General features: G+C 66.7%; 53 protein-coding genes, 1 tRNA gene and 4 pseudogenes (1 of these 58 cut by a window edge). 42 read left to right on the top strand and 16 right to left on the bottom strand.

The window, feature by feature from the left end; genetic code table 11:
• Both gmd and WS62_RS14635 read right to left on the bottom strand, forming a co-directional pair.
• Positions 1-502, bottom strand: the 5' portion of a protein-coding gene (gene gmd, locus WS62_RS14640; protein ID WP_066571839.1) for a GDP-mannose 4,6-dehydratase. It extends 542 nt beyond the left edge of the window; only the first 502 of its 1044 coding nucleotides appear in the window; the start codon lies at positions 500-502; the stop codon falls past the left edge of the window.
• 34 nt (positions 503-536) lie between these two features.
• A complete protein-coding gene (locus WS62_RS14635; RefSeq protein ID WP_066571837.1) occupies positions 537-1595 on the bottom strand; it encodes an acyltransferase family protein in 1059 nt (352 codons plus the stop codon).
• Positions 1596-1801: 206 nt separating this feature from the next.
• Between WS62_RS14635 and WS62_RS36440 the strand changes: the two genes are divergently transcribed.
• From WS62_RS36440 to WS62_RS14620, 4 genes are all read left to right on the top strand, one after another.
• The gene (locus WS62_RS36440; protein ID WP_156440989.1) at positions 1802-2008 is read left to right on the top strand and encodes a hypothetical protein; all 207 of its coding nucleotides are present in this window, start codon (positions 1802-1804) and stop codon (positions 2006-2008) included.
• 136 nt (positions 2009-2144) lie between these two features.
• On the top strand, positions 2145-4301 hold the full coding sequence (locus WS62_RS14630) for a hypothetical protein (protein ID WP_066571835.1): 2157 nt from the start codon (positions 2145-2147) through the stop codon (positions 4299-4301).
• Positions 4302-4349: 48 nt separating this feature from the next.
• Entirely contained in the window at positions 4350-5819 is a 1470-nt protein-coding gene (locus tag WS62_RS14625) for a flippase (protein WP_066571834.1), read from the top strand.
• Positions 5816-8278, top strand: coding sequence for a glycosyltransferase (locus WS62_RS14620; protein ID WP_066571832.1), 2463 nt, complete (start codon positions 5816-5818; stop codon positions 8276-8278). The genes WS62_RS14625 and WS62_RS14620 overlap by 4 nt, the downstream gene beginning before the upstream one ends.
• A 452-nt stretch (positions 8279-8730) precedes the next feature.
• On the opposite strand, the gene WS62_RS14615 is transcribed toward WS62_RS14620, so the two are convergent.
• The gene (locus WS62_RS14615; RefSeq protein WP_066571829.1) at positions 8731-9903 is read right to left on the bottom strand and encodes an acyltransferase family protein; all 1173 of its coding nucleotides are present in this window, start codon (positions 9901-9903) and stop codon (positions 8731-8733) included.
• A gap of 218 nt (positions 9904-10121) precedes the next feature.
• Here WS62_RS14615 and WS62_RS37440 point away from each other — a divergent pair, with 218 nt between their 5' ends.
• Positions 10122-10259, top strand: coding sequence for a hypothetical protein (locus WS62_RS37440; RefSeq protein ID WP_197422838.1), 138 nt, complete (start codon positions 10122-10124; stop codon positions 10257-10259).
• Between the two features lie 279 nt (positions 10260-10538).
• Entirely contained in the window at positions 10539-11426 is an 888-nt protein-coding gene (gene galU / locus WS62_RS14610) for a UTP--glucose-1-phosphate uridylyltransferase GalU (RefSeq protein ID WP_010109862.1), read from the top strand.
• A gap of 526 nt (positions 11427-11952) precedes the next feature.
• Here galU and WS62_RS14605 read toward each other — a convergent pair.
• Positions 11953-13357 (bottom strand): annotated as a pseudogene (locus WS62_RS14605) (acyltransferase family protein).
• Here WS62_RS14605 and WS62_RS14600 point away from each other — a divergent pair.
• Entirely contained in the window at positions 13356-13799 is a 444-nt protein-coding gene (locus WS62_RS14600) for an HU family DNA-binding protein (protein WP_059472848.1), read from the top strand. The pseudogene WS62_RS14605 and the gene WS62_RS14600 overlap by 2 nt on opposite strands.
• Before the next feature lie 614 nt (positions 13800-14413).
• On the opposite strand, the gene WS62_RS14595 is transcribed toward WS62_RS14600, so the two are convergent.
• The 3 genes from WS62_RS14595 to WS62_RS14585 form a co-directional block, all read right to left on the bottom strand.
• On the bottom strand, positions 14414-15577 hold the full coding sequence (locus WS62_RS14595) for a porin (RefSeq protein ID WP_066571824.1): 1164 nt from the start codon (positions 15575-15577) through the stop codon (positions 14414-14416).
• A gap of 455 nt (positions 15578-16032) precedes the next feature.
• Positions 16033-16956: a YihY/virulence factor BrkB family protein gene (locus WS62_RS14590; protein ID WP_066571821.1), complete on the bottom strand. Its 924-nt coding sequence runs from the start codon at positions 16954-16956 to the stop codon at positions 16033-16035.
• A 221-nt stretch (positions 16957-17177) separates the two neighbouring features.
• Positions 17178-17411: a DUF7661 family protein gene (locus WS62_RS14585; RefSeq protein WP_066571818.1), complete on the bottom strand. Its 234-nt coding sequence runs from the start codon at positions 17409-17411 to the stop codon at positions 17178-17180.
• 644 nt (positions 17412-18055) lie between these two features.
• Here WS62_RS14585 and WS62_RS14580 point away from each other — a divergent pair.
• A complete protein-coding gene (locus WS62_RS14580) occupies positions 18056-19078 on the top strand; it encodes a succinylglutamate desuccinylase/aspartoacylase family protein (RefSeq protein WP_066571816.1) in 1023 nt (340 codons plus the stop codon).
• A gap of 690 nt (positions 19079-19768) precedes the next feature.
• On the opposite strand, the gene WS62_RS14575 is transcribed toward WS62_RS14580, so the two are convergent.
• From WS62_RS14575 to WS62_RS14550, 6 genes are read right to left on the bottom strand one after another with little or no spacing between them, the layout of a single operon-like run.
• The gene (locus tag WS62_RS14575) at positions 19769-20491 is read right to left on the bottom strand and encodes a GvpL/GvpF family gas vesicle protein (RefSeq protein ID WP_066571814.1); all 723 of its coding nucleotides are present in this window, start codon (positions 20489-20491) and stop codon (positions 19769-19771) included.
• Positions 20479-21279, bottom strand: coding sequence for a GvpL/GvpF family gas vesicle protein (locus tag WS62_RS14570; protein ID WP_066571812.1), 801 nt, complete (start codon positions 21277-21279; stop codon positions 20479-20481). The genes WS62_RS14575 and WS62_RS14570 overlap by 13 nt, the downstream gene beginning before the upstream one ends.
• Positions 21276-23417: a CDC48 family AAA ATPase gene (locus tag WS62_RS14565; protein ID WP_066571810.1), complete on the bottom strand. Its 2142-nt coding sequence runs from the start codon at positions 23415-23417 to the stop codon at positions 21276-21278. The genes WS62_RS14570 and WS62_RS14565 overlap by 4 nt, the downstream gene beginning before the upstream one ends.
• Positions 23418-23424: 7 nt before the next feature.
• Positions 23425-23934: an Hsp20/alpha crystallin family protein gene (locus tag WS62_RS14560; protein ID WP_066571804.1), complete on the bottom strand. Its 510-nt coding sequence runs from the start codon at positions 23932-23934 to the stop codon at positions 23425-23427.
• Entirely contained in the window at positions 23918-25318 is a 1401-nt protein-coding gene (locus WS62_RS14555) for a sigma-54-dependent transcriptional regulator (RefSeq protein ID WP_066571802.1), read from the bottom strand. The genes WS62_RS14560 and WS62_RS14555 overlap by 17 nt, the downstream gene beginning before the upstream one ends.
• A 13-nt stretch (positions 25319-25331) precedes the next feature.
• On the bottom strand, positions 25332-25934 hold the full coding sequence (locus WS62_RS14550) for a hypothetical protein (RefSeq protein WP_066571799.1): 603 nt from the start codon (positions 25932-25934) through the stop codon (positions 25332-25334).
• 469 nt (positions 25935-26403) lie between these two features.
• Here WS62_RS14550 and gvpA point away from each other — a divergent pair, with 469 nt between their 5' ends.
• From gvpA to WS62_RS14450, 18 genes are all read left to right on the top strand, one after another.
• Positions 26404-26625, top strand: a complete 222-nt coding sequence (gene gvpA, locus WS62_RS14545) for a gas vesicle structural protein GvpA (protein WP_010109838.1) — start codon at positions 26404-26406, stop codon at positions 26623-26625.
• A 74-nt stretch (positions 26626-26699) separates the two neighbouring features.
• Positions 26700-26981, top strand: a complete 282-nt coding sequence (locus WS62_RS14540; protein ID WP_066492069.1) for a hypothetical protein — start codon at positions 26700-26702, stop codon at positions 26979-26981.
• 93 nt (positions 26982-27074) lie between these two features.
• Positions 27075-28022: a gas vesicle protein GvpN gene (gvpN, locus tag WS62_RS14535; protein WP_231748297.1), complete on the top strand. Its 948-nt coding sequence runs from the start codon at positions 27075-27077 to the stop codon at positions 28020-28022.
• Between the two features lie 3 nt (positions 28023-28025).
• A complete protein-coding gene (locus WS62_RS14530) occupies positions 28026-28301 on the top strand; it encodes a hypothetical protein (protein ID WP_066571793.1) in 276 nt (91 codons plus the stop codon).
• Positions 28302-28311: 10 nt separating this feature from the next.
• Positions 28312-28545 carry a hypothetical protein gene (locus tag WS62_RS14525; RefSeq protein ID WP_066492056.1) on the top strand — a complete coding sequence of 78 codons (234 nt, stop codon included), beginning with the start codon at positions 28312-28314 and terminating at the stop codon, positions 28543-28545.
• Complete coding sequence (locus WS62_RS14520; protein WP_066571790.1) at positions 28532-29281, top strand: GvpL/GvpF family gas vesicle protein; 750 nt, start codon at positions 28532-28534, stop codon at positions 29279-29281. Before WS62_RS14525 ends, WS62_RS14520 begins: the two co-directional genes overlap by 14 nt.
• 8 nt (positions 29282-29289) lie before the next feature.
• Positions 29290-29517 carry a gas vesicle protein GvpG gene (locus WS62_RS14515; protein ID WP_066571787.1) on the top strand — a complete coding sequence of 76 codons (228 nt, stop codon included), beginning with the start codon at positions 29290-29292 and terminating at the stop codon, positions 29515-29517.
• Positions 29518-29546: 29 nt separating this feature from the next.
• Positions 29547-29771, top strand: coding sequence for a gas vesicle protein (locus tag WS62_RS14510; RefSeq protein WP_059472865.1), 225 nt, complete (start codon positions 29547-29549; stop codon positions 29769-29771).
• 11 nt (positions 29772-29782) lie between these two features.
• Positions 29783-30130 carry a gas vesicle protein K gene (locus WS62_RS14505; RefSeq protein WP_231748296.1) on the top strand — a complete coding sequence of 116 codons (348 nt, stop codon included), beginning with the start codon at positions 29783-29785 and terminating at the stop codon, positions 30128-30130.
• A gap of 10 nt (positions 30131-30140) precedes the next feature.
• Positions 30141-30461, top strand: a complete 321-nt coding sequence (locus tag WS62_RS14500) for a gas vesicle protein (protein WP_082720973.1) — start codon at positions 30141-30143, stop codon at positions 30459-30461.
• Between the two features lie 479 nt (positions 30462-30940).
• Complete coding sequence (locus tag WS62_RS14495) at positions 30941-31492, top strand: GNAT family N-acetyltransferase (RefSeq protein WP_066571786.1); 552 nt, start codon at positions 30941-30943, stop codon at positions 31490-31492.
• A 95-nt stretch (positions 31493-31587) separates the two neighbouring features.
• The gene (locus WS62_RS14490; RefSeq protein WP_066571974.1) at positions 31588-32535 is read left to right on the top strand and encodes an ABC transporter substrate-binding protein; all 948 of its coding nucleotides are present in this window, start codon (positions 31588-31590) and stop codon (positions 32533-32535) included.
• A 238-nt stretch (positions 32536-32773) separates the two neighbouring features.
• Positions 32774-33775, top strand: coding sequence for an LLM class flavin-dependent oxidoreductase (locus WS62_RS14485; RefSeq protein ID WP_066571784.1), 1002 nt, complete (start codon positions 32774-32776; stop codon positions 33773-33775).
• A gap of 64 nt (positions 33776-33839) precedes the next feature.
• Entirely contained in the window at positions 33840-35162 is a 1323-nt protein-coding gene (locus tag WS62_RS14480) for an LLM class flavin-dependent oxidoreductase (protein WP_066571782.1), read from the top strand.
• A gap of 106 nt (positions 35163-35268) precedes the next feature.
• Complete coding sequence (locus WS62_RS38635) at positions 35269-37353, top strand: amino acid ABC transporter permease/ATP-binding protein (protein WP_082720972.1); 2085 nt, start codon at positions 35269-35271, stop codon at positions 37351-37353.
• Positions 37354-37600: 247 nt separating this feature from the next.
• Positions 37601-38539, top strand: a complete 939-nt coding sequence (locus WS62_RS14460; protein ID WP_066571776.1) for an ABC transporter substrate-binding protein — start codon at positions 37601-37603, stop codon at positions 38537-38539.
• A gap of 106 nt (positions 38540-38645) precedes the next feature.
• Positions 38646-39092, top strand: a complete 447-nt coding sequence (locus WS62_RS37430) for a hypothetical protein (protein ID WP_066571773.1) — start codon at positions 38646-38648, stop codon at positions 39090-39092.
• The gene (locus WS62_RS14450; RefSeq protein WP_066571771.1) at positions 39089-39856 is read left to right on the top strand and encodes a YdcF family protein; all 768 of its coding nucleotides are present in this window, start codon (positions 39089-39091) and stop codon (positions 39854-39856) included. The genes WS62_RS37430 and WS62_RS14450 overlap by 4 nt, the downstream gene beginning before the upstream one ends.
• 28 nt (positions 39857-39884) lie before the next feature.
• On the opposite strand, the gene WS62_RS38150 is transcribed toward WS62_RS14450, so the two are convergent.
• Positions 39885-40700 carry a hypothetical protein gene (locus tag WS62_RS38150; RefSeq protein WP_231748301.1) on the bottom strand — a complete coding sequence of 272 codons (816 nt, stop codon included), beginning with the start codon at positions 40698-40700 and terminating at the stop codon, positions 39885-39887.
• Between WS62_RS38150 and WS62_RS37425 the strand changes: the two genes are divergently transcribed.
• The 8 genes from WS62_RS37425 to WS62_RS14395 all read left to right on the top strand — a co-directional run bounded on the left by WS62_RS37425 (position 40657) and on the right by WS62_RS14395 (position 50826).
• Positions 40657-40977: a hypothetical protein gene (locus WS62_RS37425; protein ID WP_197422841.1), complete on the top strand. Its 321-nt coding sequence runs from the start codon at positions 40657-40659 to the stop codon at positions 40975-40977. The genes WS62_RS38150 and WS62_RS37425 overlap by 44 nt on opposite strands.
• 605 nt (positions 40978-41582) lie before the next feature.
• Complete coding sequence (gene fdnG / locus WS62_RS14425; protein ID WP_082720970.1) at positions 41583-44654, top strand: formate dehydrogenase-N subunit alpha; 3072 nt, start codon at positions 41583-41585, stop codon at positions 44652-44654.
• 10 nt (positions 44655-44664) lie between these two features.
• Positions 44665-45579, top strand: coding sequence for a formate dehydrogenase subunit beta (fdxH, locus tag WS62_RS14420; RefSeq protein ID WP_066571766.1), 915 nt, complete (start codon positions 44665-44667; stop codon positions 45577-45579).
• Positions 45576-46202, top strand: a complete 627-nt coding sequence (locus tag WS62_RS14415; protein WP_066571763.1) for a formate dehydrogenase subunit gamma — start codon at positions 45576-45578, stop codon at positions 46200-46202. The genes fdxH and WS62_RS14415 overlap by 4 nt, the downstream gene beginning before the upstream one ends.
• Before the next feature lie 146 nt (positions 46203-46348).
• Positions 46349-47308 (top strand): formate dehydrogenase accessory protein FdhE, encoded by a 960-nt coding sequence (gene fdhE, locus WS62_RS14410; RefSeq protein WP_066571761.1) that lies wholly within the window; start codon positions 46349-46351, stop codon positions 47306-47308.
• The gene (gene selA / locus WS62_RS14405; protein ID WP_066571759.1) at positions 47305-48747 is read left to right on the top strand and encodes an L-seryl-tRNA(Sec) selenium transferase; all 1443 of its coding nucleotides are present in this window, start codon (positions 47305-47307) and stop codon (positions 48745-48747) included. The genes fdhE and selA overlap by 4 nt, the downstream gene beginning before the upstream one ends.
• The gene (gene selB / locus WS62_RS14400) at positions 48744-50666 is read left to right on the top strand and encodes a selenocysteine-specific translation elongation factor (RefSeq protein WP_066571972.1); all 1923 of its coding nucleotides are present in this window, start codon (positions 48744-48746) and stop codon (positions 50664-50666) included. Before selA ends, selB begins: the two co-directional genes overlap by 4 nt.
• Positions 50667-50730: 64 nt before the next feature.
• A tRNA-Sec gene (locus WS62_RS14395) sits at positions 50731-50826 on the top strand.
• A 78-nt stretch (positions 50827-50904) separates the two neighbouring features.
• Here WS62_RS14395 and WS62_RS14390 read toward each other — a convergent pair.
• Positions 50905-51912: a tyrosine-type recombinase/integrase gene (locus WS62_RS14390; protein WP_066571757.1), complete on the bottom strand. Its 1008-nt coding sequence runs from the start codon at positions 51910-51912 to the stop codon at positions 50905-50907.
• Positions 51913-52134: 222 nt separating this feature from the next.
• On the opposite strand from WS62_RS14390, the gene WS62_RS14385 reads away from it, so the two are divergent.
• The 5 genes and pseudogenes from WS62_RS14385 (at position 52135) to WS62_RS38805 (ending at position 54044) form a co-directional block, all read left to right on the top strand.
• Positions 52135-52479 (top strand): hypothetical protein, encoded by a 345-nt coding sequence (locus WS62_RS14385; RefSeq protein WP_231748295.1) that lies wholly within the window; start codon positions 52135-52137, stop codon positions 52477-52479.
• Positions 52476-52649 (top strand): hypothetical protein, encoded by a 174-nt coding sequence (locus WS62_RS36420; RefSeq protein WP_156440987.1) that lies wholly within the window; start codon positions 52476-52478, stop codon positions 52647-52649. The genes WS62_RS14385 and WS62_RS36420 overlap by 4 nt, the downstream gene beginning before the upstream one ends.
• A complete protein-coding gene (locus tag WS62_RS14380; protein WP_066571753.1) occupies positions 52646-53116 on the top strand; it encodes a RusA family crossover junction endodeoxyribonuclease in 471 nt (156 codons plus the stop codon). Before WS62_RS36420 ends, WS62_RS14380 begins: the two co-directional genes overlap by 4 nt.
• A 9-nt stretch (positions 53117-53125) precedes the next feature.
• On the top strand, positions 53126-53455 hold the full coding sequence (locus tag WS62_RS14375) for a hypothetical protein (protein WP_066571750.1): 330 nt from the start codon (positions 53126-53128) through the stop codon (positions 53453-53455).
• Positions 53452-54044 (top strand): annotated as a pseudogene (locus WS62_RS38805) (DNA-binding protein). Before WS62_RS14375 ends, WS62_RS38805 begins: the two are co-directional and overlap by 4 nt.
• Before the next feature lie 373 nt (positions 54045-54417).
• Here WS62_RS38805 and WS62_RS36415 read toward each other — a convergent pair.
• Positions 54418-54651 carry a hypothetical protein gene (locus tag WS62_RS36415; protein WP_156440986.1) on the bottom strand — a complete coding sequence of 78 codons (234 nt, stop codon included), beginning with the start codon at positions 54649-54651 and terminating at the stop codon, positions 54418-54420.
• Between the two features lie 894 nt (positions 54652-55545).
• Between WS62_RS36415 and WS62_RS14365 the strand changes: the two genes are divergently transcribed.
• From WS62_RS14365 to WS62_RS36405, 3 genes and pseudogenes are all read left to right on the top strand, one after another.
• A complete protein-coding gene (locus tag WS62_RS14365; RefSeq protein ID WP_066571748.1) occupies positions 55546-56157 on the top strand; it encodes a putative metallopeptidase in 612 nt (203 codons plus the stop codon).
• A gap of 22 nt (positions 56158-56179) precedes the next feature.
• Positions 56180-56257: pseudogene (locus tag WS62_RS36410) on the top strand (DUF2280 domain-containing protein); the annotation flags it as partial.
• 46 nt (positions 56258-56303) lie between these two features.
• Positions 56304-56522, top strand: a pseudogene (locus tag WS62_RS36405) (glycoside hydrolase family protein); the annotation flags it as partial.
• Positions 56523-56629 lie beyond the last annotated feature (107 nt).

Below are 56629 nucleotides of genomic sequence, written 5' to 3'. Positions count from 1 at the left end.
AATTGACCGTCGTCCAGTGCGCGAACAGCTTCGCGACGCCGTACGGACTGCGCGGATAGAACGGCGTGCTCTCGATCTGCGGGATCGCCTGCACCTTGCCGAACATCTCCGACGTCGACGCCTGGTAGTAGCGCGCTTTCGGATTCACGATGCGGATCGCTTCGAGCAGGTTCAGCGCGCCGAGGCCCGTGACGCCGGCCGTCGTCGTCGGCTGATCGAACGATACGCCGACGAAGCTCTGCGCGGCGAGGTTGTACAGCTCGTCCGGCTGCGCGCGTTCGATGAGGCGCAGGCTCGAGCCGAGGTCGGTCAGGTCGTGCTCGACGAGCGTCAGGTTCGGATGCCGGTCGACGCCCAGTTCGGCGATGCGCCAGAAGTTCACCGAGCTCGTGCGGCGATACGTGCCGACGACCTCGTAGCCCTTGTCGAGCAACAGCTTCGTCAGATAAGCGCCGTCCTGGCCCGTTATTCCGGTGATGATCGCCTTGCGTGCTTGGGTCATTGCGGTTTCCTAATCGAACGATGGGTGAATCGGATCATGCGGATGCGCGCGCGGCGCCCGCGAGCGCTTGCCGGGGCGCGCCGCGCGTCAGGCGCCGCTCGAAGCCGTACCAGCTCGCGGTCGCATACGCGAGCGTGATGCCGAACGCGAGCGCCGCCGTCGGATAGCGGTTCAGGTGCAGCGGCCAGAGCGCATACAGCACGCTCAGGTGGACGAGATAGATCGTGTAGCTGACGGTGCCGATATAGACGAGCGCGGGATTCGTCAGCACGCGCTGCACGAGGCCGCGGCCGCGCAGCGCGATCACGACGATCGACGTGCAGAGCACGAGCGAGATGCTGTAGAGCGTCGCGTTGGAGAGCGGCGTGTTCGCCGCGCGGAAGCGCGGATATGACAGGTGCAGCCACGCGAGCGCCGCGAGCGCCGCGCATGCGAGCGCGATCGCCGCGCCGTAGTACGGCTCGAGCGCGCGCCGGTCGCGGCGCAGCGCGACGGCAAGCAGCGCGCCCGCGGCGAGCAGGTCCATCCGGAACGGCGTCAGGTAGTAGATCGGCCAGAACGAATCGAACCAGGGCGTCGCGACCGCGCGCAGCAGCGGCGCCGCGACGATCAGCGCGGCCGCGACCCACGCGAGCGCGCGCTCGGAAATGAGCAGCACGACGAACGGCCAGAAGATGTAGAACTGCTCCTCGACGGCGAGCGACCACAGCACGTTCAGGCTGTCGTGCCCGATGCCGCCGAGCGACAGCCCGATGTTCGTCGAGAAGAACGCGTACCACGGCCAGTGTCTTGCCCATTCGACGCCGAACAGGATCGACGAGACGGCGAGCAGCAGCAGATACGGCGGCAGGATGCGGCGCACCCGGCGCGCGTAGAAGTAGCCGAAGTACGACTGACCGCGCGACTTGCGTTCGAGCAGGATGCCGGTGATGAGCAGGCCGCTCAGGACGAAGAAGAGATCGACGCCGATCCACAGCGGAGCTTTCAGCGCATGCTGGAAAAACACCGCGAGCACGGCGAACGCGCGCAGGCCGTCGAGCTGGACGATGCGGCCGGCATGGGCGGGCGGGGCAACGAGCGTATCGCGAGTCATCGTGCATAGGCGCGGACGATGACGGTTCGGGGCCGGCCGCGCGCTGCGCTTTCGTCGTTCCGATCGTCGTGCATCCGCTGAAATAAATGAAAGATCGAGTTGAAATCGATTCTAGGGAAAAGAAATCGGCAAAAAAACGTTGTGCTGCGTTCGACTTTTTCTGATGCGGCGCGGCAGCCGCGTCCGCCGGGCAAGCGGCGGGTGCGATGCGAAATTCGACCCCGATTGTCTGGATCGCGCGCGCGATGCCGCGCGGCATTTTCTACACGCGTCCGCAGGCGCCGCCGGTCGTTCTTGCCGGCGGAACGCGGCCGAAACGATCGTTCGATACGCGATCGCGCATCGAAATATCCGCAAATATTTCCAAATTTCTTGTGAATATTTTTGCTTGTAACCTGCTTCGCATCGTTTGAAACCTATTTTGCGATGCGTGCATGTGTCGCAAACGCACGAGCGTTTCGTGCGTCCGGCTCGCATTTCGGCCAGGCGCGCGGGCGTCTCGTCACGGTCGAAGGGAGAGGCGTTTTGCGACGTTTGATGCGGATGGGAGTGGCGGTGTGCGCGGCGGCGATGCTGACGGGCGCCGCGAGAGCAGAGAACGTGCTGCCCGCGACGACGTCGTGGATCGGCAACACCTATGGCTACGGCGACGGCACGTGGACCCAGATCGACATTCGCGCGATCGCGGTCGCGCCCGACGGCAAGGTGTATACGAATGCGCCGTGGGACGAGAGCGGCGCGGAAGCGAGCGTCTATCAGGACGGCAAGATGCTCGGCTTCGCGGGCGGCACGCACGGCTGGGGCAACGCGGGCGGCAGCGCGATCGCGGTCAACAGCCGCTATGCGTACGTCGCGATCGCGGTCGGCAACGAAAAGGGCCGGCTCGTCGGACCGGGCGTCTGGCCGGACAAGGGCCGGCAGTGGTACGGGATCTCGCGCCGCGACATCGGCGACGTGAAGCAGGCCGCGCCGTTTCGCAGCGCGAAGGCGTCGGACGCGCGCGCGAAGCTCGCGGCGAGCTTCCTGATGGTCAACGAAGTGCCGACCGATACGCGCGCGGAAGTCGCGGGCCTCGCGGCGAACGACAGCGTGCTGTACGCGACCGATCCGCTGCACGACACCGTCAACGTGTACGACGCGCAGACGATGCAGAAGAAGGGCGCGTGGAGCGCGCACGAGCCGGGCCGGATCGCGTTCGCGGGCGACGGCACGCTGTGGCTGTTGACCGACACGGTGAACGGCCCGGCGAAGCTCGCGCACGTGCGATCCGACGGCCGCAGGATCGACGACGCGCCCGAGCTGCCGTCGGGCACCGAGGCCGTCGACGTCGCGACCGACGCGAAAGGCCGCGTGCTGATCGCCGACAACGGTCCGCGCCAGCAGGTCCTGATCTTCTCGAAATCCGGCGAAGGCGGCTATACGATGTCCGGCACGCTCGGCGAGCGCGGCGGCATCTTCTCGGGCTACGCGGGGCGGCCGGGGCCGCAGCGCTTCAACGGGCTGACGGGCGTCGGCGTCGATCGCGCGGGCAACGTCTACGTCGCGACGAACGGCATCGGGCCGCGCCACGGCACGATCGGCGCGGGGCTCGGCAGCACGCTCGAGAGCTACGCGCCGGACGGACGGCTGCGCTGGCAGGTGCAGGGGCTCTTGTTCGTCGACGGCGCGTGGATCGATCCGGGCCGGCCGAACAGCGTCTACACCGGCAACAAGCGCTTCGAGCTCGATCTGTCGAAGCCCGTCGGCAAGGAATGGAAATATGCCGGATTCCTGTCGAATCGTTTCAGGTATCCGGACGATCCGGTGTTCAACACCGATCAATGGCCGGGAATGCCGTTCGCGCGCAAGGTCGCGGGCCGCACGTTCCTCTATCTGACCGACATGTACGCGGACCATCTGAAGATCTATCGCTTCGATCCGAAGCGCGACGGCGAAACCGCGATTCCGTCGGGGCTGCTCGCGGGCCGCGCGCGGCCCGTCGACAAGGTGCCGAACCGGCCGTCGGGCGGCGACTGGATCTGGCGCGACGCGAACGGCAACGGCCGCATCGACGAAGGCGAGTTCGAGCTGAACACGACTGGCAAGGGCATGGCGGGCGGCTGGGGCTGGTGGGTCGACACGAACGGCGACATCTGGCGCACGAGCGACACGCGCGGCATCCGGCGCTTCCGCTTCGGCGGCCTCGACAAGGCCGGCAACCCGATCTACGCGTACGACAAGCTGACGACGTATCCGACGCCCGCGCCGTTCACCGAGCTGCGGCGCTCGCTGTACGACGCGTCGGCCGACACGCTGTACGTGACGGGCTACACGGCCGATGCGCCGCGCGTGGGCGGCCTTTCGAAGGAAGTGGGGCGCGTGCTCGTGCGCTTCGACAAGTGGTCGAGCAGCTCGCCCGTCGTGCGCTACCAGGTTTCGCTGCCGTGGCAGCTCGATGCGAAGCCGATCTTCACGCTGATCGGCCTGACGGTCGAAGGCCGCTATCTGTTCGGCGTCGAGCCGGTCGGCACCGTGCACGTGTACGACAAGGAGAACGGCCGCGAGCTCGGCGTGATCAAGCCGGGGCCGGAAGTCGGGCGCGCGTCCGGCTGGGTCGATGTCCCGTTCGGAATCAGCGCGTACAGGCGCGACAGCGGCGAGTACCTGATCTTCGTCGAAGAGGACGCGCGCGGCAAAGTGATGATGTATCGATGGAGGCCGCAATGAACGGCGCATGGACGAGGGCGGGCGTGACCGGAGCGGGGCGGCGCGACCATGGATAAAGGCATTCTGAAGAACGTCGCGATCAATTTCTTCGGCCTGATCCTGCCGACGTTCGTATCGCTCGTGACGGTGCCCGCGTACATCAAGGCGCTCGGCGTCGAACGCTACGGCGTCGTGAGCCTCGTGTGGACGTTGATCGGCTATTTCGGAATCCTCGATCTCGGGATGAGCATGGCCGCGCAGAACCACATCTCGAAGGCGCTCGCGGGCGGCGACGCGAAAGAGAGCGCGCGCGTGTTCTGGAGCGCGTTCTGGCTGAACCTCGCGACCGGGATCGCGGGCGGCCTCCTGATCTACTTCGGCGCGTTCATGTACACCGCGTACTTCACGAAGGTGTCGGCCGAGCTGCAGCACGAGGTGTATCTCGCGCTGCCGTGGCTCGCGCTCGCGATTCCGCTCGCGAACGTGTCGTGGGTGTTCGCCGGCGCAATCAACGGCGCCGAGCGTTTTGGCGTGTTCAACACGAACCAGACGATCGGCACGTTCCTGTTCCAGCTCATGCCGCTGTTCGCCGCGTGGCTCGTCGCGCCGACGCTGCAGGTCGTGCTCGCCGCCGCGGTCGGCGCGCGCTTCATCGCCGCGGTGATGCTCGGCTCGGCGAGCATGAAGGTGCTCGGCATCCGCAAGATCGAGCCGCCGAAGCTCGGCACCGCGAAGGGGCTCTTCAACTTCGGCGGCTGGATGCTGATCGCGAGCACGACGAGCATGATCGCCGACACGCTCGATCGCGTGATGCTGGGCGCGGGGCTCGGCGCGAAGTACGTCACGTATTACACGGTGCCGCAGAACCTCGTCACGCGCCTGAACATGCTGCCGAACGCGCTCGTGCGCACGCTGTTTCCGCGGCTGTCGGCGCTCGGCCGCGACCACGCGGACACGCTCGTCAAGCAGTCGCTCGAATTCCTGAACGGCGTGTTCACGCCGGTCGCGATCGTCGCGGTCTTCGCGCTCGGGCCGTTCCTCACGCTGTGGATCGGCAGGGATCTCGCCGAGCTGTCGGCGCCCGTCGGCCGCGTGCTCGTGATCAGCGTGTGGCTCGTCGGACAGGCGAGCGTCACGCGCATCCTGATCCAGTCGCAGGTCAACCCGGCGCGCGCCGCCGCCGCGGGCCTCGTGCAGATGCCGTTCTTCGTCGGCGCGCTGTGGGTCGGCATCCACCATTTCGGGCTGATCGGCGCGGCCGTCGTCGTCGCCGCGCGCGCGCTCGTCGATTACGGCGTGCTGCTGTATCTGTCCGCGATCCGGATGCGCGCGATCGCGCTCGACATGTTCGCGCACCTCGCATTCCTGCTTGCAAGCCTTTACTTCGCGCATGCGCTGCCCGGCGGCCTCGCCGCCGCGGTCGCCGGATGCGCGGTCGCGGTCGCGTTGAACGTCGGCTGGTCGATCACGATGACGCCCGGCATGCGCGCGCTCGCGCGCAGCGTGCTCGTGCGCCTGAACCCGAGGAAGAGCGTATGAATCGCGATCTTGCAGAACACCCGTTGCAGCGCGCCGCGACGTTTCAGGACGTCGAGCGCGCCGCGCGCGACGCGCGCGTCGCCGATGCGCCGCCGCCCCCGCTGCGTGCGCGCGACGCGGCGCGGCCGCTGCGCGTCGCGATCGTCCACGACTGGCTCGTCACCTATGCGGGCGCCGAGCGCGTGCTCGAGCAGATCGTCGCGTGCTTTCCGGACGCGGATCTGTTCAGCCTCGTCGATTTCCTCGACGATCGCACGTTCCTGCGCGGCAAGCCGGTCACGACGTCGTTCATCCAGACGCTGCCGTACGCGCGCACGAAATACCGCAGCTATCTGCCGCTGATGCCGCTCGCGATCGAGCAACTCGACGTGTCCGCGTACGATCTCGTCATTTCGAGCAGCCACGCGGTCGCGAAGGGCATTCTCACCGGGCCGGACCAGGTGCACGTCAGCTATGTGCATTCGCCGATCCGCTACGCGTGGGATCTCCAGCATCAGTACCTCGAGCAATCGCAGCTGACGCGCGGCGTCAAATCGGCGCTCGCGCGGCTGATCCTGCATTACATCCGCAATTGGGACGTGCGCACGTCGAACTCGGTCGACCGCTTCGTCGCGAACTCGGCGTTCATCGCGCGGCGGATTCGCAAGGTTTATCAGCGCGACGCGGCGGTCGTGTTTCCGCCCGTCGACGTCGACGCGTTCACGCTGTCGGCGCACAAGGAAGACTTCTACCTGAGCGCGTCGCGGATGGTGCCGTACAAGAAGATCGACCTGATCGTCGAGGCGTTCGCGCAGATGCCCGAGCGGCGGCTCGTCGTGATCGGCGACGGCCCGGACATGCGCAAGATCCGCGCGAAGGCCGCGCCGAACGTCGAAATCATGGGCTATCAGCCGTTCTCGGTGCTGCAGGACCGGATGCGCCGCGCGAAGGCGTTCGTGTTCGCGGCGGAGGAGGATTTCGGGATCTCGGTCGTCGAGGCGCAGGCGTGCGGCACGCCCGTCATCGCGTTCGGCAAGGGCGGCGCGCTCGAGACGGTGCGCGACGCGGCGTCGCACGAGCGGCCGACCGGCGTGTTCTTCGACGAGCAGAGCGTGCGCGCGATCGTCGACGCGGTCGACGATTTCGAGCGTGCGCCGGGCCGTTTCACGCCGGAGGACTGTCGCGCGAACGCCGAGCGGTTTTCCGCCGCGCATTTCCGGCGGCGCTTCGTCGCGCAGATCGACGCGCTCCTGCCGAACGCGCAGGCGCGCGCGAAGCGCGCGGACGCGACGCGGCCGAGCGGCCGCGCGGCGCTCGCGGCGAGCGGCCTGAAGGCGCTCGTGCTCGACCAGAGCGGCGTGCTGGGCGGCGCCGAGCTGTCGCTGCTCGAGATCATGAAGCATCTGCGCGATTCGGCCGACGTCGTGCTGTTCGACGACGGCCCGTTTCGCGCGGCGCTCGACGAAGCGGGCGTGCATGTCGACGTCGTCGGGCAGCGCGCGCTAGCGGGCGTGCACAAGCAGGGCGGCGTGTCGTTGCGCGCGGCGGGCAGCCTGCTCGCGCTCGTGCGCGAGGTGGCGCGCCGCGCGCGCGAGTTCGACGTGATCTACGCGAACACGCAGCGCGCGATGGTGGTCGGCGCGCTTGCCGGGCGGCTCGCGCGCAAGCCGGTCGTCTGGCATTTGCGCGACATCGTCAGCGACGCGCATTTCGGCCCGAAGCAGCGGCTCGCGATCAAGCATTGCGCGCGGCTCGGCGTGACGCGCGTGATCGCGAACTCGGACGCGTCCGCGCAGGCGTTCCTCGCGCTGACGGACTTCGACCGCCGCGCGGTGCAGGTCGTCTTCAACGGGATCTCGGCCGAGCCGTTCGTCGCGCTGGAACCGGTCCGCCAGGCCGCGCTGCGCGTGCGCTTCGGCTTGCCGGCCGACGCGTGGATCGTCGGCTCGTTCAGCCGGCTCGCGCACTGGAAGGGGCAGCACGTGCTGCTCGATGCGGCGCGGCTCTATCCGGACATGCACGTCGCGCTCGTCGGCGCGCCGCTCTTCGGCGAGGACGAATACGCGGCCGAGCTGCGCGGCTACGTCGCGCTGCACGGGCTCGGCGAGCGCGTGCATTTCCTCGGCTTCCAGCGCGACGTCGCCGCGTGCATGAAGGCGGTCGACGTCGTCGCGCACACGTCGATCACGCCGGAGCCGTTCGGCCGCGTGATCGTCGAAGGGATGCTCGCGAAGCGGCCGGTCGTCGCGGCGCGCGCGGGCGGCGTCGTCGAGATCATCGACGAAGACGTGAACGGCCTCCTCTGCGAACCCGGCGACGCCCACGCGCTCGCCGATGCGCTCGCCGCGCTGCGGACCGACGCGGTCCTGTGCGAGCGGCTCGTCGCGAACGGCTACAACACCGCGGTGAGCCGCTTCGGCACGCAGACTTACGTCGAGCAGGTCGAGCGGATTCTCGTCGGGACCGCGCGGCGGCGGTGAAACCGGTTTGGCGGCGAGCGGGCGGCGCGGCGGCCTCGGCGATCACATTGCCGACACCGGGCACCTGAGCGCGCGGTCGCGCTCATCGTCGGCGGACGCCGGGATTCCTTCGCAATCCGCCATATTGCTGAGCAGCCGCTCGGATTGTTGCGTGTCCGTTCAATGCCATGCTGCTGGGCGGCGTGCCTGACATGCCGCGCGACCGTTCGCGCGCGGCGGCGTTCGGATCACTGTTTTCACAGACCGGCTTTCGACCGACGTATCGAGGGCGATGCGATGAAGACATTCGCCGCAGCGTCGCCGTGCATGAGCCCGATTTTCCGGGCCGCTCAACGCATGTTGACGGCAAGCGCTTTCATACCGCCGACACTGGCACGCGTTGGCCGCTTCGATCCTCGCGCGGCAGCCCCGCGCCGCCGCTACGGGGCGCCGCAAGCCGCCCATCTCGTCCGTCAGACGGGCATCTGCTGCTGCGCGGCCGCCCCGACGGCCCGCTTCGGCTTGAGGCTCGCCGACCAGCGCATCGCCGGCAGCTCGAACATCCGGTAGAACAGATACGCGACGGGCACGACGGCCGCGATGAACGCGAACGACGGCCAGATCGACAACTGCAGCCCGGAGCGGTACAGCACCGACGCGACGCACACGAAGAACGGAAGATGGATCAGGTACAGCGAATAGCTGAAATCGCCGAACCACGACAGCACCCGCATTGGCGCGGAAGCCGACACGGGCCGCGCGAGCGCCGCGTACAGATAGCACGCGAAGCTCGCCGCCCATAGCTGGAACGCGCCGTATTGCCCGAAGTGGAACGCGACGCAGCCGAGCGCGACGCCGATCGCCGCGGCCGCGTACCAGAGCCGCGACGGGGCCGGCGCGACGTGCGCGTCGCGCTGTGCGCGGACATCGGCGATCCACGCGCCGACCGTCCACGACAACCAGTACGACGTGAAGAACTGCAGATCGTGCCGCTCGAGCAGCCAGGCCGACGCGACGTTGGCGAGCGCGATCGCGACGACGACGGGCAGCATCCCGAAGCGGCGGCGCGCCGCGAAGAGGAGCGGATAGATCGCATAGAACTGCACTTCGAGCGACAGGGTCCACAGCGCGCCGTTCGACCCGTACGTGTAGCCCGCGACGCCCTGCAGCGACAGCAGGTTGACGACGAACGACGTGAGCCCGATGTCGCGGATCTTGTGGCTGACGGGCTCGAGCTGCAGGCTGATCGAGTCGAACACGAGCGTCGCGACGAGCGCGGCGAGCAGCACCGGGTAGATGCGGGCGAAGCGGCGCGCCCAGAAGTTCGGCGCGTTGAGCCGGTACGAAGGATCGGCGGCGAGCTTGAGCGCCGCGTTGCGGTGGATGCAATAGCCGCTGATCACGAAGAAGATGGGCACGCCGGCCGAGCCCCATGCGAACGGAAACGTCAGATAGCCGACGATCACGCTCGGATCGAGCGAATGGCCATAGGCCCGATGGAAGCTCTGCATCCCGACCCACACGACCTGCCGGCAGTGAAAGTACGCGACCAGTAGCGCGGCGAAGCCGCGCAGCGCGTCGATCAGGTGTTCCTTGTGGTCGGTGGCGGGCGCCCGCGCGCCCAACGTCACGCTCGAAGCATTCATGCGATCCGGTTCCTTGCAATGAGAAAGGCGCAAAAGGCACCATTCGATCGTAATCCGCAAGAAATCCGGATGGGGGAATAAAAAAATCGCTTATCTAATAAGTGTAATTATTCGTATCCATTCGTTACGGTTTTCACGTTACGGTATGGCGGCAAATTATTTATCGATTTTTTTCTGATAGCTTGAGATCCCATGTCGATTGAAGGAAGGAGCCCACGATGGATATGCATTGGATCGCAAGCGGCGCCGTACTGCTCGTCATGGCCGTGCTGTCGGCTTATCGGGACGCGCTGAAGAACGAGCCGATCAACCGCTTCGGCTTCGGCCGCGCGCCTTATTCGGAGGAATTCGAATAATTGAATGTACCGGATCGAATCGGTAAATTGTCGCGAAGCACCCGGCGGGTCGGCAAGATCGACCGACTCCGCGACAATTATCCGAATATGCTTATATCCGGGCGGTCCTTTCATATTAATTAATGAAAGAGGCGCCGCGTTAAGCAGACGATTTTTTTCAGATTGAAGTTTTGCCGGCGCGTCGAATGCCGATGCGCATCGCCCGTCGAGCGCAGCCGCGCTTGGCGGGCGACCCGACATTTGACGCCGGCCAATCGTCAACACTTTCGGGATGCGATCATGTTGAAAGTCACCAAAGCCGTGTTCCCCGTTGCCGGTCTCGGCACACGGTTTTTGCCCGCCACCAAGGCGAGTCCCAAGGAAATGCTGCCGGTCGTCGACAAGCCGCTGATCCAGTATGCGGTCGAAGAGGCGATCAATGCCGGCATCACCGAGATGATTTTCGTGACGGGGCGCAGCAAGCGCGCGATCGAGGATCACTTCGACAAGTCGTTCGAAATCGAGTCCGAACTCGAGGCGCGCGGCAAGGAAAAGCTGCTCGAACTCGTGCGCAGCATCAAGCCGAGTCACGTCGATTGCTTCTACGTGCGGCAGCCGGCCGCGCTCGGTCTGGGTCACGCGGTGCTCTGCGCGGAAAAGCTCGTGCACGGCGAGCCGTTCGCGGTGATCCTCGCCGACGATCTGCTGCACGGCGACCAGCCGGTGCTCAAGCAGCTCGTCGACGTCTTCAACCACTATCACAGCTCGGTGATCGGCGTCGAAACGATTGAGCGCGAGGAAAGCCGCTCGTATGGCGTCGTCGAAGGGCGCGAGTGGGAGGAGGACATCATCAAGCTGTCGGGCATCATCGAGAAGCCGGCGCCCGAGCATGCGCCGTCGAATCTCGGCGTCGTCGGGCGCTACGTGCTGATGCCGAGCATCTTCGATCACCTGCGCAAGACGAAGCCGGGCGCGGGCGGCGAGCTGCAACTGACGGATGCGGTGCAGTCGCTGCTGACCGAGGAGCAGGTGCTCGCGTACCGCTATTACGGCACCCGCTTCGACTGCGGCAGCAAGCTCGGCTATCTGAAGGCGACTGTCGAGCTCGCGCTCCAGCATCCGGAAGTCGGCCGCGATTTTGAGGCGTATCTGCGCAACTGCCTGCCGGCGCTTGCCGCAGTCGCTTAGCATCCCTGTCTTCTGACGTCCAAGGTGTGTGGTGGTTGTTCCGTTGGCCCCGGTTCGCACGAGCCGGGGCATTTTTATGTCCGCAGCGGCGCGGAGCGGACCAAGCGGTGCGGCGGGCGCTGCGTCGCGAACGGGGCGGTGCGGCCGCATGCCTGCATCGGTTGCCTGGCGTCTCCGGGGTTTCAATGGGCGAGCGTTCCGGCGTCCCTGCATTCTCGCGTTCCGGTGTTCCGGCGTCCCTGCATTCTCGCGTTCCGGTGTTCGGGCGTTTCGATGATGCCGCGTCGAGTCGCGAGCGTGACGCCGCATGCCGCACGTCGGCGCATCGGCGCATCGGCGCATCGGCGCGTCGCGAGGGAAGCGCTCCGCATGCAAAACGGCATGGCCGCGTGCCGACGTCCTGCGCTCAAATGACTCTTGCGCGATCAAGTGTCCGCGTAGCCGCTCGCGAACCCGCGGCGCAATTCGGCTTCGAGCGGCCCAGGCCCTTGTCGTCGAAGACACGCGTTTTGCGGCATCGTGCGCGTCACCGCACGGCCGTGCGCTCGCGCGGTGCGAACCGCCGACGCAATGCGGTCTCGAGCGGCTTCTTATAGTCGAGCACGCGCTTTTCCAGGTACTGCCACGACAGATGCGCGAGCAGCACGGACAGCAGGAACTGCAGGATCTCGGGCAGCAATTCCCGCAGCGAGTGCGGGACGTGCAGCCGTTCGTAGATGCCCGGCATCACGCCGAGATGCTCCGGAATCAGGTTATGGAACAGATAGAACCCGTAGCTGATGGTGCCGAGGTACGCGATCGGCGCCCATTCGAGCAGCGCGACGGCCGGATGTTCGGGACGGCTCACGATCCAGAACAGCAGGATGCCGAGCGAGACGCCGAGGGCGACGTCCGCTAGACTGCCGGCCGTGGCGGAAAGCGGCGCGGCCCGCATCGCCAGCGTCGCGCAGAACGCCACGCCTGCAGCGCCGGCCCAAAGCATGAGCGTGCCGACGGCGCCTTTCGGCGCCGCCACGCCGCCGCTGTGCAGTATCCCGCCGATGCCGCCGAGCGCGATCAACGCGAAATTCCACGGCGAAAACGCGTAAATCAGCACCGGTGATGCGTGTTGCAGATACAGCAGCGCGTGCGCGACGGCGGCGAGCGCGACGGCCGCCGCGCAATACGCGAGATGGCGCGACGCGCGGGTCGCGAGCAGCACGAGCGGCGCGATCAGGTAGAACTGCTGTTCGACGGCGAGGCTCCAGAAGTGCGATGTGCTGCCGGGCCAGCCGTCCTTGACGACGCCGATCCAATAGTCCGACAGAAACACCGCGTGCCAGCGCAGCCCGAGATCGACGCCGTGCTGATAGACGTGGCGATGCGCGATCGCGAGCGCGGCGAGCAGCAGGTAGTAGACGGGCAGGATGCGCAGCGCGCGCTTGCCCGCGAACAGCCAGAATGCGTAGCGGCGGCACGACGTGCCGCGCTCGATCGCGAGCCGGCTGCGGTGCAGTTCGCCGACGATCAGAAAGCCGCTGATGAGGAAGAACGTCCAGACGCCGATCTGGCCGACGTCGACCGCGCCGAAGTGCGCGCGGTGCGACAGGAAGACAAGTGTGACGGCGACGGCGCGCAAACCGTCGAGCCCTCTAACGTGCTTGATTGCGCGCATTCCATATCCCAAGCGATGCGATGCCGGCGGACAGTATAGGAATGCAAATGTCGAACATAATTCGCCGTTTCGATTCGGCGCGCGACACAAAAAAACGCTGCGTACACGGGTCGAAACGACATCCGTAGTCAGCGGCGCGCAACAAAACCTGCGGGAAACCCGCGGATAACGCATAAAAGTGCTGCACGAAGCGGCGCGGCGCTTGTAGAATCCGGCGTTGAAGCTCGCATGTCGCGCGCTTCGTGTATCCAACGACCACACCTGGTAGGAGAAACATGGCGACTTCCGCAAAAAAGGTGGCTAAGAAGGCTGCCGCACCGGCCAAGAAAGTGGCTGCCAAGAAAGCAGCGCCCGCGAAGAAAGTAGTGGCCAAGAAGGCTGTCGCGAAGGCGCCTGCCGCTCCGACGCCGCTCAAGGACTCGTTCACGAAGGCGTCGCTCGCCGCTCACATCGCCGAGCGTGCCGAGGTCGAACTGAAGGCCGTGAAGGCTGTGCTGACGGCACTCGAGAACGCGATCCTCGGTTCGATCCACAAGAAGGGTGCGGGCGAGTTCACGCTGCCGGGCCTTCTGAAGATCTCGGCGCAAGCCGTGCCGGCGAAGAAGAAACGCTTCGGCAAGGACCCGTTCACGGGCGAAGAGCGCTGGTTCCCGGCGAAGCCGGCCAGCGTGCGCGTGAAGGCTCGCGCGCTGAAGAAGCTGAAGGACGCGGCAGCGTAAGGACGGCGTGCGGTTTGCCGGAATCGTCCGGTAGCTGCGATAGTCCGAAAAAGTCCCCGCGTGCGAAAGCGCGCGGGGATTTTTTTGTCTGTGCGCGGTGCGGTGTGGCGCAAGGTGCGCGGCGTCCGGTGCGCGACGAGTCGTGTGCGAGCGCAGCGGATGCGGTGACGAACGGGGCGCGTGGCGCGGTCGCCATGGCGGCGGAGCGGGCGTCGCAGCGACGCGGCGACACGTCAGTTTCCCGGTTGCCGGCGAACGATGGATCGACGCGGCGACGATGCGATGTCGCGCGACGCTCACCGACGAGCCGGCATGTCCGGGATGCCCGTGCACTTGCAACGCAACGCGCGGACGAGCAAGCGGGCCGACCATGGCGAAAGGAAGCGTCGCCGAGCGATTGGAGTGAAGGAGTCGTCGACGGCCGAACAAATGAGCGCAGCACGCGCAAGCAGACCGGCGAAGGGCGTGTGCGACGTGACGGTGTGCCATGTACGCCCGCACGGCACTGCAAACAAAACAAAAAAGCCAGCCGTGCGCATATGCGTCAGGCTGGCTTTGCGGTCGCGGCCCGCGACGCCCGAGAGCGTCGCCGAACCGCTGCTCGCGGGCTGCGCTTAGAACTTGTGGCGCAGGCCCAGCGCGACGATTTCTTGCGACTTCGTGCCGCCGATGCCGTACGAGCCGATCGAAGCTTGCGCGTCGCCGCCGCCCGCTTGCGTGCCGCTCGCGTGCTGATATGCGCCAGCCAGATAGACATCGGTACGCTTCGACAGCGAGTAGTCCGCACCCAGCGAAACCTGGTGGTACTTCGCGTTCGAATCGCCGCTCGACTTCGTGTAGATGTAGCCGAGGCCCAGCAGCAGCGCCGACGTCGCCTGGTACGTGACGAAACCGCGGCCCGTGTTGTACTTCTCGGTCGAGCCGAACGCCGAAGCATTGTCCGACTTGTATTGCGCATTGCTGTAGCCGAGGCCGAACGTGACCGGACCGATCACGTATTGAGCGCCGACTTGAGCGATGCCGATCGACTTGGCCGTCGCGTAGCCGTTGTTCAGGAACAGCGAGTTGTCCGAACCGTCGAAGATCGCGTCGGACGAGCCACCCCAGCCCGTGCGAATGCCGGCGGCGCTGAGCGGTGCCGAGTTCGACGTATGGAAGTAGCCGGCTGCGACGCCGAGCGGGCCGTTGTTGTACGCAGCAGCGGCCGCCCACGTCTGGCCGGTGCCCGGCGAGCCCGCGACGCCGCTGAAGCCGTACAGGGCTTCGAACTGCAGGCCGGCGAACACGGGCGACGTGTACTTGACCGTGTTGTTCACGCGCAGGCTGTTGTCGTTGTTGTCGACGTCGCCCGGGGTGGCGAACAGGCTGCCGAAGTAGTTGTCTGCCGTGACCGGTTGAACCAGGTCGACGAGCGGATCGTACTGGCGGCCGAGCGTCAGCGTGCCGTATTGATCGCTTTGCAGGCCGACGAACGCCTGACGACCGAACATGCGCTTGCCTTGGCCGAGCGTACCGTCATTCGAGTTGAAGCCGTTTTCCAACTGGAAGATTGCCTTGAGGCCTGCGCCGAGGTCCTCGGTGCCCTTCAGGCCCCAGCGGCTGCCTTGCAGGTTGCCGCTGCCCATCAGCCATGCGTTGTTGGCCTGGCCGTCGTTGCCGTGGACATAAGTGATCGACGTATCAATCACGCCATACAGCGTGACGCTGCTTTGAGCCTGAGCTGCGCTGGTTGCGCCCAGCAGGGCGAGCGAGAGGGTAGACAGAGCAAGTTTCTTCATCGAGTTATTTCTCCACGCGAGTGAGTCGTTATTTGTTGCGGATTGGAGAATAGCGCACTGCACCAGACGCAAGAAATCCAAAAAAATAAAGTGTCTCGAAAAGGTAACAGTGAAGGAAAGTCGTTTTATATCAACCACATAAACGACTATTTCTGTTCGGGTAACGCTGATCGATTGTTGCGTTGCGATTATTGCGGCGATAAGCGTCATCGACGGGAGAACGCGCGTTTCTAGGCCGTCCGTGCAACAAAATCGGGATGGGCAAACGTTTGCGCTTGCGGGTCGGGCCTAGAGCGCGTTCAACGTGCGGTCCGACGCCGCAAGACGGCGCAGCGGAGTGCATCCGCGCGGCGGTGCCCGGCGCACTTGCGCGCCGAGCCGATCGTTTGCTTAGACGCAAGACTTGGAAAGACAAGCGTAAGGAGCGGACTGTCTGGAGTCACATTCCCGTCGCGTCAATCGCGCGGGCCGCGGCGTACTGCCGCGGCTTCGGCAGCGGTATCGGCATCGTCCGCCGCGTGCGCGGCGCCGCGCGCCGCCGCGAATTCCGCGCCGAGCAGCAGCACCGCGGCCGAGAAGTACAGCCACATCAGCAGCACCGCGAACGATCCCGCTGCGCCGAACGCGCTCGCGGTGCCCGCGTGCGCGAGGTACAGCGCGAAGAGCTTCTTGCCCGCCGAGAACAGCACGGCGGAGACGATGCCGCCCGTCATCGCGTCGCGGATCGACACGCGCGCGTCCGGCAGGAACTTCATCAGTGTGCTGAACGCGAACGCGAGCACCGCGATGCCGATCGAGAACTGCAGCAGGTTGCCGATCACGACGTAGGGCGAGTTGCCCCACAGCCAGCGGCCGATGAACGTGATCGCGGTGTCGAGCACGAGCGACACGATCAGCAGGAACGCGACGCCGAGCACGAGTCCGAACGAGACGAGCCGCACCCGCACGAGGCCGAGCACGGACGATGCGCGCGTCCCGGTCGCAGGCCAGATCACGCTGAGCGCCGTGTTGAGCGACGCGAACGTCGCCGACGCGCCGACCGCGAGCATCGCGAACGAGATCAGCGCCGCGATGCCGCCGCGGCTGCCGCTGCGGTGCGCGTTCTCGACGATCGTCTGCACGCCGGCTGCCGCCTCGTTGCCGATCAGCTCGTGGACGTGACCGAACACCTCGCCGCGCGCGGCGTCGGCGCCGAAGAACCAGCCGGCGACCGCGATCACCATCACGAGCGTCGGTGCGAGCGAGAACGCCGAATAGAACGCGATGCTCGCCGCCATCGCGGAGCAGCGGTCGGTGGAGAAGCGCTTGAACGCGTTCACCACCCAGTTGACGTTATGACGGACGAGCTTGTGCGGTTGCTGCGGGATCAGTGATTTCATGGGTTGAGCATACGGGCGCGGGCGTGGAGCCGCGCCAGGGTTGTTTGCCGTTTTTGCGTCGGACGCCACGTAATGAGAAAAGTTTATTCAATCCGGCGAAGAAGGGCGACAACATGGGGCGCCGGGCCGGCTGCGTCTTGCGTTGCCGCGTGTTCGCGACGGCATGCCGTCGCTGCGTTTCGCCGCGGCGCCGAAGGCGGATGCGGCCGCCGCCCGCGCGGTCAATCGGGCTCTGGAAGATCGAGGCGGCGGACGTCGCCGTAGTCGGGCGTCGCGCTTTCGTGAAACAGGTCCCCGAGATACTGGCCCAACTCGTCGGCTTCGAGGAAATCGGGAATGACGAAATGCGCGGGACGGCGCTTGCCGTCCGTGCCGGGATAGAACGGCACCCAGCGATCCTGCGTGCGCTCGACCAGGATTTGCCTGCCGAACACGTCGAACCGGTGTGTTGTCATGCGAGGGGCTCCTGAAGGTTGGGGGGCTTGGGCCGCGCGTGCGTCGCGGGACGGTTCGCGTGGCGCGACGCACGGGGCGGTCGCGCGAACGACGGCGCGTTTGCCGGCGGCGCCTGCATGGAACGCACACATTCGCAAGGCGACGTTAGCAGAAAACTGCTGTGCGGTGCGGCCGATGCGTTCGGCGGCGACCATGCTGCTGGTGCACTATGTAAAGCAGCAAGCGGCGCATAACGATCGGATGCAATCGTCGTTCCCGCCGATGCGGCGGCGCGCTACGATCTGACGCCCGCGACGCCCGCGACGCCCGCGACGCCCGCGACGCCCGCGACGCCCGCAGCGCCCGCAGCGCCCGCAGCGCCCGCAGCGCCCGCGAAGCGAGCGACGCTGATGTTCCCGGAACGTTCGCGACATATGCGGCGGTGCCGTGCCGCGACATCCGCTCGTCGACATGGCGCACGCCGGTCGCTGCATCGGCGCATCCGCAGTACCGCACCGCCGCAACGGCGTCGCAGAACCGCATGCTTTGCACGCCGCAGCACCTCGCAGCACCTCGCAGCACCCCGAGCGCCCGCCGGCGATTGCCGGTAAGCTTCCTCACACAGTTCCGCTACTGCTCAGGCCGTCGCAGGCCGATGCTGACCATGACCGACACCCCTCGCTTCCGAACTCCCATCCGCAGCGAAATCGATCTCGACGCGAACGGCAAGCACGCCGGCTATCTGCGCCTGCCGCACTCGGTCCATCGTTCGGCGTACGGATGGATTCCGGTTCCGATCGTATCGATTCGCAATGGCAGCGGCCCCGTCGTGCTCGTGATGGCCGGCAACCACGGCGACGAGTACGAAGGGCAGATCGTCGTGTCGCGCGTCGTGCGGGAGATCGACGCGGAGATGGTCGACGGGCAGCTGATTTTCCTGCCGATGGCGAATTTCCCGGCGGCGGACGCGGGCTCGCGCGTATCGCCGATCGACGGCGGCAACCTGAACCGCAGCTTTCCGGGCGACCCGGCCGGCACGCCGACCGACGTGATCGCCGACTACATCGAGCACACGTTGCTGCCGCGCGCGCGGTATCTCGTCGATCTGCATTCGGGCGGCAGCTCGCTCCTCTATCAAGGCGGCAACATGCTCGCGCTCGAGCCGCGCGATGCGGCGGAGCGCGCGCGCGTGCGCGAATTGCTCGCCGCGTTCGGCCTGCCGCGCGCGTTTCTGCACGCGCCGAACCCTGTGCATGCGTCGTCGGCCGCGCGCCGGCAAGGCGCGATCTCGATCCTGACCGAGCTGGGTGGCGGCGGGATGTCCGACCCGGTGCTGATTCGCGACGCACGCCGCGGCCTGCTGCATTTGCTCGGCTTCGTCGGCGCGCTGCGCGGCCCGCTCGTGCCGGACAGTCCGCCCGCGCAGACGCGCTTCATGCGGGTGGGCGGCGCGCATCATTACGTGTATGCGTACGACAAGGGGCTCTACGAGCCGCTCGTCGAGCTGGGCGAGCGCGTGCGCGCGGGTCAGCCCGCGGCGCTGATCCATTTTCCCGATACGCCGCTGCGCGAGCCCGTCACGCAGCGCTTCGCGAGCGACGGCGAAGTCGTCTGCAAACGCGTGCCCGCGCAGGTGCAACGCGGCGATTGCCTGTTTCAGCTCGCGGAAGACGACGCATCGGCGTGATGGTGCGCGGTGGTCGGGCGCATCCGGGCGAGCGGCGAGACGCGAATGCGCAGCGCAATGTTCGCGGCAACGCAGGCATCGCAATGCCGTCCGCGCATGGCGAAGGTGTGCGGCGTCCAACGTCCAACGTCGGGGCGCGTGCCCGCCACTGATCGCGCGAAGAGATGTGCATCGCGAACCGCGCACCGCGCACCGCGCACCGCGCACCGCGCACCGCGCACCGCGCACCGCGCACCGCAAACCGCAAACCGTGTTCCACGTCTTGCAGCGCGTGCAAGAGCGTGCGTACGCAGGTGAGGCTTGCCCGACATCGGCGCCGCCGGTTCAGGCCGGAACGTCCCGGCTCGGTTCTTTAGCCAGGCGAAACGATTGTGATCTGTCTGCCGGGAATGATCGACGTGACGGCAACGATGGAAACGATCGACAAAGAGAGCGTTCGCGCTCCGCCGATGAAAGGCGGTCGCCCAGACGCCAGCACAGGGTGGGGCGATTGCGCGGCGGCCCGATGACGCGGTTTCCCGCCATCAGGGCTTTGTACGATCGATCTGCCGAGTTCCGACATGGCATGGACACGCGCATTCGACGGCCCGCTGCATCGTCACGCCGATCTCCGTCTGGCCGCGGCTTGCGCGGCAATCCGCACGCGGTCTTCAACGAGCGTCGTCGCCGTGTTTCGAACCTGCGGCGTTTTCAGATCTTGACGCTGCTGTCGAGGCCGAGTGCGACTCGTCGGCCGGAGGATGCCATGCAACCCGGCGCCGATGAGCGCTCATCCGCGGCGAAACTGTACGGCGGCCACGGCCCCGACACATAGATCGGCAAGGCGGTCCGGCGCGCCGTTTGCCGGCATCGGGCGAGGAAGTCGTCGAGCGCGGTTTGCCGGACGAGAAAGCTCAGACCGGCGAAGCCTTCCACCAGCCCGTCGAACCGCCAGTCGCGATACAGGCCGCGAAGCGTCGCCGCCATGCGTTCCCCCTGCGACAGCGCGACGGCGCTCGGCGCCGCGCGAGCGGCAAGGTAGGCATGGCCGGGACCGCCTGCGTGCGGCCGCGACTGCGCGCGCGGTTCGTCGGCGAGCTGGAATCGCAGCCCCATTTCGACGCAGCCGTCGATCCGCTGCAGCAGCGCACCATACGTGTCGCATTCGTCGTCCAGCCACGCGTGCACGGCTTGCCTGTCGTCGAGACAGGTGGGAAAGCGCATCGGCACGATGGCGCCGTGCCGGAACAGCGCGTTCACCGCGTGGCCGAAGGCGAGCGCCGCCGGTACCGTTGCCGATGGCGCCTGAGGATGTTCCGAGACGACGGTGCAGAGGTGCGCGCCGTCCACGATATCGAGCCGCGCGCCGTCCACGCCCGGCGGCAGCGCGATGGCGCGCCTCGGCCTCAGCACGGCGTAGATCAGCCAGACCATGTTGCCTCTTCGGCGAGCGGGACGCAAAAGCTGTACGGCGGCCATGGCCCGGAGAGATCGAAGCGCAATCCCTGCGTGGCCAACTCGGCGTTGATGGCTTCCGCCTGCCGGCGAAATGCAGGGACGTCGCGGTTTCGCACGAGGAACGCCCAGTTCGCCACGATTTCGTTCGGCGCATCCGAGGTCCGCCATGGCCGGCTACGCATCTCCACCGCGTGGCGCTGCAATCGCGCCGAGACTTGCGGCACGCTCTGCTCGAGCCAGCGGCGCAGATTCTGGCCGGCGCGCGCCTGAAGCCGCCGCTCGCGCAGATAACGGACGCCGGCCGAGCGTGACGCGGGTTCCGGCTCGTCGGCGCGGAGCGACGCGGCCTGCGAGTCGGTGGCTGCCGGTCGATCGAGCCAGCCTTTGACAGCCCACTCCGTCTTGCCCTCGACATCGTCGAGGACGCGGCCGATGCGCGGGTGACAGCTTCGCATCAACGCGACGACCCGGCTGGCGCTCGAAAACAAGGTGCCGAACTGGGCCGGAAAGACGGGCGAATAGCGCATCGCCCACTCGATCACCGCGGCGTGGGTCGCCACTCGGCCGGCGACCCAGGCAGGGTCCGCGAGCCGCCGCTCGGCGTCGGCCCCGGCGAACTCGCTGCGCGACGCGTCGCACAGCACCGCGCCCAGATTCCCCTCGCGCAACAGTTGCAGCCGCGGCTCATCGGGCGGGCTCGCGGCCAATGCCGGGTCGAGACGGTCGGCGCGCACGAAGCAAAACAGATAGAGGGCGTCGTTCATTGCGTTTGCTTGCGCCGCTGCCGGGCTTCCTGGATCGCCTCGTCCAGGTCCGCGCCGCTCAGTTGCACCAGCGCCGGATCGGCGATGCCCGCGGCGACCGCGCGGCGCACAGCGGAGAGCGCCGCGCGGCGGCACACCGACGCGATCTCGGCGGCCGAGAACCCGTCGCATTCCGCCGCCAGGTGCTCGCTGGCCACGTCGGTCGCGAGCGGCTTGCGGCGCAGATGCACGTCGAAGATCTCGCGGCGGGCGGCCGGGTCGGGCAACGCGATTTCGATGATCTCGTCGAAGCGGCCGGGACGCAACACGGCAGGATCGAGCATGTCGATGCGATTCGTGGCGGCGAGCACCATCACGCCTTTCAGATCCTCGATACCGTCGAATTCGGCCAGAAACTGCGACAGCAGGCGCTCCGGCACATGCGCGCCGGACGCGCCTTCGCCGCGCCGGGGCGCGAGCGCGTCGATCTCGTCGAAAAACAGCAGGCAGGGCGCCGCATGCCGCGCCTTGCGGAACACGTCGCGCACGCCTTTTTCGGATTCGCCGATGTACTTCGACATCAGCTCGGGCCCCTTGACCGGGATGAAATTGACGCCGCACTCGTTGGCCGCGGCCTTCGCGAGCCAGGTCTTGCCGCAACCGGGCGGGCCGACGAGCAGGATGCCCTTGGATGGCTTGGCGCCCGCACGCGTCAACAACTCCGGATACTTGAGCGGCCACTCCAGCGCTTCGATCAACTGCGCCTTCGTATTGCCGAGGCCGCCGACGTCCTCCCAGCGCACGTCGGGAATTTCGACGAAGACCTCGCGGATGGCCGATGGATCGATCTCGGCCAGCGCGGACAGGAAGTCGTCCATGTTCACGACGAGGCGATCGAGCTGCTCGTAGGAAATCGAGCGCAGGCCGAGATCGAGTTCCGACAGCAGGCGGCGCAGGCAGAGCATGGCCGCCTCCTTGCACAGCGCCTCGAGATCCGCGCCGACGAAACCGTGAGTAATGTCGGCGAGATGTTCCAGCTCGACGTCGGCCGCGAGCGGCATGCCGCGACTGTGGATTTCGAGCACTTCGAGACGGCCGTTGCGATCGGGGATCGGGATCGCGATCTCGCGATCGAAGCGGCCCGGCCGGCGCAACGCCGGATCGAGCGCGTTGGGCAGATTGGTGGCGGCGATCACGATGACCTGCTGACGGCCGTTGAGGCCGTCCATCAACGCCAGCAGTTGCGCGACCACGCGCTTTTCCACCTCGCCGACGACGGTTTCGCGCTTGGGCGCGATCGCATCCACTTCGTCCAGGAAGACGATGGCGGGCGCCTTGCGCGCGGCTTCCTCGAAAATCTTGCGCAGGTGCGCTTCCGATTCGCCGTAGAACTTGTGTATCACCTCGGGGCCGGACACCGCGAAGAAGGCCGCGTCGCACTCATGGGCGATGGCCCGCGCGATCAGGGTCTTGCCGCAGCCCGGCGGGCCGTACAGCAACACCCCTTTGGGCGCATCGACGCCGAGCCGTTCGAAGACCTCGGGATAGCGCAGCGGCAACTCGATCATTTCGCGGATGCGCATCAATTGCGGCTTGAGGCCGCCGATGTCTTCGTACGACAGGGTAGGGGCGGCCACCGCGGGTTCGCCTTTCGCGGGCCGTCCGATCGACAGCTCGGTGTTCGGGCCGATCAGCACCGGTCCGCGCGGCGTGCAGCTCGTCACCTTGAAATCCGCGCTGCGGCTGCCGAACAGCGTCGCGCGGATGCGGTCGCCCTCGATCACCGGCAGGCCGTCGAGCAATCCCGCGATGTAGTCGAGGTCGCTCGGTGCGGGAGCGGCGTTGATGGGCGCCAACTGCACCAGGTTCGCCGGACGCGCGGTCACTTTCTTTAGCGTGACGAGTTCGTCGATGCCGGCGCCGGCGTTGCCGCGCACGACGCCGTCCAGTTGCACCCGCGACTGGGCGCGCAGCTCCTTGTGCGCGAGCATGGCCTTGCATACGGTGGTGCGCTTGCCGCGCACCTCGACCAGATCGCCTACCGCCGCGTCCAGCAGTTCGAGATCCTCCGGCCCCATGCGGGCGAGCGCCCGGCCGACGTCGCGGGCGTTCCCTTCGGTCACCCGCAACTGGAGCCCGGTCTGTTCAGCTTTGTCCATGGCCGTTTCAGTCCGTGCACTTGATTTCGAGAATCCCGTTGTTGCAGCCGAATTGCATTTGGTCGCGCGTATACGGGCGCGGCAGCAGCACTTCCTTGATGTATTTCTTGGGCCGGTGCTCCGCGACGATCGTGAGCACGTCGTCCTGGACGTCGAGCCTCACGTCGTCCAGGCTCACGCCCGGCATTTCCGCCACCACGAGCGTATGGTCGGTCTCCTCGAACACGTCCACGATCGGCTCGATCACTTCCTGCACCACCGCGTGGCCGGACTTGTCCTTGCGGATGTTGCCGAACGGCTCGACCGAGACCCTATCCTTGTCCTGCCCCAAACCGACCTTGATGTTGATGCCGTAGACGCCCCGGATACCCGCATCGGTCGTACGCTCCTTCAGCAACTGAAGTTCATTGCCGGTCTGGGCCAGTTCGTTGAGTTTCTCCACCAGGTTCACGATGCCCGACATGATGCCTTCGAAGCCGCTGGCCGCTTCTTTCGCTCCGTCACGCTTGGTCTTCATCGTCGACTCCTCGGAATTCGATGCGGTATTCCTTGACCTTCGAATGGATGGTCTTGTAGTCGACTTGCAAGACTCGTGCCGCTTGGGCCTTGTTGCCATGGGTCGCCTGCAACACCTGTTCGATCACCCGCCGTTCGATGTCGGCGATATTGCGTCGCACCACTTCCTTCAGCGACAGTCCTTCCCAGCCGAATTCCGGCGCCGGCGCCGCATGCTTGCCGGTCGAGGCGATATTGAGATGAGCCGGCTGCACGATGTCGCCCGCGACGAGGACGGCTTGCCGGATCGTGTTGCGTAGCTGCCGGACGTTGCCCGGCCACGGGTGATTCAACAAGCGCTCGCAAGTCGCGTCGGAGAACGTGACGGGGGACTTGTCCAATTCCGTGCAGGTTTGCGAGGCGAAGTGCTGCGCCAGGTAGAGGATGTCGTCCCGTCGTTCGCGCAACGCAGGGACATGAATCACGAATTCGGACAGCCTGAAGAAGAGGTCGCTGCGAAAGCCGCCTTCGAGCGCTTTTTGCTCGATGTCTTCGTTGGCGGCGGCGACGATGCGCACGTCCAGCGGCAGCGGTGTGTTGCCGCCCACGCGATACAGCGTGCGCTCCTGGATCACGCGCAGCAGCTTGGCTTGCGACGCGAGCGGCAGGTTGGCGATCTCGTCGAGAAACAGCGTGCCGCAGTTCGCGGCCGAGAACTTGCCGGACTTGGCGGCGGCCGCGCCGGTGAACGCGCCTTTCTCGTGGCCGTAAAGTTCCGACTCGAGCAGTTGCTCCGGAATCGCGCCGCAATCGATCGCGACGAAAGGCGCCGCGCGCCGCCCGCTGCCGCGGTGGATCGCGCGCGCGACCAGTTCCTTGCCCGCGCCGCTTTCGCCCAGGATCAGGACCGAAAACGTGCTCTTCGCCACGAGCCCGATCCGGGCGACCAGGCGGGCAACGGCTTCGCTCGGCCCCATGCTTTCGCACAGGCTGGCGGCGACCGACGGCTCGCCGCTCCGGCCGCCGCCGCTCGTCAGCGCCGTCCTGACCGCGCGCACCAGCACGTCGTCGTCGACCGACTTCGAGAGGTAGTCCTGAACGCCGTCCCGCATCGCGCAGATGGCGCCCTGCACGTCCGGATGGTCGGTGAGCATCACCGCCGGCATCTGCGGCGTCCGTCGCCGGATCGCGTGCAGCAGGTCCAGCCCGCTCATGTCCTGCAGGCGGTCGTCGAGCACCACGGCGTCGGAGCGCTGTTGCTCCAGGGTTCGCAGCGCCGCGTAGCCGGTTTGCGCGGACACGGCGTCGAGGCCCGCGTGGCGTAGCAGCTCGGTCAGCCGCGAGCCGAAAATCGGTTCGTTGACGATCAGCACGCGCGCCGGCATCGGGCTTGGAACCGTAATCATGGCGTTCGCCGTCTCAGATCGTCGGGCTGCCGAGCGGATAGCTCACTGCCAGATCGGCCGGCAAGAGGGGCGCCACCCGGTGCAGCGCGCCGACGAACAGAATGCCGGTGCCGCCGGCCGGCAGCGTCTCGCCGATCCGGCGGGCAATGAACCGGTCGCGTCTTTGCAGCAGGTCGGCCGCGAGCTGGCGTTCGGTGTCGGTCCGCTGCCCGTTCGCGGACGCGGCGTTGAGCAGCCGCCAGGCGAGCTCGTATTCCTCCACCAGCAATTCCGGCGCTTCGGTGCCGACCAGCGTCGCGCCTTGCCGACTCAGCGTTTGCAGCAAACGATGATTGCGACTGCCGGCCTTCGTGAGGTCGTCGACGATCTCGAGCTCGCGGCCGCATACCGGCAAGCCGTCCTGATAGACGCGCAGGGATTTCAGGTCGAGGCCGAGCCGAGGGATGGCTTCTTCAATGCCGTCCCACATGCGCTCGATGTCGATCATGCGACGTTGCCACGTGTCGGCGCCGAGATGGGCTTGCGCCGCATCGTCGACGAGCGGAGCGAACTGCCCCATGTCGATACCGGAATGGAGAATCGGAATGTAGATCAATGTGCGGCTGCTGCCGGGCATGGCCGCTCCCCTGTGTCTCGCCGTATTTGTATGGTGTCGACCTTATGCTGCAATTCTCATCATAGGAAATATACCGCCGTGCGCGGTGGCATTTTTGCCGTGCATGCTTCGTGCATTGGGGCGGTATGGAGAGCTTTCCATGGAACGCTTTCCATACCGCGACGCCGCTTCCATACGCCGGATATGCACGTTTGCGCAAAAGACGTTTCAATCGAATTCGACATTGATCGAAACATGAAAATTGAAAATTGCGACGCCGGTTCATTGTTTCGAGTGCGGGATTTCGCGCCGATTTTGCCCGCCTCGCAATCAAAGCCGTTGCATATCGGCGCCGCGTGGCCGACGGCGGCATCCACGGCGACTTTCTCGCGCGATGCTCCGTGTTCCGGCATGGGGGTTGCTTGGTGGCCCTAGCCTGCTCCTGCAGCGCAAATGTCTTTTCCCATCAACGTATAGCAAGGAGGCCATCATGGCCAAAGTGCAAAAATCGACCGACTCTTCGAGCCTGGCCGAAGTTGTCGATCGCATCCTCGACAAGGGCATCGTCATCGACGTGTGGGCAAAGGTGTCGCTTGTCGGCATTGAGCTGCTCTCGATCGAGGCCCGCGTCGTCATCGCGTCGGTCGAAACCTATCTCAAGTATGCCGAAGCAATCGGCTTGACCGCGACTGCCGCAGCGCCCGCAGCGTGACCGACGTTGCCGCCGCATGGCGGGCAACTTGGTTTCCGGCCGCGGCAAAGCGGTCGGCCTCGAAAGGAACAGTCATGAACAGCATGACGCAAGACATGACCCGGCTGCATCAGGACGTCGTGGCGGGTCACAGGGAGCGGCAGAGACTGCTGCAGAAGCTGGCGGATTCGCGCGAGGATCTGCGAACGGAAGTCGCGCAACTGTTGCGGCAACTGCACCTGGCCAATGCCGATATGTTCAGCCACGCGCTCGACGCCAGAACGGCTTTCGTGACGGACCTGGTCGAGCGCGTGCGTGATCTGCGACAGGCGTTCGACGCCGATCTGAGGGGAGCCCGCCGCGCTTGGCGAGGCTAGGGCCGTTTGCGACTGGGCGCGGCGGCCCACCGATCGATGCGCCCGGCCGACCGCTGCGCCCGGCCGATGCTTTTCCGATAACTGGAGGGAATCATGACCGATCTCGCCCCACCGCCGGAACTGGTTGCAGCGGCGCGCGGCGTGAATGGCGACGGCGCCGCCCGGGACAGGGTGCGGTTGGAAGCGAGTGCCGAATTCGTGCAGACGCCCGCCGTTCGCAATCTCACCGAACGTGCGCTGACCTATCTCGGCGCCGGCTACGGGGTGCATCTTGCGGGGCCGTCGGGCACCGGCAAGACCACGCTCGCATTCCACATCGCCGCTCAGCTCGGTCGGCAAGTCGTGCTGATGCATGGCGACGACGAACTCGGCAGCGCCGATCTCGTCGGTCGCGGCGCCGGATATCGCCGCTCGCGGGTGGTCGACAACTTCATCCATTCGGTGGTCAAGACCGAGGAGGAAATGACCACGACCTGGATCGACAATCGCCTGACGACCGCCTGCCAGCACGGCCTCACGCTCATCTACGACGAATTCAACCGATCCCGGCCGGAAGCGAACAACGCACTGCTGCCGGTATTGTCGGAAGGCATCCTGAACTTGCCCAATCGCATGACGGGCGCTGGCTATCTGACGGTGCATCCCGGCTTTCGCGCGATCTTCACGTCGAATCCGGAAGAGTACGTGGGCGTGCACAAGACGCAGAACGCGTTGATGGGCCGGCTGATCACGATTCAAGTGGGGCACTACGACCGCGAGACGGAGGTCGAGATCGTCTGGGCCCGATCCGAAATCGAGCGCGTCGATGCCGAGCGGATCGTCGATCTCACCCGCCGGATGCGCGACACCAGCGGCAACGGCCACCATCCCAGCATCCGGGCGGCCATCGCGCTCGCGCGCGCGCTCGCCTATCGCGGCGGCGACGCGACGCCCGACAATCCCGGCTACGTATGGGCCTGCAGAGACATCCTCGGGGTGAATCTGGAGCAGGAGGCGCAGGCGGTCAGTCAGGCAGGCCGGCGCACGAAAGCGCGGAGATGAATCATGCCGATTCCGAAAAAAGGGTTGCACGACATCCGCGCCCGGCATACATCCACCTCGGCGGCAATGCCGGTGCACAGCATGTATATGCGGATCTCGTGCATCGAAATGGAAAAAAGCCGGCGGGACATCGAGCGACGAGCCGCGCAGCGCCGCATCGCCAGCGTCGATAGCCGGCTCGCCGATCTGGAGCGCGAGAAGGCCAGGCTGTATGCGGCGATCGGAAGCGAAGCGCCGCAGGCCGGCGACATCGTCGGATCGTTCCGGATTCGATATTGAGAGGGACATCATGAACATCAACTGTATTTCCTGCGGGCACCAGATCGAAGTCGACGACGACTCCTACGCGCGATACCACGGCGCGCTGCGCTGCTGGGTCTGCCATTCGCTGCTGATGGTGGACATCGTCGAAGGCTGCATCGAGTCCGTCCGTCTTCAGGACGCGCCCGTGCTCATGCCTCCTAACATGAAGCCGAATATCCGCAAGCCGGTGCCGCATGAGGTGCAGCATGACCAGCCATAGCGGCGCCCGCTATCTGTACGCCGTCAAGCATGCGCGAGAGGTGCCAGCCAGCCTTCCGCCGGGCATCGGCGGAACGGCCGTCTACGCGCTGACCGACGGCGACGTCGCGGCGATCGTCAGCGACACGGGGCTCGCGAGGGTCCGTCCCGAGCGGCGCCATCTGCTCGCGCATCACACGGTCATCCAGAGCCTCGCGGCCGAGGGCACCGTGCTGCCGGTGGCGTTCGGCACGATCGCCACCAGCGAAATCGCGCTGCGCAGGATGCTCAAGAAGCACCGGACCGTGCTCGGCCGCGAGCTCGCGCGGCTCGCGGACCACGTGGAAATGAGCGTGCGACTGAGCTGGGACGTGCCCGACGTCTTTCGCTACCTGATCGACGTCCGCCCCGATCTCAAGGCCGCACGCGACGCCATGCTGGCGCGCGGCGGCGCGGTCAGACGCGACGACAAGATCGAGTTGGGCAGCCGCTTCGAGCGCGTGCTGAACGAAGAGCGGGCGCGCCACGCGGCATTAGTGGACGAGGCGCTCGACGCGTGCTGCAAGGAGGTCCGGCACGACCCGCCGCGCAGCGAGACGGAAATCCTGCGCTTGACCTGCCTCGTGCGAAACGCCGAACTCGGCCAATTCGAGTCGAACGTGGCCGCCGCGTCGCGGGAGCTCGACGATGCGCTCGTGCTGAAATACAGCGGGCCGTGTCCGCCTCACCATTTCGTCAATCTCAACATGAGTCTCTGAAGGGTGCCATGTTCATTCTCGATAACCTGCTGGCCGCGCCGATCAAGGGCATGTTCTGGATCTTCGAGGAGATCGCGCAGGCCGCCGAGGACGAGACGATCGCCGACGTCGAGATGACCAAGGCGGCGCTCGTCGATCTGTATCGCGAACTCGAATCCGGCCAGATCGACGAGGCTGCGTTCGAAGCGCGCGAACAGACGCTGCTCGATCATCTGGACAGCCTGGAAGCGTCGTGACGCCGCCTTGCTCGTCGCCGTCTCGAGCCGTGCGCAGCGCGGACGGCGAACCCGTTCCGGCCGAGCTCGCCGAGCGGCTGTCCCTGTGCGAGTCGCTGGACCGGATTCTGAACAAGGGGGCGGTGATTTCCGCACACGTGGTCGTGTCGGTGGCCGACGTCGATCTGCTCTACTTGCATCTGCGCTTGCTCCTGACCTCGGTGGAAACCGCATTGGCCGGCCGCGCGATGCCGCTCGAAGAGGAATCCCGATGAATGGGCCGCACGTGGCTGCCGTAACGACCGCCGCCGCACTCGCCGCCGCGCTGGAACAGGCGCTGGCTCAGCAGCAGGCGCCGCCGCCGCGCGCGACGCCACGCGTCGACGTCACGGCCGCCTCTGCGGGCAACGGCCTCGCGAAGCTCGTTCTGGCGCTGATCAAGCTGCTGCACGAACTGCTGGAGCGGCAGGCGTTGCGGCGCATCGACGCCGGCAGCCTGAACGACGACGAAATCGAGCGGCTGGGGCTCGCGCTGATGCGGCAGGCCGAGGAGATCGAGCGGCTCGCCGGGCAGTTCGGTTTCACCGACGCCGATCTCAATCTCGATCTCGGCCCGCTCGGCCGTCTTTTTTGAGAACCATCCCATGAGCCAGCCACGCACCGCTTCGCCACAGCACAGCGTCTCCAGCACGACCGTGGCCGATCTCCTCGAGCGTGTGCTCGACAAGGGCGTCGTCATCACCGGCGATATCCGGATCAACCTGGTCGACGTCGAGCTTCTGACGATCCGCATCCGGCTCTTGATCTGCTCCGTCGATAAAGCGAAGGAGCTCGGCATCGATTGGTGGAACGCCGATTCGTTCTTTCTGGGGCCGGACAAAGCCCGATCCGCGCTGCCGGGCCGGGCGGCCGCCGTCGATGTCGCGGCGGGCTCCGCTGTTCATGTCGACGCGGGCCGCCCGTGATTCGTCTGCCACTTCGTTTGCCGGACGGCGTTCGCGAAATCGCGGCGGATCGGGAAGAGGGCGTGCGCTCCCTCATTTTTTCGTGACGACGCGCGTGGAGCCGCTTCGTCGGCGCGCATGGCGATTCGACGCGCGCCCGGTTCTCCGTCGAGAGCCGCAAGTCAAATTCTGCGAGCCACTCCTCCATGGCGCGATCGATTCGCGCCGCGCAACGAGCGTTTCGACGAAATCCTTGCTACACCGCCGTCGATATCGATATCGGAATTGCTTGGTTAGCCTTTGCGAGTCGAAACGCTAATGTGACATGCATGGCAGCGCGATGGCATCGCGACGGGCGTGCGCCGAACGAAGCAGGCGCACATCGAACGCGACGCGGCCGCGCCGCCCATATTCCGTAGAACGAACGGGCGCGCCGCGGCGGCGAGCCGGCATATCGGCGCATCGTCCGCGCGTGACCGTTCGCCTCCGACGACATCGCCATGACCGACAGCATTATCGACACCGCGCCGCATGACGCGCGCGCGAAGCCCCTGATCGACGCGCTGGTCGACGAATACGCGACGCGCTATCACGCGTACCGGCTCGACAGCCGCGCGTCGGCGGAAGCGGAGCTCGCGCGCTATTCGGCCGAGCTGTTCACGCCGCCCGAAGGCGCGTTCATCCTGCTGATCCGCGATGGCGAGACGATCGGCGGCGGGGCCTTCAAGCGATACGACGCGCAAACGGCAGAGCTCAAGCGGATCTGGACGCGCGCCGATTTGCGACGCCAGGGGCTCGCGCGGCGCGTGGTCCGCGAACTCGAACTGCGCGCCGCGCGGCAGGGTTATCGGCGCGTCTATCTGACGACGGGATTCCGGCAGCCGGAAGCGTGGGCGCTGTATCTCGACGCCGGCTATGCAGCGCTATTCGATCGCGACGTCGATCCGGAGATCTACGTGCATTTGCCGTTCGGCAAGAATCTGATCGAGCCCGCCCGCATCGGCACGCTCGACGACCTGCGCGCGCCCGTGCCGGCCGCGCCGGTCGAATGACGCGAGGCGCGGCGGGCGGCGCGCACGTGACGCGCGTCCCGCCCCGCGCTTCGCATCGAAAACGACAAGACATTCGCAACGAACAGGAATCGCCGATGAAATCGCAATACACGAAACCGATCGCCGGATGGGCCGCACGCGCGGTCGTCGCGGCCGTGTTGGCCGGCGTCGGCGCGGCGGCGTCGGCCGTCACGTTCGACCTGAGCCCCGAGCAGCCCGGACGCGTGCGCGGCGCGCGCGACGAAGCGGTGGTCCGCGCGCTGCCCGCGCGCTTCAAGTTCGCGGAGCCGGACACGCTGACTGTCGGCATCGCGCCGAGCCAGCCGCCGATCAGTTCGTATGCGACCGACGCGCGCACGGTCGTCGGCTTCGACGCCGATCTCGCGCAGCTGTTGTCCGACAGCCTCGGCCGCAAGCTGAAGATCGTCGCGCTCGCATGGGCGGACTGGCCGCTCGCGCTCGAATCGGGCCGCGTCGACGCGGTGCTGTCGAACGTGACCGTGACCGAGGAGCGCAAGGCGAAGTTCGATTTCTCGACATATCGCAAGGATCAGGTCGGCTTCTACGTGAAGTCCGACAGCAAGATCGCGTCGATCCAGGCGCCGAAGGACGTCGCGGGCCTGCGCGTGATCACCGACGCCGGCACCAATCAGGAAAAGATCCTGCTCGAATGGGACCGCGAGAACGTCGCGCGCGGGCTCAAGGCCGTCACCGTCCAGTATTACGACGATCATGCGGTCAAGAGCGTTGCGCTGCAGTCGGGCCGCGCCGACGCGATCTTCAGCGTGAACTCGGTGCTCGCCTATCAGGCCGCGCAGCAGCACCGGACCAAACTCGTCGGCGCGGTGAGCGGCGGCTGGCCGCGCACCGCGGACATCGCGGTCACGACGCGCAAGGGCAGCGGCCTCGCGGCGCCGTTTACGATCGCGATCAACGACTTCATCAAGAACGGCGCTTACCGGCGCGTGCTCGACCGCTGGAATCTCGGCTCCGAGGCGATCGACGTATCGCGGACCAATCCGCCGGGCTTGCCGAAGACTTGACGCGCGGCATCGGCGCGCCGGCCGGTCTTCGCGATCGGTGCGGCGCGTCGCAGCCCGTGTGTAGCCGCTCGTAGCCGCGTATAGCCGCTGGAACCGCTGCATGAAGCCGATTGATGAAGCCAATGTGTAGCGCCGCTCAATAACGTGACGGCGTCGGGCGGGCGCGCGGCGCCTCCGCACCGCTTTGCCGCATCGCCCGGCTCTCTCCGATTTCCCATAGCCTGCATTCGCACCCGCCATGTCATATTCGTTATCGCTGCTGGACAAGAGCCCGATCGCCGAAGGCGCGACGGCGGCCGACGCGCTGCGTTTCACGGTCACGCTCGCGCGGCGCGCCGAGGCGCTCGGCTATCGCCGCTTCTGGATCGCCGAGCATCACGGCGCGCCGGGGCTCGCGAGCTCCGCGCCCGAGATCGTCATATCGCACGTGCTCGCGCATACGTCGCGGATTCGCGTTGGGTCCGGCGGCGTGATGCTCCAGCACTACAGCCCGTTCAAGGTCGCCGAGACGTTCAAGCTGCTCGCGTCGCTCGCGCCGGGGCGCGTCGATCTCGGCGTCGGCAAGGCGCCGGGCGGCCTGCCGCTGACGACGCGCGCGCTGCAGTCGCTGCACGACAGGCCGCGCAAGCCCGCGTTCGCCGATCAGCTCGCCGAGCTCGACGCGTTCCTGAACTGGGGCGTCGCCGAGGATCATCCGCTCGCCGGCGCGGTCGCGCTGCCGGTGCCGCCCGAGGCGCCCGAGCGCGTGCTGCTCGGCGGCTCGCCGGAGAGCGCCGCGCTCGCGGCCCGGTGCGGCTGGCAGTTCTGCTATGCCGGACACTTCAACGGCGACGAGGCGAACGTCGAGCGCTCGCTCGACGCGTATCGCGGCGCGGCCGGGCGCGCGCCGCTCCTCGCGCTGTACGCGGTCGCGGCGCCGACGAAAGGGGAAGCCGAGCGGCTGATCGGCGCGCTGCGGATCTTCAAGCTGAAGCTCGCGGGCGGCCAGAGCGTCAATCTCGGCAGCGCGCAGGCGGCGGCCGAGTTCGCGCGCCAGAGCGGCGCGACCGACTACCGGATCGACGAGCTGCGCCCGCACGTGATCGCCGGCGCGCCGGACGACGTGCACCGCGAGCTCGACGCGCTCGCGCGCCGCTACGGCGTCGGCGAGTTCGTCGTCGATTCGCCGGTCACGCACTATCCGGCGCGGCTCGCGTCGGTCGAGCTGCTCGCGCGCGAGCAGCAGTCCATGCAGACCTGAGCCGCCGAGACGGTGCGCCGCGGCGGCGCGCTGTCGTGCGATTCCAACGACACCCACCTTCGCCATGACCCAGTCCACGATCCCCTTCGGCATCATGCTGCAAGGCGCCGGCAGCCACATGAACGCGTGGCGGCATCCGAGCAACCCGCCGGACGCGAGCGTCAACCTCGATTTCATGCTGAGCGTTGCGCGCAAGGCGGAGGCGAACGGCATCGCGTTCGCGTTCGTCGCCGACGGCCTCTACGTCAACGAGAAATCGATCCCGCACTTCCTGAACCGCTTCGAGCCGATTTCGCTCTTGTCCGCGCTCGCGACCGCGACGTCGAAGATCGGCCTCGCCGGCACCGTGTCGACGTCGTACAGCGAGCCGTTCACGGTCGCGCGGCAGTTCGCGTCGCTCGATCTGCTGAGCGGCGGCCGAGCCGGCTGGAACGTCGTCACGACGCCGCTCGAAGGCACCGCGAAGAACTACGGGACGAAGCATCCGGACCACGCGCTGCGCTACGAGATCGCCGACGAATACCTGAGCGTCGCGCAGGGCCTCTGGGATAGCTGGGACGACGACGCCTTTGTGCGCGATCGCGCGAGCGGGCGTTTCTTCGATCGCAACAAGCTGCATGCGCTCGATCACGCGGGGCCGTTCTTCCGGGTCGCCGGGCCGCTCAACATCCAGCGTTCGCCGCAAGGGCAGCCGGTGATCTTCCAGGCGGGCTCGTCGGACGCGGGGATCGCGCTCGCGGGCAAGTATGCGGACGCGGTGTTCACGCACTCGCCGTCGCTCGACGAGACGCGCGCGTTCGCGACGCGCGTGAAGGACAGCGCCATCGCGCACGGCCGCCGCGCCGGCGACGTGAAGATCTTCCCCGGCATCGGTCCGATCGTCGGGCGCACGGCCGCCGAGGCGCAGGACAAGTACCGCGCGATTCGCGATCTGCTGACGATCGACGACGCGCTCGCGTACCTCGGCCGCTACTTCGATCACCACGACTTCACGCGGTATCCGCTCGACGCGCCGTTCCCGGAGCTCGGCGACATCGGCCGCAACAGCTTCCGCTCGACGACCGACCGCATCAAGGCCGACGCGCGCGCGAAAGGGCTCACGCTGCGCGAGACGGCGCTTGCTGTCGCGACGCCGCGCCCGCAGTTCATCGGCGCGGCGGAAGACGTCGCCGACGCGCTGATCCGCTGGATCGACGCGGGCGCGGGCGATGGCTTCATCCTCGGTTTCGCGGTGCAGGCGCAGGGGCTCGACGATTTCGTCGAGCTCGTGATTCCGGCGCTCGAGGCGCGCGGCCGCTACCGGCGCACGCTCGACGGCAGCACGCTGCGCGAGCACCTCGGCCTGCCGCGCAAGGAAAGCCGCTACGCGGCGGCCGAGGTCGCATGACGGCGCCGGGCGCCGTCGCAAAACGCGCCGCGCATGCCGCGTCGCGCGTGAGCTCGGCGCCGGGCAACCGCGCGGCGCGCCATCGATCCAGCAAGGAAACACGACCATGAGCGACATCACTCACGCCGTCGGCGGCGCGCTGCCGACGCCAGGCATTCCCGCGGCGCGCGGCGACGCGCCGCGTTTTAGGATCGTGCCGGCCCGCTATCGCGCGCGGACGGCCGGCACCGTGCTCGCCGCCGCGCTGGTCGCGCTCGTGCTGAATTCGGTGCTCGGCAATCCGCAATGGGGCTGGCCGGTATTCGCCGAATGGTTCCTGTCGGAGCCGGTGCTGTCGGGGCTCGCGCGCACGCTGCTGCTGACCGCGCTCGGCGCGCTGTTCGGCTTCGCGCTCGGCGTGCCGCTCGCGCTCGCGCGCGTGTCCCGCTCGCCGCTCGTCGCCGCGTGCGCGTGGGCGTTCATCTGGCTGTTCCGCTCGATTCCGCTCGTCGTGCTGCTGCTGATTCTCAACAATCTCGGCTATCTGTACGAACACGTGTGGCTCGGCGTGCCGTTCACCGGCATCACGTTCGCCGAGGTCGCGACGACCGATCTGATCAGCCCGTTCTGCGCGGCCGTGCTCGGCCTCACGCTCAACCACGCGGCGTTCGCGGCCGAAGGGATTCGCGGCGGCATCCTGTCGGTCGACGCGGGGCAGCTCGAGGCGGCCGCCGCGCTCGGCCTGCCGCGTGCGCGGCAGGCGACGCGCATCGTGCTGCCGCAGGCGATGCGCGCGTTTCTGCCCGTCGCGTTCAACGATCTGATTTCGCTCGCGAAGGGCACGTCGATGGTGTATGTGCTCGCGATGCCGGAGCTGTTCTATACGGTGCAGGTGATCTATCGGCGCAATCTCGAGGTGATTCCGCTGCTGATGGTCGCGACCGTCTGGTATCTGATCATCCTGACCGTGCTGTCGATCGTTCAGGCGCAGGTCGAGCGGCGTTACGCGCGCGGCGCGGTGCGCAATCCGGCGCGGTCGCCGCTTGCGGCGATTGCGGCGATTGTCGGCAAGTTGACCGATGCGCTGCCGGCGCGGCGCGGGCGCGTCGAGCGTGCGACGGCGCGGGCGGGCGGTGCGGATGCGGCAAGCGAGGCGAGCGGGGCGGGGCGTAGCGCGGGGGACGAGCCGCGCGCGGCCGACGATGTGTCGGCTTCCGGCGCGGGATTCGCGCGGGTGTCGCGGGTGTCGCGGGTGTCGGCCGGGCTGGCGGGCGCAGCGGGCGCGGCGGCGCTCGGCGCATCCGGTGGTTCGGATGTCTCCACCGTGCCAGGCAGCGCCGCGTCGTCTGAGTCGTCTGCGGCGGCTGTTTCGGATGCGTTCGCCGCTTCGGGCGCTTCCGCCGATGCGAGATCGCCGCTCGCCGCCGCGCGCGCGTCGGCGAGCGAGCGCCGCGGCGGCGAGGTCGCCGTCCAGCGCGTGTCGAAGAGCTTCGGCCAGCACAAGGTGCTCGACGACGTGTCGTTCGTCGCGCAGGCGGGCAGCGTCACGGTGATCCTCGGCCAGTCCGGCTCCGGCAAATCGACGCTGCTGCGCACGATCAACCACCTTGAGCGCGTCGACGGCGGCTTCATCGACATCGACGGCGAACTGATCGGCTACCGCCGCGACGGCGACACGCTGTACGAGCTGAAGGAGAAGGACGTGCTGCGCCGGCGCGTCGACGTCGGGATGGTGTTCCAGAATTTCAATCTGTTCCCGCATCTGAGCGTGCTCGAGAACATCGTCGAGGCGCCTGTCGCGTCGGGCCGCGCGACGCGCGCCGAAGCGCAGCGCGTCGCGCGCGAGCTGCTCGCGCGGGTCGGCCTCGCGGCGAAGGTCGACGCGTATCCGCGCCAACTGTCGGGCGGCCAGCAGCAGCGCGTCGCGATCGCGCGGGCGCTCGCGCTGAAGCCGAAGGTGCTGCTGTTCGACGAGCCGACGTCCGCGCTCGATCCGGAGCTCGTCAACGAGGTGCTCGACGTGATCAAGGAGCTCGCGCGCTCGGGGACGACGCTCGTCATCGTCACGCACGAGATCGGTTTCGCGCGCGAGGTCGCGGACACGATCCTGTTCATGGAGCACGGCCGGATCATCGAAGCGGGGCCGCCCGCGCAAGTGCTCGGCGCGCCCGCGCATCCGCGCACGCGCGCGTTCCTGTCGAAGGTGCTGTGATGGCGGCGCGGCGAGAGACGGGCACGCGGCTCGGCGGCCGTGGCGATTGCGGAGGCGGCCGTCGCGACGACGCTGGACGAAGCGAACACGGCGGACACGGCGGACACGGCGGACACGATGGACACGGCGGCATCGCGCACGGAGGCGGCGGAGGCCGCGCGCGTGTCGACAAGCGCTGGCGGTTCGCGCAGTCGAGCGTGCTTGCCTCGTGGCGCGCCGTTTTATCGGAGCCGGAGGCGTCGACGCCATGATCGACAGACGCACTTTCGTCGGCGGCGCGGCGGCGCTCGCGGCCGCCTTTGCCGCAATGCCGCTCGGCGCGCGCGCCGCCGGCATCGCGGTCGATCTCGACCCGCGCCAGGCGGGCCGCGTCCGCGCGGCCCGCGATCCGGCCGCCGCCGACGCGGCGCGCCGCTACCGCTGGGTCGACGACGGCGCGTTCATCGTCGCGATCGCGCCGCATGCGCCGCCCGTCGCGACCTACGCGGCCGACGCGCGCACGGTCGTCGGCGCGGATCCCGACTACGCGCAACTGATCGCCGACGCGCTCGGCCGGCGGCTCGCACTATTGCCCGTCGCATGGGCCGACTGGCCGCTCGGGCTGAGCGCCGGCAAGTACGACGCGGTGATCTCGAACGTCGGCGTCACCGAGAAGCGGAAGGAGAAGTTCGACTTCACGACGTACCGGCTCGGCCTGCACGGCTTCTACGTGAGGGCCGCGAGCCCGATCGCGCGGATCGCCGAGCCGAGGGACGTGGCGGGCCTGCGGATCATCACCGCGTCGGGCACGAGCCAGGAGCGCATCCTGCTCGAATGGAACCGGCGCAATGTCGCGCAAGGCCTCAAGCCGGTCGATGTGCTGTATTTCGACGACGACGGCGCATCGCGCGTCGCGCTGCTGTCCGGGCGCGCGGACGCCGAGCTGAATCCGAACGCGACGCTCGCGTACCAGGCGGCGCGCGACGGCAAGATCCGCTGCGTCGGCAGCGTGAACGCCGGGTGGCCCGTCAGGGCCGATGTCGCGATCGCGACGCGCAAGGGCAGCGGCCTTGCCGATGCGCTGACGCTCGCGACCAACGACCTGATCCGCAGCGGCAAGTATCGGCAGGCGCTCGCGCGATGGGGGCTGCTGTCGGAGGCGGTCGACAAATCGGAGACGAATCCGCCGGGGTTGCCGTCGTTTTGAGCGGCGATGGCGCGTGCGTTTTCGGAGGCGGCAGGTGGGCGGCATGCGGTTCGACCGAGCCGCGACGTGTTTTGAGGCATCGCTTCCGGCGTATCGTGACGTTCGTGTGAAAATCTATGCCGGCTTCGGCTTCGGCTTCGGCTTCGGCTTCGGCTTCGGCTTCGGCTTCGGCTTCGGCTTCGGCTTCGGCTTCGGCTTCGGCTTCGGCTTCGGCTTCGGCTTCGGCTTCGGCTTCGGCTTCGGCTTCGGCTTCGGCTTCGGCTTCGACCTCGACCTCGACCTCGCCACCGCCACCGCCACCGCCACCGCCACCGCCACCGCCACCGCGGCCGATACCGACATCGCCTCGGGCTCCATCCGCCCGGCGCTTTCGCCGTCTCCGGCCCAGCCGGACACGCTGGCCTCAAAGCCCCGCCCGTCGCATAATCTCCAGCCTCTTCGTTGTTCGACCGCCGCCATGCACCGATCCGCCCGTCCCGCAGTACGGAGGACCGCTTCACCGGTCCGCCCACGCCCGCTCGCAACCGCCAGTGCACCGGCGGCCGTCGCATGACGCTCGCGCTGCTGACCGCCGTGGCCGTCGTCGCCGCGCTGCTTTGGATCGCCAAGCGGCGCCGCACGAGCCGGGCGTCGTTCGCCGCATCCGCCGTCCTGTTCTTCGCGATCGGCTGCGGCCCCGTGCCCGCCTGGCTGCTGCGCGATTTGCAGGCGCCGTATGCGGCGCGGCCGGCGATCGAATGGGGCGAGCGCAACGCGATCGTCATGCTGGGACTCGGCACCGAGAAGATCGCCGCGACGGGCGCCGTCGAGCCCGGCACGTTCTCCTATTCGCGGGTCGTCGAGGCGGCGAGCCTCTACCGCGGCTGCCGAAAGGCGCGCGCGAACGCCGGCTGCAAGATCGTCGTGAGCGGCGGCGACGCGCGTCGCAACGGCGTACCGGAAGCGACCGTCTATCGCGACGCGCTGATCGGACTCGGCATCGACGCGGCCGACGTGCTGTCCGAGCCGCGCAGCATGAACACGTGGCAGAACGCGCAATTCACGCGCGTCGTGCTGGCCGGCTATCGCGCGGACCGCGTGCTGCTCGTGACCTCGGGCGTCCACTTGCGGCGCAGCGTGCTGTACTTCGCGCATTTCGGCGTCGCGGCGATTCCCGTGCGCGCCGAGTACCTGCAAGCGGCGCTGTTCCCGCTGCCGCTTGCGTACAACTTCTCGGTCGCCGATCTCGCGCTGCACGAATATCTCGGCATCGCGCGCTACCGGCTGTACAACGCGCTCGGCCGGAACCCGGCGAGCACCCAGCCGGGCGACGCGTGATGCGCCGCCCGCGCCGTCACGCCGCGCGTCACTTCGGATAAGCGGGCGTGAACGTCAGCTTGATCGAGTCGATCAGCAGGTCGTTGTCGCGCTGATCGGCCGTTTCGCGCCACCGCTGCGTTTCCCCCGTATGCGTCGTGTTCCGGAAATCGACCGGCTCGACGACGCCCGCCCCGCCCGGAACGTTGCTGTTCCTGAGCACGACGCTGCCGTGCGCCTCGCAGTATTCGGGCACCGCGATCGCCAGGTCGGAGCCCGACGGCCGCGTCACGCTCGTCGCGACGGTTTGCGACGTGCAGCGGCGGTCGGTCGTCGACGTCGGGCCGACGTCGGCCGTTGACGACCAGCCGTGGTTGTTCGCCCGGTTGTCCGGATCGTAGCCGATGAAATTCGGATCGTAGCCGGCGTAACCCGCGCCGCGTCCGGCGACGTTATCCCAGACGCGCACCTGCGTCGCGCCGCCTTGCGGAATGTTGTTGACGAAATTGACGCGATACTCGGTCGCCCGGACGATCTGGCGCGGATCGATCAAGTGAATTGCCGCCCACTCCTGCTGCCCCGCATATCGCTGCAAATCCGGCGTCAATTGATCGGGCAGGTAGATCATGTTTCCGGTCGCGCGGATTTCATAGACGAACGCGCGGCACGTGAACGTCGTTTGGCCGCCGCTGCTTGCGCCGCACGCCGACGCGAGTTCGAGCCGATTGCTGTTGGCGATTTGCGCCGCGATTTCGCGGCTCGCCGTCGCGCTCACGAATCCGGTATTTTCGAGATTCGCGCCGCCGATCACATGATTCCGGATGTTGTATGAATTGCCGCGCGCGCCAAAGCCATATTGGAATATCTGGTCCGGCGTGCGGGTATCGGCGCGATATACGGCTTGCGGCAGCGGCCGCGATAGATTCAGGTCGTCGTTGGCGATGACTATCCTGCCGTCCTTCACGCCGGCGTGCGCGGCCTGGAAAGCCGCCGCGCAAAGGGCGGCCGCCAATAAAGAAGAAAGTGCGCTCGTACGCAAAAATCCCATCATTACCCCCCAATCTGAATTGAATGGCGAATTGGCTAAAATGCCGATGTCGATTATATGGGGCGAACCGGATTGGATAATCTCGAATAATTAAAATATCAATTTATTAAATGTTCGAGCGGCTGATCCGTCTTGGATAAGCGAATCGGTCGACAAGACTCTCGTCCCGGCCGGTTTCGCTCGGCCGTTCGCCCAGGAATCCGCTCAATATTTCGAACCGGATGCCGTACACGCACCGGCGGCGACGCGCGGATGGGGCATGCGCGTCATGCCGGCCGAATCCGTCGAAGCATTCGGCCCCGGCATCGACGGTCGACGCCGATCGTCCGCCGCCCGGGTGGGTCGATCGCGCCTCGGCGGGCGTCAGCCAGACCGTCGACGGGCGCGGCGCTGTGCCGGTGCGCGCGAGCCTCGCGTGACACGCCGCGTTTTGGCGCAATCTGATAACCTTGCGCGCTGTAAGAAATGGTTTTCCCTTATTGGTGACGGTTCCGCTATCCGATTCTCGCGTGTTGTCATATAAAGGAAAGACGATAGACGACGTGGCCCGTCACCGCCGCGTCGCGGGCTTGCGCCGGACGTCGCGCCGGGGGACGGCCGCGAAACCCGCAACCACAGGCATTCGCAACCCAGCAATCCAGCAACGCAACGACATTTGATCAATCTGTCCCCCTTCAATACAACCCGCCCGAGACCACCATGCTCCAACTGTCCCGGCGCCAGTTCCTGAAGCTGTCCGCGACGACGCTCGCCGGCTCGAGTCTAGCCCTGATGGGCTTCTCACCGGCCGAAGCGCTCGCCGAGGTCCGCCAATACAAGCTGGCGCGCACTGTCGAAACCCGCAACACCTGTCCTTACTGCTCAGTCGGTTGCGGCATCCTGATGTACAGCCTCGGCGACGGCGCGAAGAACGCCACGTCGAGCATCATCCACATCGAGGGCGACCCCGACCATCCGGTCAACCGCGGCACGCTGTGCCCGAAGGGCGCGAGCCTCGTCGACTTCATCCATAGCCCGAGCCGCCTGACGCAGCCCGAGTACCGCGCGGCCGGCTCCGACAAGTGGGAGCCGATCTCGTGGCGCGATGCGCTCGACCGGATCGCGAAGCTGATGAAGGCGGACCGCGACGCGAACTTCGTCGAGACGACGGACGACGGCATGAAGGTCAACCGCTGGCTGACGACGGGCATGCTGGCCGCGTCGGCGGGCAGCAACGAGGTCGGCTATCTGACGCACAAGACCGTGCGCAGCATGGGGATGCTCGCGTTCGACAACCAGGCGCGTGTCTGACATGGCCCGACGGTGGCAGGTCTTGCCCCGACGTTTGGCCGTGGAGCGATGACGAACCATTGGGTCGACATCAAGAACGCGGATGTGATTCTCGTGATGGGCGGCAACGCCGCCGAAGCGCACCCGTGCGGCTTCAAATGGGTGACGGAAGCGAAGGCGCATCGCAATGCGCGCCTCGTCGTCGTCGATCCGCGCTTCACGCGCACCGCATCGGTCGCCGATTTCTACGCGCCGATTCGCACCGGCACGGATATCGCCTTCCTTGGCGGGATCATCAATTACCTGCTGACGAACGACAAGATCCAGCACGAGTACGTCAAGCACTACACGGATTTCTCGTTCATCGTCCGCGAAGACTTCGTGTTCGACGACGGCATCTTTTCCGGCTACGACACGGACAAGCACGCGTATCCGGACAAGTCGACGTGGGACTACGAGCGCGGCGAAGACGGCTTCGTGAAGGTCGACCAAACGCTTGCGCACCCGCGCTGCGTCTACAACCTGCTGAAGCAGCACTATTCGCGCTACACGCCGGAGATGGTCGAGAAGATCTGCGGCACGCCGAAGGACAAGTTCCTGAAGGTGTGCGAGATGCTCGCGACGACGGCCGTGCCCGGCCGCGCCGGCACGATCCTGTACGCGCTCGGCTGGACGCATCACTCGGTCGGCGCGCAGATGATCCGCACGGGCGCGATGGTGCAACTGCTGCTCGGCAACATCGGCATCGCGGGCGGCGGGATGAACGCGCTGCGCGGCCACTCGAACATCCAGGGTCTCACCGACCTCGGGCTGATGTCGAACCTGCTGCCGGGCTACATGACGCTGCCGATGCAGGCCGAGCAGGACTTCGACGCATACATCCAGAAACGCACGCAGCAGCCGCTGCGGCCGAACCAGTTGAGCTACTGGAAGAACTACCGCGCGTTCCACGTGAGCTTCATGAAGGCGTGGTGGGGCGACGCGGTCGGCGCCGAGAACAACTGGGGCTACGACTATCTGCCGAAGCTCGACAAGCAGTACGACCTGCTGCAGACGATCGAGCTGATGCATCAAGGCAAGATGAACGGCTACATCTGCCAGGGCTTCAACCCGCTCGCGGCGGCGCCGTCGAAAGCGAAGACGTCCGAGGCGCTCGCGAAGCTCAAGTGGCTCGTGATCATGGACCCGCTTGCGACCGAGACGTCCGAGTTCTGGAAGAACCACGGCGAGTTCAACGACGTCGACGCGTCGAAGATCCAGACCGAAGTGTTCCGTTTGCCGACCTCGTGCTTCGCGGAGGAGCGCGGCTCGCTCGTCAATTCGGGCCGCGTGCTGCAGTGGCACTGGCAGGGCGCGGCGCCGCCGGGCCAGGCGAGGAGCGACCTCGAGATCATGTCGGGGCTGTTCCTGCGGATGCGCGAGATGTACCAGAAGGACGGCGGCAAGTATCCCGATCCGATCGTCAACCTGAGCTGGCCGTACGCGAATCCGGAAAGCCCGACGCCCGAAGAGCTCGCGATGGAGTTCAGCGGCCGCGCGCTCGCCGATCTGCCCGACCCGAAGGACCCGGCGAAGACGCTCGTGAAGAAGGGCGAGCAGCTCGCGGGCTTCGCGCAGCTGAAGGACGACGGCACGACTGCGAGCGGCTGCTGGATCTTCTGCGGCGCGTGGACGCAAGCGGGCAACCAGATGGCGCGGCGCGACAACTCGGATCCGACCGGCATCGGCCAGACGCTCGGCTGGGCGTGGGCGTGGCCGGCGAACCGGCGGATCCTGTACAACCGCGCATCGTGCGACGTGAACGGCAAGCCGTTCGACCCGACCCGCAAGCTGGTCGCGTGGAACGGCAGGGCGTGGACCGGTCCGGACATTCCGGACTACAAGGCCGACGAGCCGCCCGAGACCGGCATGGGCCCGTTCATCATGAACCCGGAAGGCGTCGCACGCTTCTTCGCGCGCGCCGGGATGAACGAAGGTCCGTTCCCCGAGCACTACGAGCCGTTCGAGACGCCGCTCGCCGCGAACCCGCTGCATCCGAACAACCCGCGGGCGCTGAACAACCCGGCCGCCCGCGTGTTCCCGGACGATCGGGCGGCGTTCGGCAAGGTCGACAAGTTCCCGCACGTCGCGACGACGTATCGTCTGACCGAGCACTTCCACTACTGGACCAAGCATGCGCGGCTGAACGCGATCATCCAGCCCCAGCAGTTCGTCGAAATCGGCGAGGATCTCGCGAAGGAAGTCGGCGTCGCGCACGGCGAGCTCGTGAAGGTGTCGTCGAACCGCGGGCACATCGTCGCGGTGGCGCTCGTCACGAAGCGGATCAAGCCGCTGATGGTCGACGGCAAGAAGGTGCAGACGGTCGGCATCCCGTTGCATTGGGGCTTCAAGGGGTTGACGAAGCCCGGCTATCTCGCGAATACCCTGACTCCGTCCGTGGGTGACGGCAACTCGTACACACCGGAATTCAAGTCGTTCCTGGTGAAGGTCGAAAAGGCGTAAGGGGGAAGAGATGGCATTGCAATCGCTGGATATCAAGCGCGTCTCCGCCACCACGACGCCGCCGCCCACCGCGCGCGAGCCGTCGACGGGCGGCGTCGCGAAGCTGATCGACGTATCGAAGTGCATCGGCTGCAAGGCGTGTCAGACGGCCTGCATGGAGTGGAACGATTTGCGCGACGAAGTCGGCACGAACGTCGGCGTGTACGACAACCCGGCCGACCTGACCGAGCACTCGTGGACGGTGATGCGCTTCTCCGAATACGAGAACCCGGCGGGCGACCTCGAATGGCTGATCCGCAAGGACGGCTGCATGCACTGCGAGGACCCGGGCTGCCTGAAGGCGTGTCCGTCGCCGGGCGCGATCGTTCAGTACAACAACGGGATCGTCGATTTCCACGAGGAGAACTGCATCGGCTGCGGCTACTGCGTGACCGGCTGCCCGTTCAACATCCCGCGGATCTCGAAGAAGGACAATCGCGCGTACAAGTGCACGCTGTGCTCCGATCGCGTCGCGGTCGGCCAGGAGCCCGCATGCGTGAAGACCTGCCCGACGGGCGCGATCGTGTTCGGCACGAAGGACGACATGAAGCAGCACGCGGCCGAGCGCGTCGCCGATCTGAAGGGGCGCGGCTTCGAGCACGCGGGGCTGTACGACCCGGCCGGCGTCGGCGGCACGCACGTGATGTACGTGCTGCACCATGCGGACAAGCCGTCGCTGTATCACGGCCTGCCCGACAACCCGTCGATCAGCCCGATGGTGAAGCTGTGGAAGGGCATCGCGAAGCCGCTCGCGGTCGCGGGCATCGCATTGTCCGCGCTCGCCGGCTTCTTCCACTACACGCGCGTCGGCCCGAACGAAGTGACGGAAGACGACGAGGCCGCCGCCCGCGACGAAGCGCGACGCATCAAGGAGGACGCGAAATGAAGCATGACGACCCCAACCTGATCGTCCGCTACACGGCGAACGAGCGCTCGAACCACTGGATCACCGCGATCTCGTTCGTGCTGCTCGCGCTGTCCGGGCTCGCGCTGTTTCATCCGTCGATGTTCTGGATGACGGCGCTGTTCGGCGGCGGGCAGTGGACGCGGATCCTGCATCCGTTCGTCGGCCTCGTGATGTTCGTGTCGTTCGCGGTGATGGTCGTGCGCTACTGGCACCACAACGTGCTCGACGCGGGCGACCGCCAGTGGCTCGCGCAGATCGACGACGTGCTCGCGAACCGCGAGGACAAGCTGCCGGAAGTCGGCCGCTATAACGCGGGGCAGAAGCTGCTATTCTTCGCGATGGTGGCGTGTCTGCTGTTGCTGCTCGTCTCCGGGATCGTGATCTGGCGGCGTTATTTCTCGTTCTACTTCCCGATCGGCGTGATTCGCGCGGCGGCCGTCGTGCATGCGGTCGCGGCGCTCGTGCTGATCGTCGGCATCGTCGTGCACGTGTACGCGGCGCTGTGGGTGAAGGGTTCGATCGGCGCGATGGTGCGCGGCACCGTGACCGTCGGCTGGGCGAGAAAGCACCATCCGAAGTGGTTTCGCGAGAGCGTGAAGTAACGACGCATCGCACATGCCGACGCAGCGCGCGGACGGTCCGCGCCTCGCGCCGCCCGCCGGGCCGTCCACGCGGCCGGCGGGCGGGCGAGCGGCAGACGGAACAAAAAGCGCCGACGATTCGGCGCTTGTTTTTTTAGGGCACTCACGTGACTGACGCAACCCGACGTATTCTCGAACCGAGCGAAATCGCGTCGCTCGATCAATCGGCCATTCCGCGCGTGCGGATGCCCGAGCGCGGCATTGTGTTCGCCGCGCGCGCCGCGCGGCTGCGCAAGCTCGCCGACCTGAACCCGATCGCCGGCTATTTGCGGCTGATGGCGGTCGTCGCCGACGCGCAGCACGAATTGCTGCAGACATTCGGCGCGAGCGCGCCCGCGAATGAATCGATCGAGCAGGCGCAGCGCCATTCGATGCCGCTCGCGCCGGCGCTCGGCGGCGAGCGCGACCCGCGCTGGCGCGACGTGCTGCAAGGCCTGCTCGACCGCATCGAAAGCGCGGGCCTCGTGAATCCGCCGCTCGCGAAGCTGATCGACGGGCTGCGGCTGCGCGCGGGCGCCGAGCTCGACGCGCAGGCCGACGCGCTGCTCGCGCAGCGCTTCGCCGAAATCGAGCCGGCGTCGGCGCCGTTCCTGATGGCCGCGCTGCAGATCGTGTGGACCGCGCTTGCGAGCCGCATCTCGCCCGCCGACGTTCCGTATCTTGAGCAGCCCGGCCTGTGCCCCGTGTGCGGCGCGCTGCCGGTCGCGAGCATCGTGCGCGTCGGCGGCCAGTATCAGGGCTACCGCTTCCTCCAGTGCGGGCTGTGCTCGACCGAGTGGCACATGGTCCGCACGAAGTGCTCGCACTGCGATTCGACGAAGGGCATCGCATATCACGGGATCGAAGGCGGCAGCGAAGCGATCAAGGCCGAATCGTGCGACGAGTGCCATACGTATCGCAAGATCGGCTATCAGGACAAGGATTACGACGTCGAGCCGCTCGCGGACGATCTCGCGAGCCTCACGCTCGATCTGCTGATGGGCGAGGCGGGCTACCGGCGCGCGTCGCCGAATCCGCTGCTGTGGCCGGATCTGCCGGCCGAAGCCGCAGGAGACGACCGGACGTGAGCGAACCCGGCGCGAACGAGCTGAACGTGCTGCTGGCGCGCGTGCCGTCGGTCGAGCGCGTGCTGTCGTCGGACGAGATGAAGCCGCTCGTCGACGCGTACGGGCGCACGCGCGCGCTCGCCGCGGTGCGCGCGTCGCTCGACGCGTGGCGCGACGCCGCGCGGCGCGATCCGGCCGCGGCCGAGACGCTCGACGACGCGCGGATCGCTGCCGACGTGCGCGCGCGGCTCGCGGCCGACGCGGCGGGCGCGATGCGCGCGGTGTTCAACCTGACGGGCACCGTGCTGCACACGAATCTCGGCCGCGCGCTGCTGCCGGACGAGGCGGTGCGCGCGGTCGTGCAGGCGCTCACGCGGCCGATGAATCTCGAATTCGATCTCGCGACCGGCCGCCGCGGCGATCGCGACGATCTGATCGACGAACTCATGTGCGAGCTGACGGGCGCGGAGGCGGCGACCGTCGTCAACAACAACGCGGCCGCGGTGCTGCTCGCGCTGTCCGCGCTCGCGCCGAAGCAGGAAGTGATCGTATCGCGCGGCGAGCTCGTCGAGATCGGCGGCGCGTTCCGCATCCCCGACATCATGAGTCGCGCGGGCGCGAAGCTGCGCGAGGTCGGCACGACGAACCGCACGCATCTGAAGGACTACGCAGAAGCGATCGGGCCGCGCACCGCGCTCCTGATGAAGGTGCATTGCAGCAACTACGCAATCAGCGGCTTCACGAAGGAAGTGACATTGCAGGAGCTCGCGCCGCTCGCGCGCGAGCGCGGGCTGCCCGTGGCCGTCGATCTCGGCAGCGGCACGCTCGTCGACCTGACGCGCTGGGGGCTGCCGAAGGAGACGACGGTGCGCGAGACGGTCGAAGCGGGCGCCGATCTCGTCACGTTCAGCGGCGACAAGCTGCTCGGCGGCCCGCAGGCGGGCCTGATCGTCGGCCGGCGCGACCTGATCGGGAAGATCAAGCGGCATCCGCTCAAGCGCGCGCTGCGCGTCGGCAAGCTGACGCTCGCGGCGCTCGAGCCGGTGCTGCGCCTGTACCAGGCGCCCGAATTCCTGCGCGAGCGGCTGACGACGCTGCGGCTCTTGACGCGTCCGCAAGCGGACATCGCGGCGGCGGCCGGGCGCGTGCGCCCGGTGCTGCAACGCGCGGTCGGCGCGGCGTTCGTGGTCGACGTCGAGCCGATGTTCAGCCAGATCGGCAGCGGCGCGCTGCCCGTCGATCAACTGCCGAGCTGCGGCCTCGTCGTGCGCGCGGCCGACGGCAAGCGCAGCGGCCGCGCGCTCGCGCAACTCGAGAAACGCCTGCGCGGCTGGCCGCGCCCGGTGCTCGGCCGCATCGCGGACGATGCGCTGCGGCTCGACCTGCGCTGCCTCGAAGCGGACGATGAGGCCGCGTTCGTCGCGCAATGCGCGCAAGCGTCGACGGATACGCACGCATGATCGTCGGAACCGCGGGCCACATCGATCACGGGAAGACGACGCTCGTGCGCGCGCTGACGGGCGTCGACACCGATCGGCTGAAGGAAGAGAAGGCGCGCGGCATCTCGATCGAGCTCGGCTACGCGTATACGCCGCTGCCGAACGGCGACGTGCTCGGCTTTATCGACGTGCCCGGCCACGAGAAGCTCGTTCATACGATGGCGGCGGGCGCGTGCGGGATCGACTTCGCGCTCGTCGTGATCGCCGCCGACGACGGCGTGATGCCGCAAACGCGCGAGCATCTCGCGATCCTGCAATTGCTCGGCGTCGCGCACGGCGCAGTCGCGCTGACGAAATGCGATCGCGTCGACGCGGCGCGCATCGCGCAGGTGCGCGACGAGATCCGCGCGTGGCTCGCGACGTCGCCGCTCGCCGATGCGCCGATCGTCGAGACGCGCGCGACCGAGCCCGATGACGCGGGTGTCGCCGCGCTGAACGCGCATCTGCGCGACACCGCGCTCGCGTGGCGCGCGCGGCGCGACGACGGCCTGTTCCGGCTCGCCGTCGACCGCGTGTTCACGCTCGCGGGGCAAGGCACCGTCGTGACGGGCACCGCGTTCGCGGGGCGCGTGGGCGTCGGCGATACGCTCGCCGTCGCGCGCACGGGCGAATCCGTGCGCGTGCGCAGCATCCATGCGCAGAACCGCGCGACCGACGTCGGCCATGCGGGCGAGCGCTGCGCGCTGAACCTCGCGGGCATCGACAAGGCGGCGCTCGCGCGCGGCGACACGATCGTCGACGCGCGGCTCGCGACGCTGTCGCCGCGCCTCGACGTCGAGCTGATGCTGACGGCGGATGCCGATCTGACGATTTCTCACTGGACGCCGCTGCACGTGCATCTCGGCACGCTGCACCGGGTCGCGCACGTCGCGCTGCTCGATGGCGATACGCTCGGCCCCGGCCAGCGTGCGCGCGCGCAGTTGAATTTCACGGAGCCGGTGTTCGCGGCGCCGGGCGACCGCTTCATCGTGCGCAACGCGCAGGCGACGCGCACGGCGGGCGGCGGGCGCGTGCTCGATCCGTTCGGCCCGGCGCGCAAGCGGCGCACGAGCGCGCGCCGCGCGTGGCTCGACGCGCTCGCGACATGGCTCGACGAAGGCCGGCTCGACGCATTGCTCGACGAAGCGCCGCTCGGTGTCACGCGCGCGATGCTGATGCATCTGACCGGCTTGCCGGCGGGCGCGCTGACGCTGCCCGCCGATGCGGTGAGCGTCGCGGCGCCGGGCAAGCATGCGGACGACGCGCGCGTCGTCGCGCGCGGGCATTGGGACGCGCTGCGCGCGCGCGTGCTCGACGCGCTCGCGACGTTCCACCAGCGCGCGCCGGACGAGCAGGGGCCCGATGTCGCGCGGCTGCGCCGGATCGCGGCGCCGCTCGCGGACGATGCGCTGTGGCGCGCGCTGACCGATGCGTTGATTGCCGAAGGCGCGATCGAGCGCAGCGGGCCGTGGCTGCATCTGCCGTCGCACGCGGTGAGCTTCGATGCGAGCGAGGAGACGCTGGCCGGACGCTTGCTGCCGCTCGTCGCGGCGGGGCGCTACGATCCGCCTTGGGTGCGCGATCTCGCGGCGGCGACGGGCGTCGCGGAAGATGCGGTGCGCGCGCTGCTGCGCAAGCTCGCGCGGCGCGGCGACGTGCATCAGGTCGTGCGCGACCTGTTCTACCATCGCGACGTGATCGCGGAGCTCGCACGGTTGATCGCGCAGCTCGTGCACGAGCACGGCGGTGCGCTCGACGCGGCGACGTTTCGCGACGCGACGGGCCTTGGCCGCAAGCGTGCGATTCAAATCCTCGAATTCTTCGATCGCGTTGGGTATACTCGCTTCCACCGCGATCTTCACTGGTTGCGCGCCGATAGCCGGCTGCTCGGCTCGCCATAGTTCTCAATCGTTCGCGACGGTTCTCGACGGGACGGCGCACGCCGTTTCCGCTCTCGTTCTCGCAGGAAGGCATCCGTATCCGGTGGTGCGGCTGGGCTTCAAACCCAGTTGGTGCGGTCAGCCCGCGCCAGGTCGGTTCGACTCCGACTGCCTTCCGCCACAAGGCTTTGCGGCCAATTGCGCAATTGGAATTCGAAGCAATCCATTTCCGCAAATGTCATTCTTTTCCGCAATTCCGTCATTTCGTCGGCTTCACCTTGTCGCCGCGGCGATTGCGAACATAGTGCTCCGTCATTGCGACCGAAGTGTGCCCGAGCTGCCTTTGTGCTTGGCGAATATCGCCCGTGCTGTCCGTCTTGTCGGTGCCAGCCTTCGCCCGCAGATCTCGAAATTGAAATTCGTTGTCGCGCACGCCGGCTTTTCTTCGGGCTTCGCGGAAGCGTCGTTGAAGAGTATCGAGCGTCATTCGTTCACCTTTCTCGTTGACGACTAGCGCGGTGCTGACAATCTTGTATCCGGCCTTGCGAGCGCGGATGCGATTGATCACGGCCATAAGCTCACCCGTCACCTCCATTCTGAGTTTCTTGCCGGTCTTGCCCTGATCGATGTGCAGGAAGTTGTCACGGATATCGCGCTCGTCATGCAACAAAGTATCCTGCGGTCGCTGGCCCGTCAGGTAGGCGAGGTCCATTGCGTCGCGCGTCGGCTGGTCCGCATGGTCGTAGACCTTTCGGAACAGATCATCTTCCACGTACACATCGCGCCCCGACTCGCTGTATTTTTTGATTCCCAAGCAGGGATTTGCTGCCTTTGTCATTCCGATTTCGCGTGCGAAGTTGAACATATGGCTCAAGACTTCAATGTCCCGATTCGCGCGTACGCGGCCGGCGTTGGGAGGTGCAGGACGCTTCTTCGATTCGTACCACTCGACCGCCTTCTTGTGGCGCCAATGCATGTATTGCTTGACGTGCATCGGCTCGATTTCGTCAAGAGGGGCACCGTCGAAAAACTCCCTCAGCAGGCCAATCTGGATGAGATTTGCCTGCTGGCTGCTTTGAGCTTTTCCGGGCAACACATCGCGGATGTATGCCGCAAACGCATCGTTGATCGTGGGCGCGAGCGCCTTTGGTAGTTCGGTTTGTTCAATTTCAGACCAGCGCCGAACCGCAAGAACGAAATCAGTGCCGAGCGGCTCCTCTCGACGCGGTTTCGCGCCGCGATCCCGACCCGATCGCCCCCCGATCACCTACAGCATGGCCCCCCGATTCGCCCCCCGATCGCAAGAGAGGGAGAAGGAGATGTAAACACAGCAAGCGGCGGCGGCACAGCACAGGGAGGTGGGGAAGAGCCGCCGATCGCCGCCGCCGCTTTCGTCGAAATCCTTCGTTCGTCGGGCGTCGGCTTCGCCGCCGATGACGCGCGGTTGGCGAGCTGGCCAGGGCGTGGCGTGACGGCCGACGACCTGCGAGTGGCCATCGCTACGGGGCGTAAGCGCCGTGAGCGCGAGGGCAGCGGGCAACCGCTGAACCTCGGCCTGCTCGACCTGATCCTCGGCGATCTGCTCGCCGCGCGCACCGCGAAGCCTGCGACGGGGACGCGCACCGTCGGCGACTGGTGGCGGTCGTGGACCGGCATCGTCGACCACGGCGGCACGCTCGGCGTCGAGCAAGGCACCGATGAACCTCCGTTCGATTTCAAGCTGCGCGTGTTCGAAGCGGCCGGCGACGGCCCGTGGTGGGACGAGCACAACCGCGCATTTCGCAACACTGCCGGCCCTGTCGCGGCCGGCGCACTACTGGGGGAAGGGCGATGAAGCGAATCACGAAAGCGATGAAGCAGGCCGGCGGTCATCGCTACTGCTGCGAATGCGCGGCGCATGGCCCGCGTGTGAAAGCGCACTGGACGCACAAGGGGCGTGACTACTGCGACGCGCACAAACCGGCCGAGACGGCGGCACAGCCCGCGCGCGAGGTGCATGCATGACCCAGCAGTCCCTCATCGCGGCATCGCCAATCGCGCAGCGCGTCGAATTCGTCGTTCCCGGCGCGCCGGTTGCGAAAGGGCGCCCGAAGTTCGCGCGCCGCGGCGCGCATGTTTCGACCTACACGCCGGAAAAGACCGAGCGGTACGAGAACCTCGTGAAGATGGCCGCCCGCGCGGCAATGCGCAGTGCCGCCCCCTACGCAGGCCCGATCCGGTTGATCGTGAACATCGGACTGCCGATCCCAGCGAGCTGGTCGGCGAAGCGTCAGGACGCCGCGGCCGCCGGCGCGATCGGCGCGACGAAGAAGCCGGACGCCGACAACGTTGTCAAGGCGTTGAAAGACGGCATGAACGGGGTCGTGTACGCCGACGACGGCCAGGTCGTCGACCTCTGGATCTCGAAGCGCTACGCGCGTGTGCCCGGCGTACGCATCGAGGCGATCGAATTGAATTTGCAGCGAGCATAGGAGCGGGCCTTGAAAATCAAGAACGGAAAGCTGACCATCAACGCGGTATTGCAGACCATGAGGCCGGGCAGCCGGTACACGGCGGCCCGCCTCGCCGAGAAGATCGGGGCGCCGCTGTCGTCGGTGCGGCAGTTGCTGGCGACCGACGTCGCGCTTGCGCGGCTCGACTCGAACAGCACGCGCCGCGGCCGCGAGTACTCGATCGCCGGAACCTGCCGCGCGCCGGACGCGCACGTCGACACGCGGGTCCGGCCGGACTTCACGAGCCACCTCACGGGGTACGCCGGTTGGCTCGGGAGCGTGCAGGCGCTGGCCATGACGACGCGGGGTGCACGATGAGCGACGTCGTCGAGTTCAAATCCGCGTTCGACGCCGTGCGGTTCGCGCTCTGCTACTCGTCGCAGCAGTACGGCGAGACGATGCTGGCGAAACGGCTGCGCGGCGAGTCGATCGGCACGGGCATGGGCCTGGTCGGACTGGACGGCGCCGGGCAGGCCGGGCAGATTCGCCGGCATCTCTGGGAACTGCCCGATCTGCACCTGTCCGTGATCGTTGCGCGCGCGGCGCCGCGCGATCTGCCGTGCTCATGCGGCGCGGCGTGCTGCAGCGGCCGGACGCCGAACCTCGAGTGGAAGGCCGCGATTGGTGGCTGACGCAGACGTCTGCCGCCTACTGCTCCGGCTTCTCGCATTACCGCGTGCGGCGGGCGATCGTCGAGCGGCTGTTCGGGGTGAAGTGCGACCTCACGCAGATCGCCGAGGACTGCGACGCGCATCGCAACACGGCGGGCAATCACAACAAGGCGGTCCGGCTCTGGATCGAAGGTGATAAGAAGACGGGCGAGAGGGGAGTCGAAGGGCTCGCTTGGTCCGTGATCGAACGGCGCTTCGACGAGATCGGATTGTTGAGGTCGAGCGAAGTTGCTTGACTTTTTTGCGGAGCATGCACAATAATCCGCCATATTTGATACACGTCATACGTGCGTCCGGAGACAGAAGCCCGCCTTGAGCGGGCTTTTTGCTTACCTCCAATGGGCCTTTACGACGAGGCGCCAGAGAATGGGGCCCGTGTTCGCGGGATGCGGATGATGTCCTTGGGGCGGCAATGTATTCCCAACGGTCGATACTGCGCTCCCTCCACACACTTCGCATCGGTATTTCCCCGAAAAGGGAACTGCGGCTCCAGGCGCGTGCAATGTATCAAATTCGGTGCCGTGATCCTGGGACAGATAGTTTGCATTTTTGTAATACGCCATTTTGGTCTCCGATCATGTAGTGGTTTCTTTGCAGAATCTGCCGACTCTACTGGTTGTACTCGTTATGGCACGAAGCCTCGTCGCGGTTTTCCGCTTGATTGCATGCATCAACTTTTGCTGACGTCGATTCAGGGTCGCTCGATTGCGCGTTTCCTCTGCACAGGGCTCCTTTCTGTATCGCTTGATTTAAGCAATCGTTGATGTCCATCGCGCCGGATGAACTCGACAAGGAGATGAATGCAATTGCGATTGCGAAGGTGGTAGGGATGTGACGAGACATAGCCCTCTCCTAGCTAGCCAATTAAGATGGGTTTTAATTAAAAAGCAAATGCTCTCACCGAGATGAACTGCTCGAGTCATCCCTTATTGTTGTAGACGTCGAGGGGCTCGTGGTCATCGACTGGCTTGCCATTGTGGGTAAGACATCTGGAGGAAGATGTGTACTCGATTGCGATGGGGCCGCTGAAGCCGCGATTGCGGAGGGTTGTGAATTTTGTCTCGGTTGCGAAAGTTGATGTTGTGAGTCTGACCGTTGCGAAGAATGTGACGCTTGAAGGTTTGCAGTGACGGTGCAGTAGCCGGGATTTCCCCAGTGAACGTGACCGTGCGGTGGCACGGAATATCCTGTTGGGCCGAGGCAGCCGGCGAACAGTAGAGATATGGAGCCGGAAACGGGCGCATTGCTATTGTTTGTCAAACCTACACCGTAGGCTCCCGGTTGTATTCCCGGTTGTTCAGGAAAGATCGTAATGGAATTGCAGGCGCTGCCAGAGCAATTTGCAGGTTGGGGTAATGCGACTCTTGGTATTATGGTTGCCGCTATGACAACGGATGCGGCAATAGCTTCGCGATTCATTTTGTTCCCCCCGAAACGTTAGGTTTAAGATTTTCTAGGTGTTTTTGTAAAAACAAATTAGCACGATTTTCTTTCAAAAAGGTATGTAAAAAAATAACAATGAGGTGTGATTTTGACGTTCTTTGAAAGAGTGGTCAATTGTTAGATGTATTGATTTGTAAGAATTCGAAGTGGCGCTGACGGTTTAGCAATAGTGTGTTGTCAACTGGTGCCCGTGTCGAGCTGAATGCGACGCAAGCGGCGAACGGCGGCGAGGAAAGACGAGTGGCATCTCGTAAGCGTTCGGATATTTCAACAGGGGTCGCACTTTGGCGGCCAATGCCGCCAGACCTTTTGTTCGACGAATCGAACTGGTTCCGGCACATCGCACCCGCGGGTGGTGTCGCCGAGTGGATCGCCGAAACGTTTCTGCGCGCCGGCGCGCCGCTGCACAACTCGGACCACGAGCACCTGATCGACGCTGACATCGCTTACCTCTGGGCGGTGGTCGAGAACGTCCGCCAGATGCGCCGCGTCGTCGGCCAGTGCGAAGAGGTGATGATCCGCGCCGGCGGCTGGCAGCGCGCCCGCCAGGAGCAGCAGCTCTGCGAGTGGTTCGGTCGCGTGCCGGCCTTCTTGATCACGCTCGACGCGCACTACGCGCGCGAGTGCAGCGACCTGCAGTGGTGCGCGCTCGTCGAGCACGAGCTGTATCACATCGGGCAGCGCGCCGACGCGTTCGGCGCGCCGGCCTTCACGAAGGACGGCATGCCGAAGCTCGGCATCCGCGGGCACGACGTCGAGGAATTCGTCGGCATCGTCCGGCGCTACGGCGTGGCCGGCGGCGCGGGCGACACGGCGAAGCTTGTCGCCGCGGCTCAGCGCTCCCCCGAAGTCGGCCACGTCGACATCGCACGCGCCTGCGGAACTTGCATCCTGCGCGCCGCATAGCCTTTTCTGAACGTCTCCCGTCATGGCTGCACTTCCTGCAACGATCAAGCTATTCATCGTGCAGTCGCTGGCGTGCTTCGACACGATCTCGCGCACCGCGAAGGCGGTCCGCGAAGAGTATGGCGTCGAGGTGTCGCCGCAGCAGTGCGAGCGCTACGAGCTTCGCCTACAACGTCGGCACGGGCGCGTACTGCGGCAGCACGACGGCGAAGCGCTTCAACGGCGGCGACTGGAAGGGCGCGTGCCGCGCGATGAATGAGGCGGACAGCGGCCGGCCGCAGTGGGTGACGGCCGGCGGCCGCGTGCTGCCGGGTCTGGTGAAACGGCGCGCCGAAGAGCGTGCACTGTGCGAGCGCGGACTATGACGACTGCGAAAACTCACGAGACGCGCCGCACGCTGTCGGAGGACGTTTTTTACCCGGACCACGAATCGCGCACTGAGTCGCCGACCTTCCGCGCGAGCAAGCGCGCG

Source organism: Burkholderia sp. ABCPW 14, from assembly GCF_001523835.1.
Classification (GTDB): domain Bacteria; phylum Pseudomonadota; class Gammaproteobacteria; order Burkholderiales; family Burkholderiaceae; genus Burkholderia; species Burkholderia mayonis.
This window is presented reverse-complemented; position numbering and strand designations above follow the sequence as displayed.

Coding starts and splice junctions, on each gene's coding strand:
- WS62_RS14635 (WP_066571837.1), bottom strand. CDS start 1,595: ATGACTCGCGATACGCTCGTTGCCCCGCCCGCCCATGCCGGCCGCATC.
- WS62_RS36440 (WP_156440989.1), top strand. CDS start 1,802: ATGCGAAATTCGACCCCGATTGTCTGGATCGCGCGCGCGATGCCGCGC.
- WS62_RS14625 (WP_066571834.1), top strand. CDS start 4,350: ATGGATAAAGGCATTCTGAAGAACGTCGCGATCAATTTCTTCGGCCTG.
- WS62_RS14620 (WP_066571832.1), top strand. CDS start 5,816: ATGAATCGCGATCTTGCAGAACACCCGTTGCAGCGCGCCGCGACGTTT.
- WS62_RS14615 (WP_066571829.1), bottom strand. CDS start 9,903: ATGAATGCTTCGAGCGTGACGTTGGGCGCGCGGGCGCCCGCCACCGAC.
- WS62_RS37440 (WP_197422838.1), top strand. CDS start 10,122: ATGGATATGCATTGGATCGCAAGCGGCGCCGTACTGCTCGTCATGGCC.
- galU (WP_010109862.1), top strand. CDS start 10,539: ATGTTGAAAGTCACCAAAGCCGTGTTCCCCGTTGCCGGTCTCGGCACA.
- WS62_RS14600 (WP_059472848.1), top strand. CDS start 13,356: ATGGCGACTTCCGCAAAAAAGGTGGCTAAGAAGGCTGCCGCACCGGCC.
- WS62_RS14595 (WP_066571824.1), bottom strand. CDS start 15,577: ATGAAGAAACTTGCTCTGTCTACCCTCTCGCTCGCCCTGCTGGGCGCA.
- WS62_RS14590 (WP_066571821.1), bottom strand. CDS start 16,956: ATGAAATCACTGATCCCGCAGCAACCGCACAAGCTCGTCCGTCATAAC.
- WS62_RS14585 (WP_066571818.1), bottom strand. CDS start 17,411: ATGACAACACACCGGTTCGACGTGTTCGGCAGGCAAATCCTGGTCGAG.
- WS62_RS14580 (WP_066571816.1), top strand. CDS start 18,056: ATGACCGACACCCCTCGCTTCCGAACTCCCATCCGCAGCGAAATCGAT.
- WS62_RS14575 (WP_066571814.1), bottom strand. CDS start 20,491: ATGGTCTGGCTGATCTACGCCGTGCTGAGGCCGAGGCGCGCCATCGCG.
- WS62_RS14570 (WP_066571812.1), bottom strand. CDS start 21,279: ATGAACGACGCCCTCTATCTGTTTTGCTTCGTGCGCGCCGACCGTCTC.
- WS62_RS14565 (WP_066571810.1), bottom strand. CDS start 23,417: ATGGACAAAGCTGAACAGACCGGGCTCCAGTTGCGGGTGACCGAAGGG.
- WS62_RS14560 (WP_066571804.1), bottom strand. CDS start 23,934: ATGAAGACCAAGCGTGACGGAGCGAAAGAAGCGGCCAGCGGCTTCGAA.
- WS62_RS14555 (WP_066571802.1), bottom strand. CDS start 25,318: ATGATTACGGTTCCAAGCCCGATGCCGGCGCGCGTGCTGATCGTCAAC.
- WS62_RS14550 (WP_066571799.1), bottom strand. CDS start 25,934: ATGCCCGGCAGCAGCCGCACATTGATCTACATTCCGATTCTCCATTCC.
- gvpA (WP_010109838.1), top strand. CDS start 26,404: ATGGCCAAAGTGCAAAAATCGACCGACTCTTCGAGCCTGGCCGAAGTT.
- WS62_RS14540 (WP_066492069.1), top strand. CDS start 26,700: ATGAACAGCATGACGCAAGACATGACCCGGCTGCATCAGGACGTCGTG.
- gvpN (WP_231748297.1), top strand. CDS start 27,075: ATGACCGATCTCGCCCCACCGCCGGAACTGGTTGCAGCGGCGCGCGGC.
- WS62_RS14530 (WP_066571793.1), top strand. CDS start 28,026: ATGCCGATTCCGAAAAAAGGGTTGCACGACATCCGCGCCCGGCATACA.
- WS62_RS14525 (WP_066492056.1), top strand. CDS start 28,312: ATGAACATCAACTGTATTTCCTGCGGGCACCAGATCGAAGTCGACGAC.
- WS62_RS14520 (WP_066571790.1), top strand. CDS start 28,532: ATGACCAGCCATAGCGGCGCCCGCTATCTGTACGCCGTCAAGCATGCG.
- WS62_RS14515 (WP_066571787.1), top strand. CDS start 29,290: ATGTTCATTCTCGATAACCTGCTGGCCGCGCCGATCAAGGGCATGTTC.
- WS62_RS14500 (WP_082720973.1), top strand. CDS start 30,141: ATGAGCCAGCCACGCACCGCTTCGCCACAGCACAGCGTCTCCAGCACG.
- WS62_RS14495 (WP_066571786.1), top strand. CDS start 30,941: ATGACCGACAGCATTATCGACACCGCGCCGCATGACGCGCGCGCGAAG.
- WS62_RS14490 (WP_066571974.1), top strand. CDS start 31,588: ATGAAATCGCAATACACGAAACCGATCGCCGGATGGGCCGCACGCGCG.
- WS62_RS14485 (WP_066571784.1), top strand. CDS start 32,774: ATGTCATATTCGTTATCGCTGCTGGACAAGAGCCCGATCGCCGAAGGC.
- WS62_RS14480 (WP_066571782.1), top strand. CDS start 33,840: ATGACCCAGTCCACGATCCCCTTCGGCATCATGCTGCAAGGCGCCGGC.
- WS62_RS38635 (WP_082720972.1), top strand. CDS start 35,269: ATGAGCGACATCACTCACGCCGTCGGCGGCGCGCTGCCGACGCCAGGC.
- WS62_RS14460 (WP_066571776.1), top strand. CDS start 37,601: ATGATCGACAGACGCACTTTCGTCGGCGGCGCGGCGGCGCTCGCGGCC.
- WS62_RS14450 (WP_066571771.1), top strand. CDS start 39,089: ATGACGCTCGCGCTGCTGACCGCCGTGGCCGTCGTCGCCGCGCTGCTT.
- WS62_RS37425 (WP_197422841.1), top strand. CDS start 40,657: ATGTTGTATGAATTGCCGCGCGCGCCAAAGCCATATTGGAATATCTGG.
- fdxH (WP_066571766.1), top strand. CDS start 44,665: ATGGCATTGCAATCGCTGGATATCAAGCGCGTCTCCGCCACCACGACG.
- WS62_RS14415 (WP_066571763.1), top strand. CDS start 45,576: ATGAAGCATGACGACCCCAACCTGATCGTCCGCTACACGGCGAACGAG.
- selB (WP_066571972.1), top strand. CDS start 48,744: ATGATCGTCGGAACCGCGGGCCACATCGATCACGGGAAGACGACGCTC.
- WS62_RS36420 (WP_156440987.1), top strand. CDS start 52,476: ATGAAGCGAATCACGAAAGCGATGAAGCAGGCCGGCGGTCATCGCTAC.
- WS62_RS14380 (WP_066571753.1), top strand. CDS start 52,646: ATGACCCAGCAGTCCCTCATCGCGGCATCGCCAATCGCGCAGCGCGTC.
- WS62_RS36415 (WP_156440986.1), bottom strand. CDS start 54,651: ATGTCTCGTCACATCCCTACCACCTTCGCAATCGCAATTGCATTCATC.
- WS62_RS14365 (WP_066571748.1), top strand. CDS start 55,546: ATGCCGCCAGACCTTTTGTTCGACGAATCGAACTGGTTCCGGCACATC.